Source organism: Deltaproteobacteria bacterium HGW-Deltaproteobacteria-18 (assembly GCA_002841885.1).
Taxonomy (GTDB): Bacteria; Desulfobacterota; Desulfovibrionia; order Desulfovibrionales; family Desulfomicrobiaceae; genus Desulfomicrobium.
On the sequence record PHBE01000002.1, the window covers coordinates 115,344 to 173,014 of the forward strand.

The window sequence follows — 57,671 nt, forward strand, 5'->3', positions numbered from 1 at the left end:
CAGGCCGCCCCACAAAGGCGATCTGCTGCGTCAGCGAAAAAACCCAGACCGCTTATGTATGCGCAATACACCGCGCGCCCTGGGTTTTTCCGCTTCCTTGCATCTCGCCATTTTTGAACGGCCTGCGAATCTTGGATCTTTCAACAACCAGTTAACGCCCAAATCACCTGCCCATGCCTGATTTTTACGAAATCAACGCCCGGGCCTATTTCGAACGCACCAACCGCGTCGATCCGGCTCCCATCCTCGCCCCCCTGCTGCACCACCTGCGCGCGGGCAGCACTATCCTCGACATCGGCTGCGGATCGGGACGGGATCTCAAGTGGCTCAAGGGCAAGGGCTTCAAGCCGTCGGGACTGGAACGCTCCCCGTCCCTGGCAATCATGGCCAGCGAGCATTCGGATTGTCCGGTCTCCATCGCGGACCTGTTCGAATATCAGCCCCCCATCCATTACGACTGCATCCTTCTCATCGGCACGCTGGTCCACATCTCCAAACCCGAGTTCCCGCAGGCGCTGCGCAGCGTCATGCGCATGCTCAAGGCCGGAGGGATCATGTATCTGAGCATGAAGGCCTGGGGCGGAAGCGAAAAGAGCGAGGATGGACGGGTTTTTCAGCTCTGGTCGGATTCGGAACTGCGGCGGGAATTCGGGAAGCAGGACCTGACCATCCTCGAACATTCGCGCAGCCGCTCCCTGCTGGGCAACCGGGACGTCTGGCTCGGGTATATCCTGAAATCCGGCCAGTGAAGTCCGGTCCGGGGCATCCCATGCCCGAAAGCCGTCTTCCGCAAAGAGAATGACCGCTCCTGGTGCAGGACCGAACCGTATTTTTCAGAAAATACTGCCCATCCTCATTGATTTCCTGCACTTTTGCCTTCATCCTCGCCCGCGAACCGCAACCGGGAAATGGCTGCCCCATGCTCCCGACCTGACGGGACGATGGCAGACAAAACTCCGGCCTGCCTCATGAAATTCCGATAACAGATCCGTCGCCCTTGCCAGCCTTGGCCGCAAGCAGTCCGGTTGCACACGTGGCAGGTCAGGTGGCTGCAATGGTTTGTGGCCGTTCCACTTTTATCCGGCAGAAAATTCCCGAGGTCTTCATGCACGAAATACTCCTCTATGCCCCCATCGCGCTGCCCGTTCTCACCATCCTCCTGCTGCTTGCCATCATGCTGCGCACTTCAAGAAACTCCCTGCTCCTCAGCGCGCGCCTGGATGCAGTCGAGAAGTCCCTGGAAAGGACCGAGCGGATCCTGCACGATGAGATCAGCCGGAACCGGGACGAAACCGGACGGCTGCTGCTGGAGCAACGCCGCGAAGTGGTCGCCGCGTTCAAGGAACTGGGCGGAGGACTCATGCAGAGGGTCTTTGACGCCGGCTGCGCGCAATCAAGACAGCTGGACACGTTCGCACAAAATTTCGCGTCCTTCGCCGCGTCCAATCTGACCCAACTCGACAGCCTCGGGAAGCAGTCCTCGGCCAACTCCAAGGCGTTGCGGGAGGAAATACTGGCCACCCTGAACGGCATTTCAGAGACTTCAGCAAGGACTGTCGGCGACCTGGGACAAACGCAGAAGAAGCAGCTCGACGCCATGGTCGCCGCCATCGCCAGCCTGTCCGAAACCAACGCTGCCAAGCTGGAGACGGTCCGCACCACCGTGGAGACAAAGCTGCACATGCTGCAGACAGACAACGCCAGACAGCTCGAAACCATGCGCCAGACAGTGGACGAGAAGCTGCAAGGGACTTTGGAAAAAAGGCTTGGAGAATCCTTCAGGCAGGTCAGCGAACGCCTCGAACAGGTCCACAAGGGGCTCGGGGAAATGCAGTCCCTGGCCACGGGTGTGGGCGATCTCAAAAAAGTCCTGACCAACGTGAAAACGCGCGGGACCTGGGGCGAGGTGCAGCTCGGCGCCTTGCTGGAGCAGGTGCTCAGCGCCGAACAGTATGCCAAAAACGTCGCCACCAAAGGGGGGGCGGAGCGGGTGGAATTCGCGATCAGGCTGCCGGGTCAGGACAATGAAGCGCCCGTGCTGCTGCCCATCGACGCAAAATTTCCCATCGAGGACTACCAGCGCCTGCTCGAAGCCCAGGACCGCGGCGACGTCGAGGCCATGGAACTTGCAGGAAAACAGCTGGAGACGCGGGTCAAATCGTGTGCCAGGGAAATCCGCGACAAATACGTAAGCCCTCCAAGCACGACCGATTTCGGAATCCTCTTCCTGCCCATCGAGGGCCTTTTTGCCGAAGTCATCCGGCGGCCCGGGCTGAGTGAATGCATCCAGCGCGATTTCAGGATCGTCATTGCCGGGCCCACAACCCTGTGGTCTATCCTGAACAGTCTGCAAATGGGCTTTCGCACCCTGGCCATCCAGAAACGCTCCAGTGAAGTCTGGAACCTGCTGGGAGCCGTCAAGACCGAATGGAGCAAGTACGGCGAGATTCTGGATACGGTGCAGAAAAAAATCCATCAGGCCTCGGAGACCATCGAAAAGGCCAAAGTCAGGACGCGGGTCATCGGGCGCAAGCTGCAGAGCGTACAGGAGATGCCCCTTGCGGACTCTTCGGTCCTGCTTTCATTGCCGCTTGAGGAGGAGGAAGAGGGGGAGGAAGCGCTCCGGAGCCGCGGAGTGAACACGGCCCAGAGCGATGAGCAGGAACGGGTCCTGTCCGCCGGATTGCGCTCAAGCGCTTCCAGGCAGTAGAAAACGCCTGACAGCACGGCGCTTGAAAATGAGCGACCTGCAAGGCCAGCCGGGATGAATTTGAACCATGCGGCGCATCAAATCGAAAAAAATGGCCGAGCGCATGATTACGGCAAGCAAAACTGTTGACATTCAGGTAGCTTGCCCCTAAACACCGTCTTCTCGACGCGCCCGTAGCTCAGTTGGATAGAGTGCCTGACTACGAATCAGTAGGTCGCATGTTCGAATCATGCCGGGCGCACCACTTGAGAAACAAAGGAGCAAACACTGTTTGCTCCTTTTTTCTTGCCCTCTTCAAATGCTCCGCCTGGACCCCTACGAAAGCCGCCGTTCAATCCGCCAGGCCCTTCGCGTTCCGTCCGCTCCTACCTCAATTCGTTTATGTCCAGATGCTTCCCGCACGCGGGACAGCGCATCGGCGAACCGAAACGCGCATTGACGCGGTACACGTGCAGAATCCCATTTTTCGTGATCACGTACGCCACCAGAACCGGATGTCCACATTCACAAAATCGCTGTTGCATGGAAGGCCTCCCATTTATTGAGAATTAACTTTTGTTAATCAGCCCGGCAAAAAAATTTCTAGGCGTAAGCCCGGCTGCTCCACAACACACGGCCAATGACTCTCAAGGTGTCGATCTCGTCGCCTTGAAGGGTGACCGGCGAATAGCGCTGATTGGTGCTGAACAAAACCACGAGCCCAGGGCGTACCTGGATGCGCTTGACCTGGATGCTGTCAGCAAGGCCGACGACATAGAGGTTGTTGTCCGCGACCTGGTTCTGGCTCTGGTCGATGAGAATGTTGTCGCCGGGTTCCAGCTCCGGAGACATGCTGTCGCCGATGACTTCCATGGCGACCATGCGTCCGGGATTGCCCTTCTTGCTCAGCCAGGAGCGGTCAAAGGGGATCTCGTCTACGATCCTGTCGCCGAGTTCGAAAGAACCGCCGCCGGCGCACGCCCTAGCGGCAACCTTGGGTACCAGCAGGGTGTTTGTCTGTTCATTCTGGTATATCGGCCCCGTCCCGGTCTTCAGCCAGACCGGATTGACGCCGAAGGCGGCGGCGATGGTCAACCCCCAGGACTTGGGCACCCCCCTGCCCTTGGCCATGGTGATGGCGGCAGGATCGATGCCGAGCAGGGCGGCCAGCTCTTTCTGGGTGGAGATGCCGGTGGTCTTGGCCACCCGCTGGAAGAAGTCATCAAATTTCATGTCTGCACAATTAACAAAAGTTAACTTGATGTCAAACCTTTTTTCCAATTCACCCCAATGCGGACGGCGCAGCAAATACGTATAAAACTACAGGGTGTTATAACAAAAGTATGACATCGCACCAACAACACACCGGCCCAATCTCCTCAACAATTTCCACCCGACATCAAACCCAGCGTCCCGGTTCGTCCCGGTCAGGGCGCGCCGACTGTTTGACTGAGCCAGGCATCGTTTGGTGAACCGTTGCCAGACGTCCAGCCCCGGCCTCACGCGCCGCCACGCAACGGTTCGGCATTACGAGGCCCGCGAAGGAGTTTCGGCGGGGCTTGACCGGGGCGAACCGGGACACGGCCGCCCTGCATCCATCCCCTTTTTCCCAAAAGCACAGCCCAAAAAAAATTATTCAGACAATGGCGTGAAAGCAAAATCCTGCACGTCCACCAGGCCCCTGTCCGTCAAGCGCAGCCTGGGAATGACCGGCAGGGAAAGAAAGGAAAGCTGCATGAAGGGATTGATGTTGTCCGGGCACCCGAGTTCGCGGGCGCTGGCATTGAGTTGATCAAGTCCGGTCGCGACGGTTGCGGGATCCTGATCGCTCATCAGCCCGGCCAGGGGCAAAGGCACAAGGTTGAGCACCCAGCCGTCGCGCACGCAGACAAATCCCCCGCCGCATTCGGCCAGGGCGCGCACGGCCAGGAGCATATCGCTGTCCGAGACGCCTGCCACGATCAGGTTGTGAGAGTCATGGGCTACGGTGCTCGCGATGGCGCCGCTTTTGAGTCCCAGTCCCCGCACCAGCCCGAGCCCCACGCCGCCGCTGCCGTGATGGCGCTCGAAGACGGCCAGCTTGGCCACGTCGGCATCCGGGTCCGCCATGATCATGCCATCGCGGATCCGAGGCTCCACCATGTCCAAGTCGGTCACGATCTGCCCCGGAATCGTGCGGATGATCCGAACTTTCTTTCCGCCTCCTGGAGCGGGCATCCTGAGACAGGAGGGCTTCACATCACCCAGGTGCACGCTTTTGGTCACGACGCGTTCCGTCGAGGCGGGTCGCCAGTACTGGGGCATGATGGCCCTGCCGCCGAGGTAGGTCTGAAAAATGGAAAAGGACTCAAGGTCGTCGAGCAGCACGAAATCGGCCCGATAACCCGGAGCCACGGCCCCTCTGTGGCGAAGGCCGAAATAGCGGGCGGTGTTGATGGAAGCCATCTGGATGGCCCTGATGGGCGCAAGTCCCCGGCTAACGGCCAGCCGGATGGTGTGGTCCAGGTGCCCTTCGCGCAGCAGGTCGTCGCAGTGGCGGTCGTCGGTGACCAGGGAGCAGTTCTGGCTGTTGAAGTCGTTGATGAGCGGCAGCAGATCGAACAGGTTCTTTTCGGAGCTGCCCTCGCGGATCATGACGTGCATGCCCGCGCGGAGTTTCTCGAGCGCCTCTTCCAGGTGGCAGGCTTCGTGGTCGCTCCCGGGTCCGGCCAGGATGTAGGCGTTGAGGTCGAATCCGGAGAGGCCCGGGGCGTGCCCGTCAATGGGACGCCCTTCGGCGGCGAAGAGTTTGCTCATGACCTGGGGGTCCTGATAGAGAACGCCGGGATAGTTCATCATCTCCGCCAGCCCCAGAATGCGGCCCGGATATTCCTTGAACATGGCCGCGATATCCTGGGCGGTGATGACCGCTCCGGCGGTTTCCAGGTGTGTGGCCGGGACGCAGGAAGGCATCATGCAGCGGATGTCGAGGGGCAGGTCGCGGGTGATCTCAAGGAGCCACCTTATACCGCCCAGTCCCAGGACATTGGCCAGCTCGTGCGGGTCGCAGACGACCACGGCCGTGCCGTGGGAAGCCGCCACCTGCGCGAACCGGACGGGATCGAGCAGGGTGGACTCGATGTGGATGTGCCCCTCGACCAGGCCCGGACAGAGGTAGCGGCCGCAGGCATCAACGATATCGAAGGCCTCGTATTCCCCAATCCCGACAATCACCCCGTTCTTCACGCCAACGCTACCGGGATGGATTTCCCCGGAGAGGACGTTGACCACCTGACAGTTACGAACCAGCAGATCCACCGGGGTCTCGCCCCGGGCGGCATGCAAAAGACTGTTCATGGGCATGTGCTCACCTCGACTCGTTTTGAATCCGACATTCGCTCACGGCTGGGTTTTCCAGCGCCGATGCATCCAGAACCACTGTTCCGGGTAGCGCAGTACCATCTCTTCAACGGCCCCGGTGTAAAAACGGCAGATCTGCTCGATTCGCTCCGCCCTGCTACCTTCAAGGGTGGCCGTGTCGAGGCAGGGCAGGGTCACGGCCCGGAATCTGCCCTGCGGCAGGCGGATGAGAAAAAAGGGCCAGACTTCGGCCTTGGCGCGCAGGGCCAGGATGGCCGGCCCCTTGTTCACCGCGGCGGTCTTGCCCAGAAAGGGCAGGAACTGCGCTTCGGCGCTCTTGCAGTTGTGGTCGACCAGAAAAGCGCAGAGCCCGCCGCGGCGCAGCTTGCCCAGGGCTTCGGTCGCGGCCTCGCGATGAGGGAGCACACGGATTTTGCTTTGGGTGCGCATGTGCATCAGGAGATCGGCCAGGGCGGCATCCTTGGGCAACCGGGCCACGACCTGACAATCGGTTTTGACGTTGAAGCGCTTGAGCACTCCGCCCAGAAGCTCCCAGCATCCAAGATGCGCGGTCACGCCCACGACAGGGCGCAATGTGGCGCCCATGCGCACAAAGAGGTCCGGATTTTCGTATTCGATGCGCTCTTCCAGAAAACGGTGATCCATGTAGCGGGCATGGAAAAGCTCCAGAAAGGAGCAGGCGCTGTGCCGGAAACTGGCCTTGGCGAGTTCTCTGGCCTCGCGCTCTCCGAGGCCGAGGCGGTCGCGCATGCAGGCCGTGGTTTCCTTGCGTCTTGAGGGCAGGACGGCCCACATGAGTTTGCCGATCCCGTTTCCAAGGGCATGCAACCGCTCCAGCGACAGGGATGTGCCCAGGGGCAAAAAGGCATTGTAGGCTATATGTCTCACAGGTTTTTTCCAAGAGAGTTCATGATCTGTTCAAGGTGTTCGCACTGCCTCTGCATTTCCGCGGGGTCATCGCCAAGTTCGGGCAAAAAGATGGGATCGCCGTAAATGATGGTGCATCTGGAAAAGGGCCACGGCAATTGAAATTTGTCCCAGGCGCGATGAAAGACCTTTGCCCGGCTCATCACGGCCCGCACCGGCAAAATGGGAGAACCGACATGTCCGGCCAGGAACACGGCTCCGGGCTTGACCTTGTGACGTGGTCCGCGCGGGCCGTCAACGGTGAATATGATGCCCACGCCCTGTTCGTCCATGATCCGCTTGGCGGCGATCAGAGCGCGCATTCCGCCGCGCGAACTGGAGCCGCGCACGGCCATGAAACCAAAACTCTCCAGCACCCGGGTCAGGATTTCCCCGTCCTTGCTCTGACTGACCACACAGGCCATGCGCTCACCGGCATGAGCGGGGATAAGGGGAAAAATCTCGTCGTGCCAAAGCATGATCACGGGACGCTTGGCGCGCAATTCCGGGTCCGTAAAAACCTCGGTGTTGACCCGGTTCACACGCAGAGTCAGGTGCCACAGACGCACAACAAAGGCCAAAACGGCACCTATGAATCTCGGGGAAACGGGAATCCGCACCATGCAACTCCTGATGTAACCAAATGAAATCGAATTTTTCGATGGAAAGATGAAAAACGTATAGACTTAAACGATTTGACCAGAACCCAGGGTCACGACAAGCATCGTTGAAAAAAAGGGAGTCTCACCATGCCCATAGTCCTCAATTGCGAAAACGAACCATGCCCCAACCCCGTATTGCGTTGCAAGCGCCTTCTGGACGAACAAACGCCCCAAGCACTGGAAGTTATCGTCGACAACGAAGCGGCCATGGACAACGTCAGCCGTTATCTGACCAGCAAGGGCATGCGCGTCGACGACGCGAGCAAGGAAGGCAGCCTGTGGACCATCAGGGCCTCGCGGGGTGATTCCTCGGAAGCAGGCCATGCGGTCCAAGCGTCACAGGCGCAAGCAGACCCAAAACAGGTCAGCGCGTCCAGGACTCTGGTCTTTCTGACATCCGACACCATAGGGCAGGGAGACGAGACTCTGGGCTCCCGGCTGATGGGCAATTTCCTGAACACCCTGCCGGAGCTTGGCGATACGCTGTGGCGCATCATCATGGTCAACGGAGCCGTGAAGCTGGCCACGACGACAAACCCGGCCGTGGAAGCGCTCAAAAAACTGGAGGCCGCGGGCGTTTCCATCCTGGTCTGCGGCACCTGTCTGGAATTTTTCAAGCTCATGGATCAAAAAGAGGTCGGGCAAGTCACCAACATGCTCGACGTGGTCACCAGTCAGCAAGTCGCCGACAAGATCATCAGTCTGTAACGGTCCCGTTCTTCCGAACCACACACGCGAACCCGGAGCAATGGCCGGGTTCGCGCTTCACCTCACCAGCGGCAGTCCCGCTTCTTTCCAGGCGAGAATCCCGCCGCGCAGATCGTAAACGCGTTCGAACCCCAACTCGTCCGCCATCCGAAGCGCATGCGAACTGCGGTTGCCGCTGCGACAGTACATGAGGATGGTCGCACTGCGGTCCAGTTCCGCAAAGCGTTCCCGGAAATCCGCAGCGTGATAGTCAAGCAGCACGGCACCTTCAATATAGCCCTGCCTGAATTCCCCTGAAGTACGCACATCAAGGATGACAAAAGCGGCGTTGTTCCGGTTGCTGCGCATCAGCTCAAGGGCAGCGGTGGGTTCGAGCAGGCGCTCATCCTGTGTCCGGCACCCGGCCGAGAACACGAGCAGAATCCAAAAAGCGGCCAAAAACGCAAATTTCACGCCCATGAACCGGGTCGGCTGCCTGCTCACAGGATTCGCTCCGGAGCAGAGAAAATGGAAAAACGGTTCTGGCGGGCAAAGCCGATCAGGGTCAGGTTCATTTCCCGCGCCAGCAGCACGGCCTGGTGGGTCGGCGCACCCAGGGAAACCAGGATGGGGATGCCGGCCCTTCTGCCCTTGTGCACGATCTCCGAGGAGATGCGGCCCGAAGTGATCATGACCGTGCGACCCAGATCCACGCCCAGGGCCAGGGCCCGGCCCACGACCTTGTCGGCGGCATTGTGCCTTCCGACGTCGTCGCGGATCAGCTCCGGATCCTGTCCGTCCAGGCTCAGGGCCACGGTATGCACGCCGCCCGTGGCGTGGTGCAGGTCGGAATAGCGGCGGAACCAGTTGGCAAGCTCCTGCACGCGCCCGGCGGGCAGGGTGAACCCCAAAGGCATGGACTCGCTTCCAGCCAGCTCAAGGGCGCTGGCGAACATGACACCCTTGCCGCAGCCTGAGGTGAAGGTGCGGCTGGAGAGCTGCTCAGGATCCACGTCAGAGGCAAGGCTCACGCGCACCGCCCAGATGACCGGATCAACCTCGCTGCCCAGAAAATCCTCCGGCCGGGCAAGCAGTCCGGAAGTGTGCAGAAAACCGCGCGCCAGATCGTCGAGATGCTCTGGCGTGCACATCAGGGTGGCGATCTGCGTATCCCGAGTCATGATGGTCACGGGCACTTCCGTGGCCACGACATCGGTCTCGTGCGCGAAACCGGCGGCCGTGACTTTGACGATATCCATCTGCACCAGAGGCTCTAGAGGCTGGGGGTCGGCCATGGGGACTCCTGAAAAAAATTGAAGAACTCCGCCGTCATCGCTTGGAACGGCATTCCGGAACGGCGAAAAAAGATCGACAAGCTCGGGCAATGTCCTACTTGCAGCCCGCCTCCTGTCAAGGCGCAGAATCGCTCTTCCGACGGGTCAGGTGAAGACAATGCTCAGCGGCGTCATCCTTTTGAACAATGGCATCCATGTCTTTTCAACTACTCGGAAAGAATGGATTCCCTCCTTGACCGGGATGTCTTTGCAGGGAATCTCCCGACTTTTTGCAATACCCGTTCACTGACAAACCAAGCGTGAGCGTCCGCTTCGTGATAAAGTTCACATTTGAGACCTTGCCCTCCAGCAGGTAAGAATATATGAGAAAAACTTACCCGAGGGACGCCCAGACCCACCTTTATTTCCCCCGCAGGAGGATGAAAAATAGGGTCATGGGGATCAGATCTGGAACATTCAAGGAGGAAATAATGAACCGTCTTCGTACGCTGGCCCTGGTAGGACTGATTATCTTAGGCAGCGCCACGATCGCCCTGAGCGAAACTTTCGAGATTCCCGAGAGCGTGACCATGAGCCCCAAGCAGTTTGAAGGCTACACGCCCAAGAAAGGGGATGTGACCTTCAATCATGCTTCACACATGGATATCGCCTGCCAGCAGTGCCATCATACCGTGGCTGACACCTACACCCTTGAAAGCTGCATGACTGAAGGCTGTCACGACAACATCAAGGAGCGGACGGAAATTTCCTCGGTCTACCGAACTTTCCACACCACCAAGGACACGGAAAAGAGTTGCGTGGGCTGCCACCGCGAACTCAAGCGCCAGGGCTCCAGCGACGCCCCCCTGGCCTGCAACAGCTGCCACGTCCAGTAATTCTTCCACGCCCCCGGCTGTCCGGGGGCGCTTCTTTCATGCCCGAACGTCCCGTCCCTGCCTCCTTTTTTCAATTCAAAGAACGCTTTTCCTCCCGATTCTTCAGCCGTCCCCCGCTCAAGCCCGAGCGGTCCGGTTTGCGCCTTGCAAGGTCCGTCGACTGTCTGACTGAGCCAGGCATCGCTGGCTTCCCCTTCGTCCCCTGCCCACGCCCGAGCGATCCGGTTTGTGGCGGCAAGGTCCGTCGACTGTCTGACTGAGCCAGGCATCGTTGCCTTCCCCGTCGTTCCCCGCCTGTCTCTGATCGTCCGTCCTGCACGCGACGGGGAAGCCTTACGAGGCCCGCGAAGGAGTTTCGGCGGCCCTTGCCGGCGCAAACCGGATCGCGGCGCCCTGCGCATCCCCCCTTATTCCTCTACACAAAATTGACCTCAGCCCCACATTCATGCTTCAGTAACAGCGCATCAAAAAACATGGAGCCCAAGCATGACCACGCCGCCCCCCTCCCCTCTCATCCGCGCCCGGGACCTGACCAAGGTCTATTACCCCGGCGCGACCATGGAAGTGCGGGCCCTGGGCGGGGTCAGCCTGGATCTCTTTCCCGGGGAGCTGGTCGTCCTCCTGGGCGCCTCGGGCAGCGGCAAGTCGACGCTCCTGAACATCCTGGGCGGCCTCGATACCCCCACCAGCGGCACCCTGTCCTACCGCGGCCAGGACCTGACCCATGCCGACGAGAAGACGCTGACCGCCTACCGCCGCGAGAACGTCGGCTTCATCTTCCAGTTCTACAACCTCATCCCAAGCCTCACGGCCCGCGAGAACGTGGCCCTCATCACCGACATCGCCGACGACCCCATGGACCCGGCCGAGGCACTGAACCGGGTCGGCCTGTCCGGACGCATGGACCATTTCCCTTCCCAGCTCTCGGGCGGCGAGCAGCAGCGTGTGGCCATAGCCCGCGCCATCGCCAAGAACCCCGACGTGCTCATGTGCGACGAACCCACGGGCGCCCTGGACGTGCGCACGGGCATCACCGTGCTCTCGGCCATCGAGCGCATCAACGCGGACCTTGGCACCCTGGCCGTAGTCATCACGCACAACGTGGCCATCGCGGACATGGCTGACCGCGTCATCCTGCTCTCGGACGGACGCATCACAAACATCCGCACCAACGCGACCCGCCGCCGGGCCGAAGAGCTGGTCTGGTGAAATGCGCGCCCTGAACGTGAAACTCCTGCGCGACCTGTGGTCCATGAAGGGGCAGATGGCCGCCGTAGCCCTGGTCATGGCCTGCGGACTGATGGTCATGATCATGGCCCGCGGGCTGGTCAAGTCCCTGGAGACGGCCCGGGATGAGTACTACGCTTCCCACCGCCTGGCCCATGTCTTCTGCGACCTCAAGCGCGCCCCGAACGCCGTGGGGATGCGGCTGCGGGAGATAGACGGGGTAGCATCCCTGGAGACGCGGGTCAGGGGAGCATTGACCCTTGACCTGCCGGGCCTTGACGAACCCGCCGATGGCCTGATCCTGTCCCTGCCCGACGGCCGGGAGACCGAAGTCAACCGCCTGCACCTGCGTCAGGGACGCCTGCCGGAGCCGTACAGCCCTGACGAGGTCGTGGTCAGCGAACCCTTTGCCAAGGCTCACGGCTTTGTCCCGGGGCACACTCTTGAGGCGACCATCCACGGCGCGCACACGACGCTGCGCATCGTCGGCGTCGGCATGTCGCCTGAGTACGTTTACGAAACACGGCCCGGCGAGACCGTGCCCGACAACCGCCGCTACGGCACCTTCTGGATGAGCGAAGGGGCTCTGGCCTCCGCCTTCATCCTCAAGGGCGCCTTCAACAGCGTCATCCTGACCCTGGCCCCAGGAGCCGAGACCGGCCCCGTGAAGAAGGATCTGGACCGCATTCTGGCCCCCTACGGCGCGCTGGTGGCCTTTGACCGCTCGGAGCACGTCTCGACCAAGCTCATCGACGACCGCATCGCCATGCTCAAGGGGTTCGCCGTCGCCTTCCCGATCATCTTCCTGTCCATCGCCGCCTTCATGACCAGCGCGGCCCTGACGCGACTGGTGCGCCTGCAGCGCGAGCAGATCGCTCAGCTCAAGGCCTTCGGCTACTCTTCGGCGGACGTGGGGCTGCATTATTTCCAGTTCGCCCTGGCCGCCGTCGTGGCCGCCACCCTGCTGGGCTCCGTGATCGGCCTGTGGATAGGACAGGAGCTCGTGGAGATCTACCGCCGCTTCTTCCAGTTCCCGAACCTCGCCTTCCGCCCTGACTGGCGGGCACTCGGCCTGGCATTGGCCGCCAGCGCGGGGACTTCCTTCATCGGGGTGCTGGGGGCCGTGCGCCAGGCCGTGAAGCTTCCCCCGGCCGAGGCCATGCGCCCCGAACCCCCGGCGCGCTTCGAACCGTCCGTCCTTGAGCGCATGGGCCTGCTGCGCCTGCTCTCGCCCATCCAGCGCATGGCTCTGCGCAACCTGGAGCGCAGGCCCTGGCAGGCCTTCTTCACGGCCTTCGGCCTGGCCATGGCCACGGCCATCCCCATCGTACCCGGAGCCATGGGCGACGGCATCGACTACCTCATGGATTTCCAGTGGCGGCTGGCCCAGCGCCAGGACGCCACAGTATCCCTCATCGAACCCGCTTCCCCGTCCGCCCTGCACGCCCTTGCGGCCATGCCCGGGGTGCTGCATGCCGAACCCTTCCGCGTGGTGCAGGGGCGCATCGTGAACGGCCTGCGCCAGCGCCGTATCGGCCTGACCGGCCGCATGCCAGGCGCACGCCTGAACCTGCTTCTCGACGACAGAGGACACACCGTGGAACTGCCGCTGGCGGGTCTGCTCCTGTCCGAGAAACTGGCCGAGGTGCTGGAGCTTGCGCCCGGAGACAGGGTACGCATCGAGGTTCAGGAAGGGCGCCGCCCGGTGCTCGAGACCTTCGTGGCCGGGACCATCACGGATTTCGCCGGGGTCGGGGCCTACATGGATTTTCATGCCCTGGGCCGGCTCATGGGCGAGGAGCGGGTTGTCAGCGGCGCACACCTGACCCTGGACAAGACATATCGAAACGAATTTTTGGACGCGGCGGCGGACACCCCGGCCATCGCCTCGGCAGTTTTCACATCCTCGGCCCGCGAGAGCTTCCAGCTGGCCATGGGCGACATGATGGGCGTGGTCCAGGGCGTCTATTTCACCTTTGCCATCATCGTATCCTGCGGGGTGGTCTACAACGGGGCGCGCATCGCCCTGTCCGAGCGCACCCGCGACCTTGCCACCCTGCGCGTGCTGGGTTTTTCCGAGATCGAAACAACCATGATCCTTCTCTCGGAACTCATATTCCTGACTTTGGCGGCCCTGCTGCCGGGCCTGTGGATCGGCGGCGAACTGGCCCGCGTCCTGGTCATGACGGCCAACACCGAGTCCGTGCGCATGCCTCTGGTGCTGACGGACCGGGCCTACGCCACGGCCGTGCTCATCGTCCTTTCGTCATCCATGGCGTCCTTCCTGGTGGTCGGACGCCGCATCCGGAACCTGCAACTCCTCTCCGTACTGAAGGCTCCCGAATGAACACCGCACGCAAGCGCCGTCCGTGGCGCACACTCTTCGTCGCCCTCTTCTGCCTGGCCCTGGCAGCCGTCCTTGCAGCAGGGTTCTGGCCCAGGCCCATGCCCGTGCAGACAGCAGCCGTGGCCCGCGGCCCCATGACGGTGACCGTGACCGAGGAGGGCAAGACGCGCATCCGCAGCCGCTACGTGGTCTTCCCGCCCATGGCGGGCTTCCTGCAGCGCGTGGAGTTGCGCGCCGGCGCGCCCATCAAGGCGGGAAAAACGGTGCTTGCAGTGCTGACGCCCGAGCCGTCGACCTTCCTGACGCCTCGCGCCCGGGCCGAAGCCCAGGCCAGGCTTCAGGCGGCCGAGGCGGCCGTGCAGGGCAGGCGGGCCGAGCGGGAGCGGGTACGCACGAGCCTCAGCCTCGCGCGCACTGACCTCTCGCGCCTGGACGCCCTGCTGGCCGACGGCGCCGTGGCCCGTCAGGACTGGGACCGGGCCGAGAACCAGGCCCGTGTGCTCGAGCGGGAACTGCAGGCGGCTTCCTTCGCCCTGCAGGTGGCCGAGCACGAGGCCGAGGCAGCCCGCGCAACATTAAGCCGCGGCGAGGCCCCCGGACGGACCGAGGCCGTGCCCATCCTGGCCCCGGTGGACGGCTTCGTCCTGGCCGTGATGGAGGAGAACGCCCGGGCCGTGGCCCCGTCCACGGCCATCATGGAGGTCGGGGATCCGCGCGACCTGGAGATCGAGATCGAGCTTTTGTCCACAGACGCCGTGGCCGTGCCCCCCGGCGCCGAGGCCCGCATCGAGCACTGGGGCGGCGAAGGCGCCCTGCGCGCCCGGGTCACGACGGTGGAGCCCGGCGGGTTCACCAAGGTCTCGGCCATCGGCGTGGAGGAACAGCGGGTCAAGGTGCGGGCCGAACTGACGGACGCCCTACCCGAGGGGGTCATGCTCGGCGACCGCTACGGCGTGCAGGCGCGTATCGTCACCTGGCATGGCGAGGACGTGCCGCAGCTGCCGACGAGCGCCCTGTTCCGGCGTGGCGGGGAGTGGATGGCTTTTGTGCTGGAAGGCGGCAAGGCATGGGTACGGACGGTGGGTATCGGCCGCGAGAACGGCCTGCATGCCGAAGTGCGGGACGGGCTGAAGGAAGGCGAACGGGTCATCCTGCACCCGCCGGACACGCTTGCGGACGGAATGCGAGTTGAGGAGGCGCCGTGACCCTGACCGAGCGTTTTTGGTCGCTTTCTTCCCCGACTGCTCGGAGATGACGCTTTAAAAGTGCTCTTTCTGTTGTCTTTCAGACATCCCGCCCTACGCTCAGTCCGAGCGTACCTTGCGGTCTCCGGCGGGGGCCGTCGACTGTCTGACCGAGCCAGGCATCGTTTGCTTCCCGGCCGTGTCACGTTCAAAGCACCTTCCAATGACCAAAACTCAAGGCCGGGAAGCATTACGAGGCCGGCGAGGGAGTTTCGACGGCCCCCGCCGGAGACCGCAAGGCACGCGACCGCGCTGGGATATCTTCATCAGGGACACCCCCATCCCGACGTTCCCCGCAACTACTCCGAACTACAGCCCGTGCACGAACACCCGATCCTCCCGCCCCATCTTCTGTGCCATGTCCGCGATCTGCGCCTGGTGGGTGAACATGATGATCTGGTTGCGGTCGGCCAGGCCTGCGAACACTTCGAGGGTCGCCCTGGCGCGCTCTTCGTCGAAATTGATCAGGATGTCGTCGACGATGAACGGCATGGCCTCCATGCTCTTCAGGCGCAGCTCCAGGCTGGCCAGCCGCAGGGCCAGGTAGAGCTGGTCCCTGGTGCCGGAGCTCATGCCTTCGACCTTCACCAGAAAGCCGTTTGAACGCACGCCCATGAGCACCGGCCTGTCGGCCTCGTCGATATCCGCCCGCAGCGCGGCGAAGGAGCCCAGTGTGAGGTCTTTGAACAGGCCGGAGGCGATGGCCAGCAGCGGGTCCTGATGAGCGGCCCGGTAGCGCTCGATTTCCGAACGCAACACCCGGGAGGCGAGCTTGAGCCGGATGTAGCGGTCCGTCAGGCGTGCGATGCGGGCCAGGACCTCCTGCATCTCTTCGGCGATGCGCGCGGCTGCGTCATCGCCGTTCATGCGCGCCAGCTCGCTTTTCTCCTGCCCCACCCGCTCCGCCAGGAGACCGGTCTGCGGCCTGACCTCTTCATCGAGCTCCGCGCGCAGGGTCGCGATCCTTCCGGGCAGGGCGTCGGCGTCCAGCCCGGCGGCCAGCGCCTCAAGATCCTGCAGGGTTCCGCCCTCGGCGATGCCCGCGAGGGTCGACTCGACCTCATGCAGATCGCGGCGCACCTCGGCATATTCGGCAAAACGGCGCTCGGCCACGGCCATGCACTCGTCGTCCTCACAGCGCGACTGCCGGCGCAGGGCGGCCATGCCTTCGTCCAGGAGTCGCATCTCCTCACTCAGGACGCGGATATTCTCGTGCAGGGCCGATTTCTCCTGCGCATGCCGCATGGATACGGCCTGGTCCCGCACGGCCTGAGCCAAAAAACCCTTGAGTTGCCCGACCGTCAGCGCCGCATCGAGCTCCTTTTCGTCCGGGGCGATGAGCGCGGCGAGCTCGCGCACGCTGACTTCAAACGCCCGTCCGTCGCGCTCGATGCCCTTGAGGCGTTTGCGCAGCACATCATCTTCATGGAGCTTGGCCAGGCATTCCTGGACCGTCTCCACATAGTCGGCGGCCTCGTCCGGAGACGCGCTGCCCGGCAGGCCAAGATATCCGAGCGACTCTTCCCAGGCCTGCCGCCACTCGTCCAGATTCTGCCGGGCGGTCTGCAAGTTCGCACCCGCCTTGTCCAGCGCCCCTTCCAGCTCGCCGATGGATCTGGTCAGAGCTTCGCGCCGGGAGTTCGCCTCGCGCAAATTCTCGACTACGGCCTGGGCCTTGCGCACCACCGCCTCAATCCCGGTTCCGGACTGCGGGGGCTGCTCCTGCACGGCAGCAAGCTCCTGCACCAGCAGTGCCCGCAATTCCTCTTGCCTGGCCTGCCTGGCTCGCACATCGGCCCCGATTCTGCCCAACTCCTCGACCTGCTGGCGCAGGGCTTCAAAATTGCCAAGCCAGGCCCGCATCTCGCGGGGGCCAAGGGGCATGATCGAGCTTTCGGCCCACTGCTTGCGCCAGCGCGCCAGAAGATCCTCCCGCTCCTTCCGTGAAATATCAGACTGCAGGCGCAGCTCGGCCAGGCTCTGGCTTGCGGCCTCGATCCCGGCCAGGATCTGCCCGTGCTTCTGCACCCGGTCCGCCTCTCGGTACATGCGGTCGGCGGTCTGGTCGGCCAGTTCCACGCTCTCTTCATAGGCCGTCGGCAGGGGCTGCTCCGGCGCGAACAGAAGACTCTCCTGCGTCACGTCCTCCCCGTCGAGCCAGCACCGGCGCAGCAGCGACCAGCCCTGTTCACGGCGGTCGCGGCAGCCGGCCAGCTCCGTTTCAGACGGGACCACGGCGGCGTGTTCGATGGCTCGCAGGTCCCGGTTCAGGGCAGTCAGTTCCTGGCGTATCCGCCCCTCTTCGACGGATTGACGCCGCAGCTCCTCTTCGGCCGCCTGCAGCGCCTGCTCGAATTCGTTGACGGTTTCAGGCAACGGCAGGCGCAGCTGCGTCACCTCGTCCAGGGTTCCAGTCCACAGCCCCAGGCGTTGCAGGGCGGCCTGGCAGGTGTTTTGGACCCGCAGCAGGTCCGCGCGACGCAGTTCCAGTTCGCCGTCCAGATCACCGGCTTTGAGCACCAGGTTCAATGTCTGGATGAGGGTCGCGGCCTGTGCGGTCCGGCCCGTGGCGGCCAGCTCGGCCTTCCTGGCTTCAAGCTCCCGCTGCGCCTCGCGCAGGCGCAGTTCGGCCTGACGGACCTCCTGCAGCACGGCCTCGCGCCGCTGCCCCAGAGCCTGAACCGTCTTGCGCTTGGCAAGTCCGGGACGCAGGGCTTCGGCCTGCTCGACATCGATATCCGGGCGGATGCGGCGCAGGAGTTGGGCCGCTTCAGTCTTGTAGGCCACGCGCATGCCTTCAAGGCCGGGGTAATCCTTCTGCCCCTTGCGATACTCCCCAAGACGCTGATGCAGATCCTCGATGTCGTCGGCGTGATCAAGAACCGCCTGGTTGAGCCCGGCGGCATCCTGCATGGCCTCAAGCTCGGCCAGCCGCTGCAGCGCGCCTTCCAGACGGACCCTGGCCAGACGCCGCTGCTCGTCAAGTTGCCGCCGAGTGACACCAAAATCATCGGGGAGAGTCACAACCTCACCCATCGCATGAAGTTTATCGAGCAACAGGGTTCGGCGGCTCAGAAACGGCAAGGCCCGCTTCAGGCGTTCGAGCCGGTGGATCTCACGCTCAAGCTCAAGGCCCCGGGCCAGGAGACCGCGCATCTCCTCCTCGGCCTGGACCAGGGCCTGGCGGTGCCGAATCCATTCCTGACTGCCCAGGCTGGCCTGTCGTAAACGCGACTGCAGCTCCTTGTAATGCGCAACGGCCAGGGAGATTTCGCGGCTGGTGGCTCGCGGACGGAACAGTTCATCGGCATCACGCTCAAGACCGTCGATGACTGCTCTGAGGGAAGCGAAACCGGCTCCGGCCGAGAACAGGGCCTGGCCGATCTCGCCTTCCTGGTCGAGGATGCTCTGGCCTCCCTGCACGAGGGTTTCGTGATTGATCCCGTACATGCTGGAAAAGAGGTCCTGCCCCAGTCCCTGCAGATATGGAGCGAGTGCCTCGGCGGGCAGGGGCTGATCATGGGCGTCGAAGAGATCGTTCTTGTTTTTCTTGCGCCGGTAGAAACTGAGCTCCTCGCCGTCGGCGCGTTGCAGGCAGCCGCCGACCAGCAGCTGGTCGTAGGCATGCAGGAAATTGTCGCCGGTGCGGAGCGGGAAGCCGTAAAAAAGGGCCTGCAGCGCGCGCATGGCGCTGGATTTTCCGGCCTCATTGGGACCATGAACGATGTGCAGGCCGGGCAAGGCCGAGTCAAAGTCCAGTTCACGGTCGCTGAACGGCCCGTAAGCCTTGAATTCCAGGCGCCTGATTTTCATGCGCCCTCCTGCAATCTGGCCATGAGCAGTTCCCTGACCTCGTCGCGCACCATGGTCAGTCTCTCCTCGTCCGGGGCAAAAGGATCTGCCTCCCCGAGCAGTTCGGCGGGAAGCTTCGAACGCAGGGTCTCGAACTCGGGAACAAGCTCCGTGAGCGAAGAGGAATCGAGGCGCATCTGCGCGATGGCCTCCAGCAGACCGCTGAGTGGGGAATCGGCATCCGGGGCATCGCTGCCGGAAGCCTGGGATTTCGTGGAGATACTCAGCTTTTCCAGCCAGACATCGCCCAGGTCCGCCGCCATGACCCTGAATTCGTCGCGAAGCACCTCCTCCCGGCGATGCAACCGCTCATGCAGAACGGTCCGGCCATCAAGCACTACCCGCAACGCAAGCGGGCGGCCTTCGGCAGAGCGCCGCTCAAGCTCCATGGCCTCGCGCACGCGGTCGGCGACGGCTTCGAGGCGCTCGCAGGAGGCCATGTCCACCCGGCAGAACGCAAAGCGCAGCACGTCGAGCTCGCGGAAATCCACTTCCGTGATTTGCCCGTCTTCGACGGTGACGAGCTGACATCCCTTGGCCCCTGCTTCGCGGATATGGCGACCCTGGATGTTGCCGGAAAAGACCAACCACGGATTGCTCTGCAGGACCTCTCGCTGATGCACGTGCCCCAGGGCCCAGTAGTCGTACCCTTTGGAAACGAGGCCCTCCAGGGTGCACGGGGCGTAGGGCTCGTGACCGGGGCGCCCGGTCATGCTGGTGTGCAGCAGGCCGATGTTGCACAGGCCGGGCAGGGCCTGCGGATAACTGCGGCTCAAGTCCTCGGTCACGCTGCGCCCGGCGAAGCTCTGGCCGTGGATGGCCACTCCCAGCTCATCGAGCGTCCTTGTTTCGGGCTTCTTGTGGGAGAAAAGGGTCACGTTGTCCGGCAGGCTCAGGGCGCGGGTCAGGGAACTGGCCGCATCATGATTGCCGGAAACCAGGAAGACCCGAATGCCCGCCTCGCGCAGGCGGCCCATGCGATGGGTGAAGTAAAGGCCGGTGTTGTAGTCTTTCCAGTCCCCGTCAAAGAGGTCCCCGGCCAGAAGGACAAAAGCCGCCCCCTCCTCGATGGCCAGGCTGACCAGATTGTCGAAAGCCCGCCGCGCCGCCCCGCGGATCTGCTCCACGGGCGCGTCGGGATAGGACTCCAATCCCCGCAGGGGGCTGTCCAGATGAATGTCTGCGGCGTGAATGAAGCGGAACATGAAATCTCCCGGTTGCGGCGCGGTCACGTTTCAACGGCGCAGCATGAAGTAATGCCGCCCGCGATGCAAGCCCCCGCACTCGAGTCAGGGGACCGTGACCCTCTCACGGACGAGCGGAACGATGCCGCTCAGTGCGGCGGACAGGTCGGCCATGGAGACCGGCTTGGAGAGATAGCCGCTCATGCCCATGGCCAGAAAACGCTCCCGGTCACCGGACAGGGCGTAGGCGGTCAGAGCGATGATAGGGATGTCCGGGTCGATGCCGGACAAAGCCCTGCGGCGGATCATGCGCGTGGCCTCGGTACCGTCCAGGCCGGGCATCTGGATGTCCATGAGGACGCAGTCGTAGGGCGCAATGCTCAGGAGTTCCAGGGCTTCGTGCCCGTCATGGGCGCAGACGGCTGTGTGGCCGAGCTTCTCCAGGAGCTTGACGATCATGAGCTGGTTGACGCTGTTGTCCTCGGCCACCAGAATTCGCAACCCGGATCCAGCCACCGGGCAACAGGTCTGCTCGAGAGCGCAAGGCTGCTCCACCGACGGTGCCTGCGAGCAGATCCCGACCTTCACGCTCACCGTCAACGTGGTCCCCTCCCCGGGCGTGCTGTCGAGGCGGACCCTGCCGCCCATGAACCCGACGATGCGCTTGACGATGGACAGCCCCAGTCCCGTACCCGAACCAGGGGTCTTGGGCGCCGAGGAGGCCTGGACGAAAGGATCGAAGAGCGCTGCCTGCTGATCCGGCGGGATGCCCACTCCGGTGTCGGCCACACGAATCTCCATCCGCCCCCCGTTGCCCGTCTGGAACGGCATCGAAAGGCTGATGCGTATCTCCCCCTCGTGCGTGAACTTCACTGCGTTGCCCACGAGATTGTAGAGGATCTGGCGAATCCGCACCTGATCCGCGTGGATGAACACGGGCATGTCCGTGTCGATCTCGACGATCATTTCCACTCCCCTGCTGCGGGCAGGAAAGCGGAAAGTCTCGCCGACGCTCAGGACCAGGGCGTGCACGTTGAAATCCACGGGCGCGAGTTCAAACTTCCCGGACTCGATTTTCGACAGGTCGAGAATGTCGTTGATGATTGCCAGCAACCCTTCGCCCGAATTCATGGCCACATCGAGGTACTGGCTGCGCTCGGCGTCCAGGTCGCCCATGCGCACGAGCTGCAGCATGCCCAGCAGACCGTTCAGCGGGGTGCGGATCTCGTGGCTCATGTTGGCCAGAAACTCGCTCTTGGCCTGATTGGCCACCTCGGCCTGCTTCTTGGCGGCTTCAAGCCGGAGTTCGGCCTCCTTGCGTTCGCTGATGTCGCGGGCGATGCACAGCACGGCCTGCTCCCCTTCGTGGCTGAAGAGCTTGGCGCTGACCTCCACGGGGAAGAGGCGCCCGTCATGCGAGACGTGGCGGGCATCATACGAGTTCGTAGAGGTGAGTCATGTCCCTGGGGCCCAGACGCAGCAGCTCCTCCAGAGAGTAGCCCAGCGCGGCGCAGCCCTGGACGTTCGCGTCACGGAAGAGGTCGAGCCGACCCTCCGGATCAAGTCCCACCACATACATGGCGTCACTGGCGGTCTCGAACAGCACTCTGTAGCGTTCCTCGCTCTCCTGCCGGGCCTGACGCGCCAGCATCCTGTCCGTGATGTCCGCGCAGGCCCCGAGGACGACCTTGCGCCCCTGGTACTCCACCAGAGCCGGAACATACTCGACCCAGCGCACATTACCGTCCTTGCGGCGGATTCTGAACTCGGACCGCCCGATGGCTTGCCCGTCGGAACCCGGAGCATCCTGGTCGACTGCGCCGCGATGTTCGGGGTCGATGATCTCCCGGATCATCGTGCCCGAGAGTTCGTCGAACCCGTATCCGGTTGCTGCCTCGACGGCCGGGTTGGCGTAGAGGACTCGCCCGTCATCGAGGAGCAGCACGCCCATGGAGGAATGTTCCGTCAGCGTCCGGAAGAGGTATTCACTCTCGTTGAGCTTCTCCATGAGCGCGTCGTTTCGCAGCTGCAGAAGAGTGTACCTGGCGAACTGGCGGTTGGTCCTGAAGGCCATGATGAACATCATGACAGTGAAAATGAAGAACAGCAGGGCCATGCCCCGGAAGAACGGATCTCCGGCCTGGTTCACCAGGATGATCTGCATGGGCAGCGCCTGGGGGATGGCGAAGAGCACAAAGTTGGGCAGCAGGTGGGCGAGATAGACGGCCGCACCCGTCAGTGTCCCCCCCACGAGCAGGATGTGGAAGGCCTGTCCCAGAGGAGGGAGCTTGGCGAAAAACAGGGGGGCCGACAGCCCCCAGATGATCCCGGAGCACAAGGTGCCAAGGGCCAGGATTCGGGACCATTGCACCACGGACAGCCGCGCACGCAGCCGGTAAAAGAAAAACACGGCGAGCAGGCGCGGAACGGAGCAAAGAACGAGGGCGCCATACCACAACAAGAGCTCGAAGGTCGGCAGATGGCCGTAGAGAAAAGCCAGGAAGATGCTCCCGTTGAACACGTTCGCAGCTATGGAAACCCGCGAGTTGGTGACAAGAAATTCCAGCTGCCGCTCCCGAAGTTTTTCGAGCATGCGCGGATTCTCGGGTATGAATGCACCCTCAGAGGCCTCGTTCAAGATCATTGCGTCCACCCGTGCTTGTGTCCGTAAGATATGTAACAACCGGCATCCATGAAGATACTTCGGTTCAGGTCGTCTGTCAGAAGATGGGCATGTCCTGCCCGTTCACGGCCAGCTTGCCGTTGGCGAACATGGCCTGGGTCTTGATGATGCCGCCCTCGCGCACGATCAGGCCGCGTTCCAGTAGCGGCTCGATCTGCTCGGCGTAACGCAGCTGCACCAGGGTTTCGAGATCGCCCTCGACCTGCTCGTTTTCCAGACCGATGCGCAGCAGGCCCTTGAGCAGTTCCTCATGCGCGGCCATCCGTGCATCTGCTTCAAGATGCTGCAGCAGCATGAGCGGATTCAACGCAGCCTCGGCACCCGGCGACAGCAACTTGAGCGAGAAGGCGCCGGTAAAATCGCCCATGGGTGTGGTCACCTGCAGGTGCGGCATGTTCAGTTCCGGCGTTCCGGTCAGCACTTTGGCGAATAAACCGGCATAAAGTTCTCCGACCTTGTCAAAGAACACCTCTGACTCCGTGTCAGCCGTGGTATGGTAGAGTTGCTGCAAGCTGACCTGAAATTCGCTCAAGACTGCCGCGTCGATGTTCTTCCCTGAAAGTTCGCAGGAGGCCGGACCATAGGCCGTGTCACCGACGGTTATGCTCTGAAGGCCCATGGCCTGCGCATAATTGTAAAGGACACCGTCGCAGCTGCTGTCCGAGGAAATGCGCAGATCACGCATGCGGATCGCGTCGCCTTCCACCGGATCGGCGGTTATGGCCGCGACGCTCACCGTGGCCTGGCCCGCATAGACAAAAGGCAGTACCTCGACCATGTCGAAATCCGACGACAGGGCTTCAAGCTCCATGTTCCCATCCGCAGTCTTGACTGTCAGGCCCGGCATGTCCAGTTCGCCGCGCAGAGAGCGGGTAACCGGAACATACTGGCCCTTCAGGACAAGGCCGCCCCAAGTGACCTGCTCGCCATCCATGACCCGGTCGATGGCCGGGACGAGCACATCGCCTGCGACTTCGCCTCCGAAACCAACGCGCACCTCCGAGGTGGTCTGTGCCAATTCGGGAAGGCGGGTGAAAAGTGTCTGGCCAAGGCCATCGGCAGTCAGGGGTTCGACAGTGCTGGAAATCCGCATCAGTCCCGGCTTGCTGAAAAAGCCGCTTCCCTCGCCTGTCAGGGGGCCGTGGTGGAGGACATGATTGACGACAAAGCGCAAGCTCTCATCTTCGCTGGAATCGGTCAGAGTCCCGGGAACACTCAGCTCAACCAGAGTCTGGGCCGTGGAGGTGAAGAAGCCGCGCTCGTAGCGCTGATTGGAAAGAGAGAGGAATCCATACCGCTCATATTCTTTCACCGCTGAAAAATACTGCTCCCGGGCCTGGCCTCCAAACATATACGCGGCGCCCGCATAGACTCCAAGAGCAAGAATTATCAGAAAAAACAGGAACTTCTTCACACAACCTCCAGGCATGTTCCGCCAAATTATGTCAACATTCAACGCCACCGACAATCTGCTGGCACATCGTGCTGAAGAAAACAACACATATCGAACACATCGCAGTGAGACCTGATCAGTTCCCGAGTATTTGTCCGGACAAAAAAGGACCCCCCCTGGAAACAACTTCCAAGGGGGGTACAAGGAGGGGGAGGGACTTTTTTTTCTACTTCAGGACGCTTAAAGTGGCCTTGGCTATGGCCAGTTCCTCGTTAGTGGGGATAACGAGGATGGCGACCTTGCTGCCGTCCGCCTGCACTGCCGTCGCGACTTTCTTGCGTCCGGCGTTGCGGGCGGGATCGATGCTGATACCGAGATGCTCGAGATTTGCGCAGACACGGGCGCGGACGATCTCGTCATTCTCGCCGATGCCGGCGGTGAAGACCAGGGCGTCCAGGGGACCGGTCACGGCGTAGTAGGCGCCGATGTATTTCTTGATGCGGTAGACAAACATGTCTACAGCCAGGGCGGCCTTCTTGTCGCCCTTCTCGGCCGCCGAATGGATGTCGCGCATGTCGTTCATGCCGCAGATGCCCTTGAGGCCGCTCTGCTTGTTCAGGATGGAGTCGACCTCATCCATGGAGAGGCCCTTCTCCTTCATGAGGAAAGGCAGGATGGCGGGATCGATGTCGCCGCTGCGGGTGCCCATCATGACTCCGGCCAGAGGGGTCAGGCCCATGGAGGTGTCGATGCACTTTCCGCCGCGAACGGCCGCCATGCTGCAACCGTTGCCCAGATGCAGGGTGACCAGGTTCACTTCGTCCTCGGCCTTGCCGAGCATGGCCGCAGCCTGCTGCGCGACATAGCGGTGCGAGGTGCCGTGGAAACCGTAACGGCGGATCTTGAGCTCTTCGTAAAGCTCGTAGGGGATCGGATACATGAAGGCTTCTGCCGGCATGGTCTGATGGAATTCCGTATCGAAGACAGCCACCTGCGGCACTCCGGCGAAAAGCTCGCGGGCGACCTCGATGCCGACCAGGTTGGCCGGGTTGTGCAGGGGCGAAAGGTGACAGTTCTCGCGGATCTTCTCGACCACGTCGTCATCGATGAGCGTGCTCTTGAACAGGGTCTCGCCGCCCTGTACGACGCGATGTCCGATGGCGTCGATTTCGGAAGATGAGGCGATGACGCCCGTGTCCGCACCCGTGACCAGATCGACCACGGTGTGCATGGCAGCGCGGTGATCGGGGAAGGCCACTTCGCGGTCAACCTCGGCCTCACGCTCGGTGCCCGGCCACGACTTCTGGCTGACCTTGCCCATGGCGTCGCCGATGCGTTCCACAAGGCCGGTGGCCATGACTGCGCCGTTATCCATGTCCAGAAGCTGGTATTTGAGGGAGGAGCTCCCTGAATTGACTACAAATATCTTCATAATATCCTCTTTATATTAAACCTTTTTCAGCCTGGGCCTGAATGGCCGTGATGGCTACGGTGTTTACGATATCGGCGACGGTGCAGCCGCGGCTCAAGTCGTTGACGGGCTTGTTGAGGCCCTGCAGAACCGGCCCAATGGCCACTGCGTTGGCGGCGCGCTGCACGGCCTTGTAGGTATTGTTGCCGGTGTTCAGGTCCGGGAAGATGAAGACCGTGGCCCGGCCGGCGACCTGGCTGCCAGGCAGCTTCTTGGCGCCGACTTCCGGATCGATGGCCGCGTCATACTGAAGCGGACCTTCAAGGAGCAGGTCCGGAGCCTTTTCGCGAGCGATGCGGGTGGCCTCGATGACCACGTCCACGTCTCCGCCCGCACCTGAGTCGCCGGTGGAATAGGAGAGCATGGCCACGCGCGGCTCAACTCCGAAAATACGGGCCGTCTCGGCGGAGTTCATGGCAATCTCGGCCAGCTGCGGCGCGGTGGGGTTGGGATTCACGGCGCAGTCGCCGAAAACCAGGACGCGGTCTTTCAGGCACATCAGGAACACGCTCGACACGATGGACGCACCGGGCTTGGTCTTGATGATCTGAAATGCGGGACGGATGGTATGGGCAGTGGTGTTGATGGCGCCGGAAACCATGCCGTCGGCCTGGCCCTTGAAGACCATCATGGTGCCGTAATAGGTCGGATCGACCATGCAGTCGCAGGCCACTTCCTTGGACACGCCCTTCTTCTTGCGCAGTTCCATGAAGGTGGAGACGTAATCGCCATATTCAGGGGACGTGGCCGGATCGATGATGTTCACGCCGGTCAGGCTGAGCCCCAGCTGGGAAGTCATGGATGCGATGGCCTTGGGATCGCCGAGAATGGTCAGGTCGACCACGCCGCGTCGCAGCAGGATGTCGGCGGCACGCAGGATACGGTCATCGCCGCCTTCGGGCAGAACAATATGCTGCTTGTGGCGCTTGGCCTTCTCGATGAGTCCGTACTCGAACATTTGCGGAGTGACCTTGGTCGATTTTCTTGTATCGAGACGTTGCCTGAGTTCGTCCGTAGCCACGTTCTCTTCGAACACGCCGAGGGCGGAGGCGATCTTCTTCTGATCGCCCGGTTCGATCTTGCCGTACATGTTGTACAGGCGGCGTGCGGTCTGGAAGGTGGCTTCCTTGCCGAGCAATACGGGCACGGGCACGCCGGTCCATCCGTCGATGAGCCGGGCCACGCTCTTGCCGGGGGCGATGCCGCCGGTCAGCAGGATACCGGAGATGTCGGGATAGGATGACGACTGCCGCGAGGCCAGACTGCTGACGATGATGTCCGAGCGGTCGCCGGGGGTGACCACCAGGCTGCCGCGCTCTATGTAATTGAGGAAATTTTCGATCTGCATGGCGGCCACGACGATGTCGTCGACCTGTGTGCCCAGATTCTCCTTGCCGTAAAGCACTTCCGCACCAACCCACTTCATGACGTCACCCACCGTGGGCTTGCCCAGAATGGCAACCTCGGGGATGATGTAGAGAAGCATGTCGGGCTTGTTCATGGACTTCTTGAGCGCGATGCGCAGGGCTTCGCGGTCCGGGACGTCGGTGCGGTTAATGACCACGCCGAGAATGTCCACGGCCTTGTCGGCAAAGGATTCCACCGCAAGCTTGGTTGTGCTTATGATCTCGTGCTCGGTCTTCTGGCAGGCGTTGGAGATGACCAGAAGCGGGCTGCCCAGGTTGGCGGCGATGTCGGCGTTGATGTCGAACTCGAACGCGGGGCTGGTGCCCTCGAAATCCGTGCCTTCAAGCAGCACGAAATCGCACTTGCTTTCCAGCTCCTTGTATTTGTTGATGATCTTCTCAATCAACAAGGAATGCTGACCCGCATTGACCAACTCCTTGGCCTGCTGCATGGTCAGGGCGTAGGTCTCGCTGTACTGCAGGCCCAGATAGAACTGGGACAGGACAAGATCGATATCGTGGTCCTTGCGGTCAGGCACATCGTTGATGATGGGTCTGAAAAAACCGACACGCCGGATGTCGCGCAGGAGCATTTGCATGACGCCCAGAACGATGGCTGATTTTCCGCTTCGAGATTCCGTTGCCGTTATGTATAGATTTCTGGCCATAGTGCTTCCCTTGAAAGCCGGTTTTTTCTCGGGCGCGCACCGAGAGTGATTCGCGGCGACCCGTCAAATTGGTTGGTTACACAATCCGCATACCTGTGAAAAAAAGAGACCGATTAGTCAATGCCTTTTTTTCAACCGAATTTCAACCAACTGCATTAATAATCGAAAAGGCGCCGACGCCGGGGAAAGCCCCCCGCGCCGACGCCGTGTCTCATTAAAGCGTTTCCGCGTAGATTTCCATAACGTGTTTGACTGCGATCTGATCCTTGTGCTGGGAAAGCATGTCGGAAATCTGCAGCATGCACGCCGGGCAACCGGTTGCCACTACCTGGGCTCCGGAGGCGACAATGTTGTCGCGTTTCTGGGCTCCGATATCCTTGGAGACCTTGTAGTGCTGCAGGTTGAAGCTGCCGCCGCAACCGCAGCAGCGGTCGGCATCAGCCATCTCGACAAATTCCATGTTCGGATTGGTCTTCAAAAGAGCGCGGGGCTGTTCGGAAACCTTCATGGATTTTTTAAGATGGCAGGGATCATGGTACGTGACCTTGGTTCCGTGGCCGCTGACAGGCATGGAGACCTTCAGCACGTCAACCATGAACTGATTCACGTCCATGACCTTGGCCGACATGGCCGCGATGCGATCCTGCATGCTCTGGGTCTTGTCCCCGGACATGAGCGGCCACAGCTCGTGCATGGTCGCCGTACAGGTGGCGCAGGCAGTGAGCAGATAATCGAAGTTCTCTTTTTCGAAAATCTCCAGATTGCGTTTCACAAGCTTGTCGAAAGACCCCTTGTCGCCCGAAGCCAGCGCCGGGATGCCGCAGCACGCCTGCCCTGCCGGCATGTAGATGCCCACTTCGTGATGGGTCAAGGCCTTGAGTACAGCCTGGCCGACCTGCGGGAATATCTTGTCGACGACGCAGCCCGGGAAAAAGGCCACTCGATATCCGCTCTTGCCGGGACGGGTGTTGCGGGACGGCTCCAGCTTGCGCAGCGACTTCTTGGCCAGAGGCATGAAATGCCGGCCGTCGATGACCGCAAGATCAATGCGGGAACAGGACGACCCGATGACTTCGTTCGCGGACTTGGTAAACACGCCCTGGAACTTGGAAGCCAGGTCCATGACTGAATTGAAAACGCCAGGCTTGGTCAGAAGTCCCTGGAAAATGGCCTTCTTGACCGCGGGCAACCCCATGTACGTATTCACGATGACGCGAGCTTTCAGGAATATGTCCAGCACCTTCACGCCGCTGGGACAGTTCGCCGCGCATGAACCGCACAGCAGGCACATGTTGAGCTTGTCCTGAACGCCTTCGGGATCCTTGATCATTTCATGGGACAGGTTTTCCAGGAGCGCGATCTTGCCCCGGGCCACGTCGCCCTCATTCATGGTTTCGGCAAAAACCGGGCAAACAGCCTGGCACATGCCGCACTTCATGCACGCGACCATCTGGTCGTCGAGTTCATGCAGCATTTTGGCCAGTTGATGAACGTCTGCAGTCATGACTAGCCTCCGATGATTTTGCCGGGATTGAGCAGGTAGTTGGGATCCACCGCTTTCTTGAGCCTGCGCGAGTAAATGATGGTCGCCTTGGAAGTTTCCTTCTCCAGCCACTTGGACTTGGCCGTGCCGATGCCGTGTTCGCCGGACAGGGTGCCGCCCAGAGACAGGGCCACGTCGAAGATCTCGTCCACAGCCAGCTCCACGCGATGGAATTCTTCCTTGTCGCGCTTGTCGGTCAGGATGGTCGGGTGCAGATTGCCGTCACCGGCATGTCCGAAGGTGCCGATCTGCAGCTTGTACTTGGCGCCGATGTTATTGATGGCCGTGATCATGGCCGGAATCTGGCTGCGCGGCACGGTGGCGTCTTCAAGGACGGTGGTCGGACGGGCGCGAGCCAAAGCAGGCAAAGCGTTGCGGCGGGCTTCCCAGAGCTTGTTCTTCTCGGCGGCGTCCTTGGCCATCTGCACGCGTTTGGCGCCGTTCTTCTTGCAGATATCGAGAACCTTTTCGGCGTCGTCCTCGACCAGGGCGATGTGGCCTCCGTCGACCTCGATCAGCAGAATGGCGGCAGCGTCACGGGGCAGGCCGGCCTTGGTGAAATCCTCGACGTAATTGATGGTCGCGTTGTCGAGAAGCTCCAGAGTACAGGGAACGATCTTGTTGGCGATGATGGACGCGACCGTTTCGGAAGCTTTGGCGATGTCGTCGAATTCGGCGAGCATGGCCTTGGAGGCGACCGGCGGCGGAACGAGCTTCAGGATGATCTCGTCGAAGACGCCAAGCGTCCCTTCGGAACCGACCATGAGTTGGGCGATATTGAGACCCGTGACGCATTTGACGGTCTTGCCGCCGGATTTGATGTATTCGCCCTCGGCGTTCCAGAAATTGACGCCCATGACGTAGTCTTTGGTCACGCCGTATTTGAGACCACGCAGACCGCCCGCGTTCTCGGCGACGTTGCCGCCAAGGGTGGACACGGCCTGGGAGCCCGGATCGGGCGGATAGAACAGGCCGCGCTTGGCCACTTCGGCCGCGAACTTGGCGGTGACGGCGCCGGGCTGAACCACGGCGTAGAGATCCTGTTCGTTGATTTCCAAAATTTTATTGAGACCGTTGGTCAGGATGACGACGCCATGTTCCTTGGTGGGAATGGTGCCGCCGCTCAGGTTGGTTCCGGCGCCGCGAACGGTCATGGGCAGCTTGTTCTCGTTGCACAAGGCCACGGTTCTACCCAGCTGCTCGCTGTTTGTCGGACGCAGGACCAGCTCCGGGATGACCGCGTCAAGCACTGCGGCATCATATGAATAGGAGTGCCGGTCGGACTCGCTATCGAGGACATTTTCTTTGCCCAACAGGGTCTTGAACTCAGTGAGCAGACTCGTCGAAATCATTATTCTCTCCTTGCGTGAGATTCTTATGGATTCTCATGAAATGCGGTCCCGAAAGCCTTGCGCGAACTTTCGGGACCGCCTGATGACTTAGAACAGATGCGGCAGGAAGACGAAGCTCATGAGGCTGGCGATGATGCCTACGACAACGCCGTAGAGCAGGAAGGGCCAGAAGGTGCGCTTCAGGATCATGCCTTCGCGGCCGATGAGGCCGGTAACGGCGCAGACAGCCACGATGTTGTGGATGCAGACCATGTTGCCCATGGCGCCACCGACGACCTGAGCGGCCACGATGATCTGACGGGGCAGCTCAAGCTGCTGGGCAACGCCCCACTGGAATTCAGCGAACAGAAGGTCGGAGACCGTGTTCGAACCAGTGATGAACGCACCCAGGCCGCCGACATAGGAAGCCAGCATCGGCCAGGCGTTGCCCGCGAAAGCGGCAACGGTCTTGGCCATGGCCAGGGGCATGGAGGGGTAGCTGTTGGGATTCAGGACTACATCTGCCACACCGGAACCGCGGAAGATGGAAACCAGGGCAACGGCTGCGAACAGGGCGATGGTCGGGGCCTTCATCTTGACGAAGGACTCGGTCCAGGCCTGCTTGACCGCAGAACCCTTCATGCCATGGATCATGATGGTCAGCAGTGCGACCAGCATGAAAGGAATGGTGCCAGGCAGATACAGGTAGTCGATGGAGGCCGAAACGCCCGTGTAGCCCAGGATGTCCGTGAAAGGCAGCTTCTGGGCGGCCAGGAGAGCCTTGAGGCCCAGTTCGGGGATGCGGGTCACGACCAGGATGGCGCCGATCAGGATGTAGGGCAGCCATGCCTTGAACTGGCTCATGTGGGGCTTGAACTCGGTATTGGTGGACGTGGCGATGGTGCCTGTCCATTCAGCGTCCCAGGTGGACTGAGGACCGAAATCCCAGCTTTCCTTGGGCACGCAGAAACCGGCCTTGGCTCCGGCCACGATGATTCCGAGGCCAACAAGACCACCGATCAGGGACGGGAATTCAGGGCCGACCAACCAAGCGAAGGTCAGGTAAGGAACAATGAATGCCACAGAGGCGAAAACACAGAACTGCCAGGCGGCGAAGCCTTCGGACCAGGACTTGTTCTTGCCGAAGAAGCGGGTCAAAAAGCCGAGCATGAAGATGGGCAGGATGAAGATCATGGGACCATGCATGACGGTCGCCCACTGGCCGATAACCTTGGCAAAAGTGCCGAAATCGACAAAGTTCAAACCGGGGGTGCCGGCTTCGACGGCCGTCTTGGCGAGCGGTCCGAGGAACTTGAGGCCGACAAGAATGGGAGTTCCGACCGCGCCGAAAGATACGGGGAAGGAGTTGAAGACCAGGCAGATGACCGCAGCGGCCAGGGGCGGGAAGCCCAAGGACAGCAAGAGCGGAGCAGCCAGTGCGGCAGGCGTGCCGAAACCGGCCGCGCCTTCGATGAAGGCTGCGAACATGAAGCCGATGATGATGGCCTGGATGCGCTTGTCACGGCTGATGCCCTGCATCCCGTACTGAATGGTTTCCATTCCGCCTGAATATTTCAGGGTGTACAGGATGATGATCGCGCCAAACACGATGATCAAAACACCGACGGCGACAACAATACCCTGAAGCGACAGAGCCGCGACATAACCGACCGGCAGATTCCACGCGAAAATTGCGCCAAGAGCACATACAAGCCATGCAAGGGGCATGGCTTTCGTAGACGGCCAGCGCATACCGACCATCAGGACAAGAGCCACCAAAATGGGCAACAGAGCCACCATTGCCAAGACAGGAATTGACATATCTCCCTCCAATAAAACTGATGAATGGACCGCCGGTCCGAAAGGGACCCCACCCTTTCGGACCGGCAGCTTGCCTTTACCTATTTGCCGGCGCGGCCGTCATCGCAGGGCTCGGCAGGCTTGTTCGCCCCCGAATGCTCCGCCGTCGCCGTCAATGTACAACCCTCGCCCGCTGCGGGTGCGGTGACGGGAGCGGAGGCCGCCTTGCCCGTCGTGGGCACCTGCTTGGAGAGGTACTCGTACATTTCAAAACGCTGCAGATAATCCTGCTCGATCTGGGTCCGCAGTCTCTTGGAGGCTTCGGGCTCAATCTTTTCGAGCAAGGCGAATCTGTTTTCGCTGGCCAGGAATTCCTGAATGCTTCCGTCCGGGGCCTTGGAGTCCAGGATGAACGGATTCTTGCCTTCATCCGCGAGCAGGGGGTTGTAGCGATACAGCGGCCAGTAGCCGGACTGCACGGCCAGCTTCGATTCGAGCTGGGTCTTGCCCATGCCCTTGCGAAGTCCCTGGTTGATGCACGGAGCGTAGGCGATGATCAGGGACGGTCCGGGATAGGCTTCCGCCTCGCGCAGGGCCTTCAAAAGCTGCTGCTTGTCGTAGCCCATGGAAACCGTGGCTACATAGACATAGCCGTAGCTCATGACCATGCGTCCGAGATCCTTCTTCCCTGTCCGCTTTCCTGCGGCAGCGAATTTGGCGATGGAACCAAGCGGAGTTGCCTTGGAGGACTGTCCGCCAGTGTTGGAGTACACTTCCGTGTCCATCACCAGAACGTTGATGTCTTCACCAGAGGCCAGAACATGGTCCAGCCCGCCATAGCCGATATCGTAGGCCCATCCGTCACCGCCGAAGATCCAGAAGGAGTTCTTGGCGAACAGCTCTTCGCGCTCATAGATGGCGTCAAGCAGTTCGTCGCGGTTCATGAAGGCCAGGATGTCACGAATGTTGTCGCCGTATTCCTTGCATTTCTCGGCATTGGCGCGATTTTCGAGCCAACCCTTGAAGGCTTCGGCCAGATCTTCAGGCAGTTCGCCTTCCAGGGCCTTGGCGACCAGGTCGGCCAGCTTGGCCTGACGCTGGGCATAGGCCATCTGGATGCCGTAGCCGAATTCGGCCGCATCCTCGAACAGGGAGTTGCCCCAGGCAGGACCATGACCGTCGGCGTTGACCGTGTACGGAGTGGTCGGAGCGGAAGCGCCCCAGATGGAGGAACAGCCCGTGGCGTTGGCGATGATCATGCGCTCGCCGAAGAGCTGGGTCATGACCTTGACGTACGGGGTCTCGCCGCAACCGGCGCAGGCGCCGGAGAATTCCATCAGCGGCTTCTGGAACTGGCTGCCCTTGACGGTGTCGCGGCGGGTCAGGTTGTCCTTGAAGGGAACGGTGACCGAGAAGTCGTAGTTGGGCACTTCGCGTCCGGTCTGGGTCTCCAGAGGCTTCATGACCAGGGCGGTGTTCTTGGCCGGACAGATGTCGGCGCAGTTACCGCAACCCATGCAGTCCAGGGTGTTGACCTGCATGCGGAACTTCATGCCCTTGAATTCCTTGCCCATGGCGTCGAGGGTCTCGAAGGTCTCGGGAGCGTCGGCCATCTCTTCTTCGGTCAGCAGCACGGGGATGATGGCCGCATGCGGGCAGACAAAGGAGCACTGGTTGCACTGGATGCAGTTGGCCGCGATCCATTCGGGCACGTTGATGGCCACGCCGCGCTTTTCGAACTGGGAAGTGGCCACGGGGAACAGTCCGTCGGGCTCGAAGGCGGAGACAGGCAGGCTGTCGCCCTTCTGGGCCAGGATGGGACGCATGACGTTCTTGACGAAATCAGGAACATCCTGCTCGGAGGCGCAGTCGCAAGCCGCGTCGGCCCAGGCGGCCGGGACCTTGATCTCGATCAGGTTGGCGGAAGCCTGATCAACGGCCGCGATGTTCATATTGACGATCTTGTCGCCCTTCTTGCCGTAGGCCTTCTTGATGGCCTTCTTCAGGAGCGCGACGGCCTCTTCAAAGGGCATGACGTTGGCCAGCTTGAAGAAGGCGGTCTGCATGACCATGTTGATGCGGTTGCCAAGGCCGGCTTCGGCTGCGATCTTGACCGCGTCGATATTGTAGAACTTGAGGTTCTTCTTGGCGATGGTGCGGCGCATGGAAGCGGGCAGTTCCTTCTCCATGTCCTCGGCGGTCCAATTGGAATTCAGGACGAAGGTGCCGCCGTCCTTGATGCCGTCGAGCACGTCGTAGGTGTGTACGTAGCTGGCCTTGTGGCAGGCGATGTAATCGGCCGCGTTGACCAGATACGTGGACTGGATGGGCTCCTTGCCGAAGCGCAGGTGGGAAACGGTGATTCCGCCGGACTTCTTGGAGTCGTAGGCGAAATAGCCCTGGGCATACATCTCGGTGTTGTCGCCGATGATCTTGATGGCTTCCTTGTTGGCGCCGACGGTTCCGTCGGAGCCCAGGCCCCAGAACTTGCACTGCACGGTGCCGGCCGGGGTGGTGTCGGCGAAGGCCGGCACGTCGAGGGAGGTATGAGTGACGTCGTCTTCGATGCCCACATTGAAGTGATGCTTGGGCTGGGCGACCATCATGTTGTCATACACGGCCTTGACCATGGCCGGGGTGAATTCCTTGGAACCGAGGCCGTAACGACCGGCGACGATCTCAGGCATTTCGCCGCGCTCCATGTAGGCGGTACAGATATCCTTGTAGAGCGGATCGCCCTTGGCGCCGGGCTCCTTGGTACGGTCGAGGACCGTGATGACGGAAGCCGTGGCGGGCAGAACCTGCAGGAAGTACTCAGGCAGGAACGGACGATACAGACGGACCTTGACCAGGCCGACTTTCTCGCCCTTGGCCAAGAGGTGGCGCACCACTTCCTCGATGGTTTCGCAGGAAGAACCCATGGCCACGATAACGCGCTCAGCCTGGGGATGGCCAACGTAGTCGAAAGGCTTGTAGGAACGACCAGTGATGGAAGTAACCTTCTTCATCTGCTCGACCACAATGGAAGAGAGCTGATCATAGTAGACATTGGAAGCTTCACGGCCCTGATAATAAATGTCCGGATTCTGGGCGGTGCCGCGAATGGACGGATTGGCCGGGCTCATGGCGCGCTCACGGAATTCCGCGATGGCCTCGTGATTGACTACCTTTTTGATGTCTTCGTAGTCGATGACCTCGATCTTCTGAATCTCATGGGAAGAGCGGAAGCCGTCAAAGAAGTGCAGGAAAGGGATGCTTGATTCAATGGAGGCCAGATGTGCGACCAGGGCCAGATCCATGCATTCCTGCACGGAACTGGAAGCCAGCATGGCGAAACCGGTCTGCCGACAGGCCATGACATCCTGATGATCGCCAAAAATGGACAGGGCATGCGCGGCAACGGCGCGTGCGCTGACATGGAAGACACCGGGAAGCAGCTCACCGGAAATCTTGTACATGTTCGGGATCATGAGCAAAAGACCCTGGGAACAGGTAAAGGTGGAGGTCAGAGCGCCACCGGCCAGGGAACCGTGCACAGCACCGGCAGCGCCAGCTTCGGACTGCATCTGGCGGACCATGACCTTCTGATCAAAAATATTGAGGCGTCCCTGCGCGGCCCATTCATCAGCGATCTCTCCCATGGTGGAAGACGGGGTGATCGGATAAATTGCCGCCGTATCGCTCATTGCATAGGCGATATGCGTGACGGCAGTGTTTCCATCCATGGTTTTCATATTTTTAGCCATATATCTTCTCCTAAAAGCCAAGTTGTTGTTTCAAGCGATTTTGCAACGTTTTCTCGTGCTTCCGATCGCTTTAAACAAGTTTCGTGCCACGTAACAAAAACCGCCTAATTAACTGAAATAAAAGAAAATTATGAGACACAGATCTTATTTGTCATAGCCCCCCTTCCGGTTTGTCTGAAAAAAAAGACAATATATATTTTTTCCTCGAAATAGCACGTTAGTACGGGAATGCAAACATACAACTTCAATCCGGTTAACGCGCTTAATTGGCTGGTTAATGGTTAAAATCAGGCTTTTTGAATAGCGTCCGTTTTTTCGGACAAAAAATCCGGCAAAAACCCAAATCATCCATCATCCACTTCGATTCGACGTTCAATGACGAACGTCTCCCCCTGCCACCGGGCCTCCACAGGTGTCCCGGATCACGAATTGGGCCTGCGGGACTGTCCGATTTTTCGGACTCAAGATGATCTGACGAGTGTATTACAATTTGATTGACTAAACAACCATTTTTCTTCAGTCTTGCTTCGTGGACAGTCCGGACGCGCCTTGAGCGACCGAATCCCAAGGGCCTGCGGATGTTTCAAATGAGCAAAATCGTATCAACCTGACGCGGACAGTGTTTCAAATTTGCACAACAACTTGCATGAAACATTACACGTCGGCAACGAAATAACAAAACGCTCTCAGGTTGCAACATACCGAGAAAACAAGTTTATTTTGGATTCATACAGGACCGGCACACAAATTTTCAAGATCGTTGGCAGCAATTTTGCACAATAAATTAACCAAGCAGCTTGCCAGGAAGGTAAAAACTGCTTTATATATAGTTATCTGGAGGTTTCAAATGAAAGGAAAAAGCATAACAAAAAATGGCGTGATTCGAGGTTTGTCCCGAAACGAAACGATGCAGCTGTCACAGTTGCTGACCCCGATGCAAGAGCAGCGCATCAACGATGGCGACAGCGTTCTGGTCAAGACGGAATATATTGTAGATTCCTGGAAAGAATACTGGCTCGGCAAGGAGCAGGATGAAGAACAGGATTACTAGGCTTCGATATCGTGCTTCTTGAGCATGGCGTAAAGGTGCGATCTGGAAAGCCCTGAAACCGCCAGCATTTTCTGGATATCCTTGCCGTGGCTGCCCACGAGCCTGAGCAGATATTCCCTCTCCTTGGACGTTTTAAAGTCCTTCAACGTGGGCAGGGCCTCCTCCACTTCATTCAGCGCTTCCTCCGGCCCCGCTTCCCCATCCACTCTGCCCTTGCCTAATATGGTCTTGGCGACCCGAATACGCACCGCCTGAGGCAGGTGCTGGGCGTAGACCGTTTTCTCGGCTCCAGACAGCACAAAGGCCTGTTCTATGGTATTGAAAAGCTCGCGCACATTGCCTGGCCATTCGTAGCGTTTGAGCATTTCGACCAGCTCCGGATCCATCTCCTTGATCGGAATGTTTCGTTGCCGACACAATTTGTCGATATGGTGACGGGCGAGGATGATCACGTCATCCTCGCGTTCGCGCAAGGCGGGCAGGTGCAGCTGAATGGTGTTTATGCGGTAGAAGAGATCCTGTCTGAACTCACCGGCCTTGACCATGGCCGCAAGGTCCCGGTTGGTGGCCGAAATGAGCCTGAAATCACTCTCCAATTCCTGATTCGACCCCACCGGCCTGAAGCGACGCTCCTGCAGGACGCGCAGGAAGGTCTTCTGCGCAGAAAGCGGCAACTCCCCGATTTCATCCAGAAAAAGGGTGCCCTGATCGGCAAGCTTGACCAGCCCGATCCTGTCCCGTGCGGCTCCCGTGAAGGAGCCCTTTGTGTGACCGAAGAGGATGCTCTCAAGCAGGGATTCGGTCAGGGAGGCACAGTCGACGACAACAAAAGCGCGCGCCGAGCGCAGGCTGTTGCGATGAATGGTGCGGGCCAGCAGTTCCTTGCCGGTTCCCGTCTCTCCGGTGACCAGCACGGTGGAGTCCGAACCGCTGGCCTGGGCGATGCGCTCGTAGCACTGGCGCATGACGCTGCTCTCCCCCACCACGTCTTTCAAATCCAGGGCCATGGCCTGCCCCATGGCTTGTTTTTCCTGACGGTAAGCAAGGGCCCGGTTCAAGGTTTCCTTGATCTGCTTGATGGGCGAGGGTTTGACCAGATAGTCCCAAACCCCGCCCTGGATGGCAAGTTCAGCCCCGTCAGGATCTCCCTGTCCCGTCAATACGATCACATCGGGGGGAACCTCGTGGTTGCGAATCTGCCCCAGGGCTTCAAGCCCGTTGCCGTCAGGAAGACGCACATCGAGAAAAACCAGGTCGAATTCCAGGCTTTCCAGCCTAGCCAGCCCGTCTTTCAGGGTATGGGCGGCATGGCATTCGTGGCCGAGACGGAAAATAAGGCTCTCAAGCGTTTCGCAAACCTGCGGGTCATCGTCAATAATGAGTATCCTGGCCATCACACGTCCTTGTCCAGGACATCGCGGATGGCTCGTCCGACCATGTCCTTGTTGTACGGTTTGCTGAGGAAGAATTTTATGTTCCCGGCCTGGCCGAGAAATTCCTCGGCCTGCTTTCTCCCGGAAACCATGATCACCGGCAAATTCGGGCGGCGATCCTGCAGAATCCCTGCAACATCGAAGCCGTTCATGCCGGGCATGTCATAATCGGTAATGACCAGATCAAAGGGCAAGCCCTCATCGCAGAGAGCGAAAATCGCTTCGGCGGGGCTTTGAAAGGCATGCACTTCATAGCCGAGCTGCTCAAGAACGCGGGGAATGAGCGCCAACTGGTCCTCGTCGTCCTCGATGAAGGCCAGTCGCTCATTGCCCATGGCCAATGCGCCCTCGCATTCGCCGGGCAGGAGGCAGAGTTCGTTCATGGTCGGCAGCAGAATGTCGAAACGGGTGAACCCGGGAGTGCTTGTGAGCCTGATTTCCCCGCCGTGATTGCGCACGATGCCATGCACCACGGCCAGCCCGAGGCCAGTCCCTTCCCCCTTGCCCTTGGTGGTGAAAAAGGGATCGTAGATCTTGTCCTGTATGCTCTCCTCGATGCCCGGACCGTCGTCTTCTATGCACAACCTGCTGTAAATGCCCGGGGCAAGGTTGCCGAGCTGCGCGTCATCGCGCTCCAGGTTCATGCGGCTCAAGTGAATGGAAATATTGCCGCCGCCCTCGCCCAGAGCCTGAAATGCGTTGGTCGCGAGATTCATGACGATCTGGTGAACCTGCGTCGGGTCGGCAAGGCAAAGAGGCAGGTCGTCGTCAATTTCGGACAGGACCGTGATGTTGCGCGGCATGGAGACACGGATGAGGGCTACGGCTTCACTGACAACCTCACGCAGGTCCGTGGGCAGAAATCCTTCCTGGGTCGGACGGCTGAACGTGAGGATCTGCTTGATCAGGCCGCTGCCTCGAACCGCGGCCTTGAGGGATCGCTCCAGATCCTTCCAGTTCAGGCTGTCTTCGGAGATGTCCTCCATGGCGAGCTCGGTAGAGTTCATGATGGAAGTCAGTATATTATTGAAATCATGTGCGATTCCACCAGCGAGCGTACCAATGGCCTCCATTTTCTGGGACTGCAGGAGCTGTTTTTCCAGATTCATGGTCTGGGTGATGTCCTCGGCGGTGCTGAGGATACCGACAACCGCCCCGTGCGGTCCGTGCAACGGTACCTTGTTGACCAGCAGCCAAATGTTCTCGCCGGCCCGGTTGCGGGTCTCAAGACGCAGCCGGAATCGCGGCTCATCGGTCTTGATCACTTCCTGGTCGAGCCGAGAAATCTGCTCCGCCTCATAGGCATAGCTCACGACCTCTGCGTATTTCCTGCCATAAATGGCCGAGAGTTCGGTCTGGCCGACATGAGCCAGAAAATTCCGGTTCGCGCCGATGATTCGCAGTTCCCGGTCCTTCCAGTGCACAAGCTGGGGAATGGTATCAAGGACCAGCTGCAACATGGCTTCGGAAGCGGCCAGAGCCAGCTCCGCAGCCTTGCGGTCCGTGATGTCCTCCACGAAACCCTCGAAATGACAGAAATCGTCATTGCAGCCGCGCACGGCACGGGCGTTCAGGTTGGCCGTGATGATCTTGCCCGCGCGGGTGCGGAAAAGAACTTCGAACTCCACACTGCCCCTGTTCTGCTGATAGAGGTCGACGACCCTCTCCCGGTCGCTCTGCTGAAAATACAGGGAGGAAATGTTCGGATTGTCCGCGATCAGGTCCTCCGGACTTGCATACCCGAGCATCCTGGCCAGGGCGGGATTTGCGACCATCCAGGAGCCGTCGGGCGTGGTCTGAAAAATGCCCAGGGCCGAATTCTCGAAGATGGTGCGATACTTTTCCTCGGCCGCGCGAAGATCGTCCTCGGCCTTCTTCCGATCGGAAATGTCGTAGATGACGCCCACTATCCCGGCGTTCTCGCCCTGGGCATCGGCGAAGGTGGCCTTGTGCAGCACCGCCGGGCGCAAGGTGCCGTCGCCGTGCCGGATCTGGGCCTCGTAGGAATCCATGCGCATGTCGAGCAAAGGCGCAAAACGCGTTTCGGCCAGGGCCAGCTCCTGGGATTCAAAACCCTTGTCATGCTCCCAGCTCACGCCGAACCAGTGCTCGAAGGCCCGGTTGATGCCAGCGATGGCCCCGCCGCGGTCCGTGAAGTAGATGGGAATGGGCAGGGTATCCATGAGGGTGCGCAGAAACGAGAGCTGGTTCTTGATCCGCACCTCGATCTGCTTGCGCTCCCAAATGTTGATCACAAGCAGGATCAGCACCAGTGACAGGATGACAAGGCTGATGATGATGGTCCAGAACTGGTGCCTGTTGATGGAATAGAACGGCGAAGGCTCGTTGATGAGGATGCTGCCCTCGGGCAGGAGTTTCTGGTTGATCCCAAGACGCTTGAGCACGCGGTAATCGAACTTGGGCGGATCATCGGGACTAACGGATATCTCTATGCCGGCCGGGGATTCCCCGTCCAGAATGCGCAGCCCCATCTGGGCCACGGCCTGACCGTGGCTGTATCCGCTGATCATCTTTCCGCCCACCATGCCGTGGCCGAGCAGAAACTCCCAGGCGCTGTACAGCGGCACGCCCGTCTCCTGCCAGACTATCTCAAGAAGGTCCTGGGCCGAATACACGGCCTCGCCCACATCCTTGTAAAAGGGAATGAAGAAAAAGATGCTGTCCGCAGAAGCGAAACGCACTTTGGAAATCAGCTCATCGAGAGTGAACTCATCCAGAAATTCGACCTCGATCTCATGGGGCAGTCCGGGAATCTGGGCCCGGACCTGATTGGCAATGGCCACCCCGGTCATGCTCTGATCGCCAATGACCACCAGGCGTTTCTTGCCCGGATGAAATCTTAGCGCCAGTTCGATATTCCACGGGACCTCGAATTCTTCCAGAACTCCGGTCATGCGTGAACGCATGGGCACCTTTCCGGCCTCCACGTCATTGATTCCGCAAAAAACTATGGGCACATCGGGAAACAGATCTTCGCCGTGCTCTGAAATAAACTCGTAAGCATTGTTATCAGAAGTGACGATGAGATCAAAGCGAGTCGATTTGAATTTGAATTTGTAATAATTAAACAGTATTTCATTTATCTTCTCTCCAGAATATCTTTTTGAATCCATATATTCTATCTGAAGATAAATATTCTTTCCGCTACTTCTGAACGTTTCGCGCACGCCGTCAAATATACTGTCAGACCATTCATATCCATTATGATATGAATTTATGTAGAGCACGTTAATCTTTTTTTCATCCTGCCCAAAAGCTTGAGGGATGAATAAAAACATGAGCAGGAAAAAAAATATACTCCGCACGCGATCTCCAGTTTAATTCAATGCAAAAATTGAAACGGTTCGAAAAAGAAAAATGAATCTTTGACGAACCGTTGCAATAATAACTATTTTACTGCGTTCAAATTCTTCAAAGCGATGTAGAGAGCCTGAGTGCCCATGTTTTCCAAACCCTGCGCCATGGCTGCGACATAAAGCTGCTCGACCAGAGCGAGGCCGGGCAAGGCAATGCGCAGTTTCCTGGCTTCGGCCAAGGCGATGCCCATGTCCTTCACGAAATGCTTGATGAAAAAGCCCGGATCATAGTCATCCTTGGCGATCCGGCGCCCAAGATTGTTGATGGACCAGGACCCGGCCGCCCCGCTGCCGATGACGTCGATGACGTCGTCCACGTCCAGGCCGGACTTCACGGCGTACAGAAGGGATTCCACGACCCCGATCATGGTCCCGGCGATGAGAATCTGGTTGCTCATCTTGGTATGCTGACCGGAGCCGGGAGCGCCCATGAACCGGATGTTCTTCCCCATCTTTTCAAAAAGGGGCAGGGTCCGGTCGAAGGCTTCCTGCTCGCCGCCGACCATGATGGCCAGGCTCCCGCCGCGCGCACCGAGATCGCCTCCGGAAACCGGGGCATCCAGCGCGGCCACGCCACGGGCCCGGGCCGCCTCGTGAATCTCCTTTGCCAGGGCAGGTTCGGAGGTGGTCATGTCCACAAGCACGCTTCCCGGCGCGGCCATCTGCACAAGGCCGCCCTCGCCAAGATACACGGCGCGCACATCGGCCGGATACCCGACGATTGTGAACACGAATTCCGAATCCGCTGCGACTTCGCCCGGTGTGTCGCACCATTTCGCACCGGCGGCGATGGTGCTTTCAGCGGAAGCCTTGGTGCGTGTATTAACCCTGACGTCATGTCCTGCCGCAAGAAGATGCCCGCACATGGAACGCCCCATGACTCCGATTCCAACCCAGCCTATTTTGCTCATGATTCCTCCAGAGTTTATTCAAGATAAATGCCAATTGCCAATCCAGAGCTGCCTTCCGGTTAAGACCGAACGCGGCCGGACAAAATGAAAAAACAAAATAAAAATAATAATTTAAGCATGTTATATAATTATTTGCCAAATTTAAAAAACGTACATATAATGAACGATTATTTAGGATTCAAATTAGACCATACGAGGTTGCCATGATCTGCCAGAAATGCGGAAGCGACAGTGTCGCCGAGGAAACCATCTCATATCAGATGGAATGCCGTAACCACTTGTTTTGCTTCGAGGATGTACCAGCGCCCAAATGTTCGGAATGCGGACATTTCACCATAACTCAGGAAGCCATGGGTATAATGCTGACCAAGATCGAACAGCTGTCGCAAAAAGCCACCATATCCTACCACAGATGCAGATGGCCCAAGTCCCAGCTTCTCGACGAACAGGCCCAGCAGGATGTCGAAATTCAGGTCGCTGCGGAACTCGTGGAAACAATAAACAAAAGTTCTCGCAAATAGCATTTCGCGATTCCATCGAAAAAAGCCGCACATCGCGGCTTTTTTTTTTTGGACTTGCCTGCACCTAAAGTCAAATCTCCCGCGCTGATGGCCCAGGCGATACTTTTTCTTGCCGCCCACGCACAGTCAAGGCTTTTTCCACTCCAGCACTCCGATCTGCATGCGTAAGGATACTCTGCGCATTATCTGCTTCATCAGCATATCCCCCTATTCAACTTACGTATCCATCCCGATAGACAAAATAAATTTATTACGGCCGTATTCGGCACGCCGAAAATTTTGAAAATCCACTATCAATCACGAAAAACCCTTAGCGCCTATAAGTGAAAAATACTGTTCAATGTCTATTAAAATGAAGGGTAAAACTATTTATCAACTCTTACAAATAACAATGGCTATGGTCTGATTTCATTAATTCGGCGATTCGAGCGAGAAAAAAGTACGCCACGCCCCGATCAGTTCAAGCCTTGCGATCAAAAAATCCAGCAATGCTCCTGTGCGGTTCGTGCAACGAAGACAGAACAACCGAATCAAGTGCCGTCGGTTCAACCCACGCAAAAACGAAGAGAACACGCTCATGACAAAAAAACGAATTCTGCTGGTCGAGGATGACAGCCTGCTGCGGATGGGCCTCAAATCCATGATCGACATGCACGGCGAGTACATTATCGACGACGATGTCGCCACTGGGAAAGACGCGCTGCGATCATTTCAGTCGCAAAGACAGGATGTGATTCTACTTGATTTGCGCCTCCCGGACATTCCAGGTACGGAGGTTCTGCAGAGAATCAGAGAACTCGAGCCCACCGTGAAGATCGTCGTCCTGACAGCCAGTGACGACAACGACTTCATCTTCGATGCCCTGGAGCACGGCGCCAATGCCTATGTTCTGAAGGGATCGAATCCGGACGAGCTCTTCCTGGCCGTGCAGTATGCCCTGGACGACGCCCTGTTTATCAGCCCACACTTGGCCAAGGTCATCGTCAGGGACTACCTTCTGGTGAACAGGCAACGCAAGGCACTGCCACCAATGCAAAACCTGACCGTCCGTGAAAAGGAAATCGTGAGACTCATCATAGACGGCTGGAAAAGCAAGGAGATCGCCGAGTCCCTCTTCATCAGCATCAAGACGGTGGACAAGCACCGCTCCAACATTCTCGGCAAGCTCGGCATCAACAGCTGCAACGAATTGCGTCACGGCAGTCTCTTTCTGCCAGAAGACGAAAACGATGCGGGAAAGCATTTCAAACGGACCAGATCTTCCACCAAACTTTAAATCGCAAAGTCCCGAAGATCCGATCGCACAGGAAGACGTCGAAGGGCTTGCGAACATCGAGGTGTGCCGGATGCAGGAAAGCAATTTGAACTGTCGGCAAAAAACGGTCCTCGTGGTCGATGATGACGAAATTTGCCGTTTCGTCACTGCGGAAATTCTGCAAAATCTCGGCCTCAAGGTCGACCTTGCCGCGAACGCCGATCAGGCGACTGCCCTCGCCAAAGCAAAAAACTACGACCTGATCCTGCTCGACTTGCACATGCCTTCCATGAATGGAATGGATCTCGCGCGACATCTGCAGGAAAGGGGGCTGGCCAAGGAAGACAAAATCTGTCTGCTGACTGGCGAAGAGCGGGAACCCGGTTTTATAAAAAAGCTTGCGGGAAACTCCCTTCGGATCTTCCACAAGCCCCTGGAACTCTCCCAGGTCATGTCTTTCTTCTCCACCCGAACAGATGAAGTCCCGATCGAAGCCGTCGCTGAAACATTGAAGATCAAAGGTTTCGACATGTCTCACGCGCTGGCAAATTTCCTGGGAAACGAATCCGCATTTTTCAACATATTGCGCGAGTTTCCCGGCTATGGAGCAAGATTCATCTCCGACTATTCAAAGCACCTGGAAAACAAAAACATCAAGGAATGCTCGCGTCTTGCGCACAGCATCAAGGGATCGTCACTCATGATAGGGGCCAGGGAGATAAACACCCTGGCAACGGATCTTGAATCGGCATGCCATGGAACAGCAGACATGCAATCTGTCGGCGAGATCTTCAAAAAACTCGAAGCGCTCATCCTTGAAGCCTCGGAGAGCATCAAAAAACACTTTCAACACGACAACGCATAACGTTTCCCACCATAAAAAAGGGCCGCCCAAACAAACGCCTGGCCAGCCCACCTCGCAGGAAAGCATGCAGTCCCGTGCCCTGCCCTCGTTTTAGCAAGACTCTTAACTGGCTGCCTTAAAAATTCTAATTCCGCAGGCCGCTCAAAAATGATGAAATGCACGGAAGCGGAAAAATCCAGGACGCGCGCCATGCGCATACACAAGCGGTCTGGATTTTTTCGCTGACGCAGCAGATCGCCTTTTTGGGGCGGACAGTTAAGCTGATCTCTCCATTCGGAAAAGGCGCACACCGGCCGGATGATCCTCAAGCCTGAGGCCCATGCCTGCCAATTGTGCGCGCAGCGCGTCAGCCTGCACAAAATCTTTGGCCTTTCGGGCCGCCTCACGGCGTCCGACCAGATCCGCAGCCTCACGCGACCAGGATTTTTGAGCCAACGGCAAACGCGCATGGTCCAGAAAACCAAGCACCCGGTCGCAGGCCAGAAGCTGCTCGGCCACCAGCGCGGCTTCGTCTGTGCTCATCTTTCCGGCACGGGCGTTGACGGTCTTGGCAAAGGCGAAGAGCGCCGGCCAGAAGTGGGCCAGATCGAGATTGTCGTCGAGCGCCGTGGCAAAAGCGGTTTTCAAATCGTAAATCGCCTGCTCGAGTTGCGGGGATACGCCATTTCCCGAGCCACCCAGGGAAGCCGATACATAGGCGTCCTGCAGCCGGTTCTGGTTCTTGACCCACATGGCGAGACTTTCCGGCGAATAGGCGAGGGACTTGAGGTAGGAAGCGGACAGCAGCCACAGCCGCAGGGCAGGACCGGTGCCCGCGACGGCGAGGGCATCCGTGAGCGACGGCACCGTCTCGCCCTGTTCGCGCGGGGTTACGGGCTGAGAAACCATCCAGGCCATGGGCCGCACTCCGGCCCCGGCGCTCCAGATGGCGCAGAAATTGTCCAGATGCGGGAAACGGTGCGACTCGGCGGCAAACATGACCGTGACCGAACCCAATGCGTCCAGGGCCGTGGCGGCCAGCTGCAGAAACCAGCTCGGCCGGACCTTGCCCCATTCGGTCTCAATCACGTCCCCAAGCTTGAGATCCTGCAAGGTGGCTCTTTTGAGGAGCGTGAAGTCGGCTGGATTATCCTTCGCATAATCGGCCAGATCGACGGTGTAACCCAGATTCATGCCAGCGGTGTCCACGCAAGAGATCTGGCCATACGTCTTGTCCCGAGTCACGTCGAAATAGACGGACCTGAGCTTCTCGTAGGCCTGGCCCTTGGCCAACAGCTTGCGCGCAAGGCCCAGGGCACGCTCCTGACTGTCTCCGGCCAAGGGAAAAAGCACGGTATCGGACACGCCCAAGGCCTTGGCATGGGCGAGCATGAATTCCCGCGCCCTCTGTCCGAAGTCCTGCAATCCGGCCTTGGCCTCTCGGGCCGCAGCAAGAGCGCGATCATCCATATCCGCAAGGCCAACAGCCAGGCGCACGTCCTGCCCCCGCTCGACCAGGGCCCGGGCCAGCACGTCCAGCCAGACAATGCGCCGCCAGACATCCAGCTCGCCCAGGTCGTCGAGGCTCGGACCAGGCGTGAACAGCGCATGTCCGCCGCCCGGACTGCCCAGACATTCGAGGCAGCCGCTGGTCACGCTGCGCACCCCGAGGCCATGCCGGGCCAACGGCGAGAAAAGCGTGGTCGAGAGATAGCGTTCTCCCGTATCCGGACAGATGAATACAATGAGCCCCTCTTTTCCGGCCTCATCCAATTCTCTGGCGATGCGCAACGCTCCGGCCAGGGCCGCCCCCGCGCTCATACCGGAAAGAATGCCCTCTTCACGCGCCAGCTGACGCGAACAGGCGAAAGCCTCCTCATCCTCGACGTGGATGATCCGGTCCAGGGCGTGCTTGTCATAAATCCCGGGAGGATATGACTCCTGCATGTTCTTGAGCCCCTGAATCTTGTGCCCGGCATAAGGCTCCACCGCCACGACCTGAATGCCGGGAGCCGATTCCTTCATGCGCTTCGCTATGCCCATGGCCGTGCCAGAAGTGCCGAGGCTTATGACCACGTGGGTGGCCCGCCCTTCGGTCTGTTCGATGATCTCGCGGCCCGTGCCCATGTAGTGTGCGGCAATGCTGGCCGGATTGTTGAACTGGTCCATGAGCACATAGGTCTGCGGCTCTTCGCGCGCCAACCGGTACGCTTCCTCGATGGCCCCGTCAGTGCCGAGACGACCCGGAGTCAGGCGCAACTCCGCCCCGAAGGCGCGCATGATGCGTTTTCGCTCCTCGGAAGCGGAATCGGGCATGAGCAGTGTGAGCTTGTAGCCCTTGACGGCGCAGACCATGGCCAGCCCGACCCCCGTATTGCCGCTGGTGGCCTCGATGACGATCTTGTCCGGGGTCAGCTCGCCCGAGGCCTCGGCCGCTTCGATCATGGCCAGGGCCACGCGGTCCTTGATGGAACCGCCAACGTTCTGGGCTTCGAGCTTGGTCGCCAGACGAATGCGCGAGTGAGGAAAGACGCGGTTCAGATAAACGATCGGAGTGGCCCCGATGAGAGAGAGAATGGTCGGATGAATCATAGAAAAAACCCTGCTGATGGATTGGACGCAAGGTGCGAAATCTATGGCAAAAGACGATGCGGGGCAAGGGGCTGACAAAGGGGGCATCGGCCCCCTTTGGAAGTCCTTCCGTGTCAGTTCCTCGTCCTGCTTCGCACCGGTACCCTGCTGGCGCTCCAACGCGGCGTGCAAGAACACCCATCAATCTTACAGTATTGTAAATATTTGCCTGATTAAAATCGACGTCACCGCCCCGCACGTAAAGCAAGGCCGCGCATCACATATTTTATACATATATTCGTTCATGTTACGAAAAAATATCAACCATGGCTTTATCCTTGCTTTCAATCAGGCCACGTGTCGCCCGTAAGGCCCTGATTTCAAGCACCAAAAAATGACAAGGCAACGACAAAATGAACAATACAGACATGTTATGGATAATCATCTCGGCTTCGCTGGTATTTTTGATGCAACCGGGATTCATGTGTCTTGAATCGGGAATGACCCGATCGAAAAACTCCATTAACGTTGCCATCAAGAATTTTTCCGATTTTGTACTATCGGCGGCAGTATTCTGGTTGCTGGGTTTCGGCTTCATGTTCGGGGATATTTCGTGGGGACATTTTCTAACCACAGGCTTCGCTCCCACGCTGGAGGACGCGACGGGCTTCAAGGCGGCCTTCTTCCTCTTCCAGGTCATGTTCTGCGGTACGGCCACGACGATTTTTTCCGGGGCCGTGGCCGAACGCATGCGTTTTTCCTCCTATCTCATCACTGCCCTCATTTTCTCCCTTTTTGTATATCCGATTTTTGGCCACTGGGCCTGGCACGGATTGGACTCCGGCCGATTGACAGGCTGGCTCGGGGAAATGGGATTCGTGGATTTTGCCGGCTCCATGGTGGTACATGGTGTAGGTGGCTGGCTTTCACTGGCGGCACTCATAGTGATCGGGCCGCGCAAGGGCAGGTTTCCGGCGGATGGCCCACCGCGCGAGATCAATGCCAGCAACCTGCCCCTGACCGTCCTCGGAGCTTTCCTGCTTTGGCTCGGCTGGTTCGGATTCAACGGCGGATCCACTCTCGCACTCAGCTCGGACGTCCCGCACATCATAGTACGCACGGTACTGGCCGGAATCGCGGGCGGGTTCGCCAATCTGCTCCTGGGCTGGCTAACCACCCGGACTCCAAGGATCACGTATCTCATCAACGGCGTCCTCGGCGGTCTGGTGGCTGTAACCGCAAGCTGCCATGCCGTGGACAATACCGACGCCGTTTGTATCGGCCTGGTGGCAGGCGCGGTCTGTCTTGGATGCGAAATGGCGTTGGTGCACCTGCGTATCGACGACGCCGTCGGTGCCGTACCCGTGCATCTGGGGTGCGGAATCTGGGGCATCCTCGCCGTGGCTTTCTTCGGCGATCCTGCGGCGCTGGATACCGGACTGGGCATGTCCGGTCAGCTCTGGGCTCAGTGCGTCGGCATTTTTGCCGCCTTTGCCGTCGCCTTCGTGCTGCCTCTTGTCGTGCTCAGGTTCATAGATTCCATTTTTCCCCTGCGCGTGGCCCCCATCGACGAAGATACGGGACTTAATGTCAGCGAGCACGGGGCCCGCACCGACATCCATGATCTTTTCGATATGCTTGACAGGCAGGCCGTCACCAGGGATTTCAGTCTGCGCGCCCCCGAGGAACCCTTCACGGAGGTCGGGCATATCGCCCAACGTTACAATCACGTGCTGCACGCCCTGCACGACGCCGTCTCCAAGACCGAGGCCATCGTCAAGAGCGCCGCCGATGCCATCATCGTCTTCACCACGGACACGCTACGCATCATCTCCGCCAACCCCGGAGCGAGCCTCATCTTCGGGCATCCCGCCCTGCACCTAGAGGGGATGTCCATTCCCGACCTGCTACCCGCCTGGAGAATTTCCGATACCGACAACAACGAAACCTCCTTGTTTCACGCCATGCGCGCAAGCAACCAGGTAGAGATCACGGGACGCAGGGCCAACGGCTCCCAGGTGACCCTCGAGGCTGTGATCACGCAGTCGAGCGGACACACGGGAGACTTTTTCATCGGCACCTTCCGCGACATTTCCGAACGCAAGCGCTACGAAAACGAACTGCGCAAGGCCGAAGAGAACTTCCGGGGAATCTTTGAAAACGCCGTGGAGGGAATGTTCCGGACCACCCCTCATGGGCGGTACCTGCAGGCCAACCCCGCGCTGGCAAGAATTTACGGATTCGAAAGCCCGGCCGAACTCATGCGCCACTACGACGACATCAGTCGCCAGCTCTATGTCGAAGCCGGGCGCAGAGAGGAGTTCACCAGGCTGCTAGGGAAAAATAATGAGATTTTCGACTTCGAATCGGCCATACGCCGCAAGGACGGCTCCGTCATCTGGATTTCGGAGAATGCGCGGGCAGTGAAGGACGCGGCGGGAAACGTCGTCTGCTACGAAGGCACGGTCATGGACATCACCCAGCGCCGTGCGATGCAGCAGGCGCTGGACCGGCAGATGGCCCTCTTTGGCCAGCTGTTCGAGGATTCCCCACTGGCTATCGCCCTGGTGGACACCGTGGGCCGCATCGTCGAGGTCAACGGTGGCTTCGAGACACTTTTCGGCTACAGGCGCAACGAGATTCTGGGCAAGGACAACAGGCTCTTCATCGTGCCCGAGGAGCAGCTGTCCGAGATCAACAGCACCCGCCAGCGTATCCTCGACGGCGAGACGGTGCAACGGGAGACGCTCCGGCGAACCAGCCGGGGCGACATCGTCCCGGTCAACATTCTGGGACATCCGGTGCGCATCGGCGGCGAAATCACCAACATATTCTGGATCTACCAGGATATCTCCGAGCGCAAGGAATTCGAGCGGCAGATCACCCATCAGGCCTTCCACGACTCCCTGACCGGCCTGCCGAACCGCTCCCTGTTCCAGGAACGCCTCGGACGCGCCGTGGAAAGGACAAAGAGACGGCCCGACTATCACTTCGCCGCCATGCTTATAGACCTGAACAAATTCAAATGGGTCAATGATTCCCTCGGGCATCAGGCCGGCGACGCCCTGCTGGTGGAAATAGCTTCACGCCTCAATTCCTGCGTGCGCAGCGTGGACACCGTGGCCAGGTTGGGCGGAGACGAGTTTGCTGTCCTGCTCGAAGAATTCCGAACCAACAAGGAGGTCATCGCCGTGGCCAGCCGCATCCAGAGCGAGGTGCGACGCGCCTTTCTCTGGAACGGAAAGGAGATTGTCTCCGGGGCCAGCGTGGGTATCGTGCTGCAGACACGCGACTACGGTCGGCCCGAAGACATCCTGCGGGATGCGGATATTGCCATGTACAAGGCCAAGGAGCGTGGACGCGGTCATCTCGTTTTCCACAACCGCATGCGTCAGGAAGTGCTGGAGGTCATCAACATGGAGAACGAACTGCGGCGAGCCATCGAAGAAAATGACCTGGAACTCCACTACCAGCCGATCTTCGATGTCGAGGGAGGAAAACTCGAAGGGTTCGAGGCGCTCGTGCGCTGGCGCCATCCGGAACGCGGCATGATCATGCCCGACCGCTTCATTCCCCTGGCGGAGGAATCCGGGCTGATCGTGCCCCTGGGGCAGTGGGTGCTCAACGGGGCCTGCAGGCAGCTGAAAATCTGGGATGACGAGAGCGGGGCCGCCGACTACGGCCTGACCATGAGCGTCAACCTTTCGTGCAAGCAGTTCGCCCAGCACACCCTGGTCGAAATGATTTCCAGAGCGCTGCGCGAGAATGACATCGTTCCGCCGCGCCTGAAGCTTGAAATCACCGAGAGCGCCATCATCCTCGATCCCGCCGCCGCGACGGAAAAGCTGCGCCGCTTGAAAGAACTCGGAGTGCTCCTGGCAGTGGACGATTTCGGAACCGGCTACTCTTCCCTCAGTTATCTGCGCCAGTTTCCCATGGACATCCTCAAGATTGACCGTTCCTTCATCAGCGGCACGGACACGCCCAAGGAGAACGCCGAGATCGTCCGCTCCATCGTAAACATGGCCCACAGCCTGGGCCTCAGAGTCACCGCCGAAGGCGTGGAGACGCAGGAGCAGCTTGATCGCCTGCAATCCATCAACTGCGACCGCGCCCAAGGCTACATGTTCTCAAAACCCATGGCTCCTGCCGACGCCGGGAACATGATTCGTGCCGCGGTTTTGCAGGGCGGTCCGAGCTGAAATCGGAAAAGAAAGAGGGGTTAAGACCGTTTGACCTTAACCCCTTTGCTGTCTCTTGACCTCGGTCTTCTTGATCATAAATATTTGTATTTATAACTATCGAGCACAAGCCCTTGATGCGACAAAAGCCACCCGTTGCCGGCTGGCTTTGTACAGGAGACAGCGAAATCATTTACGCGTGCGCTCAAGGCACCGCGATCATCGGCATGTCGTACCAGATCAGGGCGTTTGAGAAACAGGCCAGTGCCCGGCCAAGCCGGGCTACTCTTCAAGCTGCTCCACCCCGAGCCGCGCCCATTGCTCCTGCGCCTCGGCCTGTGCTGCTGCGACCCGCTGGGCTTCCCACGGTTCGATGACCAGGGCTTCGGCCACCAGCTGCCAGAGGTATTTCACCTCGTAGGTGCAATCCGGGTAGAACTTGGGGATACGGCGCATGATCTGGTCGCGGCAGTTGGAGCAGCCCACGACCACCACGTCTGCTCCAGAGTCCTTTATCTGCTGATATTTGTAGCGCGCGTGCCAAGCCGACTCCTGTTCGAAGGGCATGGGCCACATGCCGCCGCCCGCGCCGCAGCAGAAATTCTTTTCGCGGGTCGGTGTCAGTTCCACGAAATCATCGACGCATGCCGTCACGATCTCGCGAGGTTCGTCGAAGTAGCCCTTGCCGTAGTGCGCAGCCAATTCGCGCCCATGCTTGCACGAATCGTGAAAGGTGAAGCGCCGGCCCTTGTGCACGCTCCTGTCCAGGCGGATGCGGCCCTCACGGATCAGCTTCAGAAGGTAGTCGTAGAGATAGACGAAATCGACTGCATTGCCCGGGTTTTCCGCCACAAGCGCGGACATGCCCTTGCGGCAGCCATAGGAGCCGCCACCGCAGTCTGGCATGATCATGGTCTTTATGGCGCAGGACTGCATGTATTCGATCTTGCGGCGGGCAAGTTCGCGATTGCCTTCGTAGTTGCCGGTGAAGAGGGCCCAGTCAACGGCCTCCCAGCCGGTGGACGGCACGGTCCAGTTTTCGCGGGCAGCGTAAAAAATCTTCCACCACCAGAACTGGTCCTCGAAATCGCCGTACACTTCCTTGGAATTTGGAAAAAAGAGAATGTCCGCACCCTTCTTGTCAACGGGAACATAAAAGCCGGGACACTCTTCAGCCAGGTCTGCGCCCAGATCGCGCATGCCTTCGAGGTAGTCCTCGCGGCTGATGCCCAGATTGTTGCCCGTGGCCAGGTTGTTGGCCATACCCTTGTGCAGCGATCCGGGAACCGTCTCGCGCGGGCGCAGGCTCTTCATGTGGGCCATGACGGAAGGTATGTCGATACCCGCCGGGCAGACTCCTGCGCAACGGCCGCAACCCGTGCAAAGCCATGGAAAATTGGAAGCCACGACTTCATCCGTCATCCCGTTGGCCAAAAGACGCATGACCTTGCGCGTGTCCCATCCCGCCATGCCCGGCGTACCCGTGATCGGGCATCCATTGGCGCACGAACCGCAGACCAGACATGCGGAAAAATCGAACCGCTCCAGAAAGGAGCGCAAATCCTGACTCATGAAACAAGAAGAAGTGCTCATGGCGACCCCTGCCCTAAAAAATTTTGCACACGATTTTGCAACTGAAAAAGTATCCTGCAGATATTTTCACAAGTCAACATTATATGTTCGTTTTCGAAAATGACAACTGACTCGCTACAGCTTGAAATTCGCCAAAGTTGGCTACTCATCACGCCTGAGAAAAATTTTTCAATATAGTCGAAAAATCAGAAAAGAAAATACATATAAATAAGTATACACCCTCTCCAAACTCTTGAATTTTTAAACATATCAAGCTATACGCGCAAAACGAGAACGTCCACACCACAAATCAAAGGACCGTCAATGCGCATCGGACTAGCTACTGCCCCCGTTCCCGTGTCGCTGGAGCATTCGCTCCGGAATATCCTCGATTTCATGGATCAGGCCGCCTCTTTCGACGTGGACCTGCTCTGTTTTCCCGAAGCGTATCTGCCCGGAATGCGCGGACAGCATTTTTCCATCCCCCTGTGTGAACAGGCCGAACTGCGCGATGCTCTCGAGACGGTCTGCAGAGCCTCGGCCGACCACGAAATAGGAGTCATCCTGCCCATGGAGTGGCCTTCGGAACAGGGACGCTACAACCTGGTGCAGGTCATTTCGCCCGAAGGAAGGATCATGGGACGCCAGTGCAAGACACAGCTCGATCCAGGCGAAGAAGGGATCTATATTCCCGGCAGAGGGCGGCAGATTTTTGAAATGAACGGAGTCAAGTTCGGCGTGGCCATCTGTCACGAGGGATGGCGCTACCCGGAGACCGTTCGCTGGTCTGCGAGCAGAGGGGCGCAGATCGTCTTTCATCCCCAATGCACGGGCAGCAACTCGGCCGGACGCACTTCCCAGAAATGGGGAGATCCTGACGGGCCCTATTACGAGATGGCCATGGTCTGCCGCAGCGTTGAAAACGGCATCTATTTCGCCAGCGTGAACTACGCCCTTGATTACCAGGATTCGGCCACCAGTCTGGTCGCGCCTGACGGGTCCTGTCTTGCTCACCAGCCCTACGGGCAGCCGGGGCTTCTGGTCCAGCAACTGGAATTGGAACTGGCCACCGGCCTGACTGCCAGGCGCTACGCACCCGACCGTTACTAGGACGCTTCTTTCACGAATCAAGTCCGAACTTCTTCATCTTGCTGCGCAGGGTGACCCGCGTCACCCCAAGCACGCGCGCAGCCTCGCTCTTGTTGTGCCCCACCTGTTCCAGGGTGCGTGCAATCGCCTCGCACTCCGCATCCTCCAGTGATTGGCCGCCGGCAGTAACCGTGCTCGACTTTTCGGTACCGCGCAGGCTGGCGGGCAGGTCGTTCTCCGTGACAAATTCCCCGGGCGAGAGGATGACCGCGCGCTCCACCACATTCTCCAGTTCGCGCACGTTGCCCGGCCAGTCGTAATGAAGCATCAGGTCCATGACTCTGGGCGAAAAACCGCGATAGGTCTTGCGGTTGCGTTCGGCAAAGCGGTGCAGAAAATGTCGGGCCAGAAGTGGGATATCCTCGGGCCTCTCCCTGAGCGCGGGGACACGCAGGGCGATGACGTTCAAACGGTAGTACAAATCCTCGCGGAAGCCTCCGTCACGGACCTCCGCCTCGAGATCCCGATTGGTCGCGGCGAGAACTCGAACGTCCACGCGGATGGACCTGTCGCTGCCAAGACGCTGCACCTCCCCCTGCTGCAAGGCGCGCAGAAGCTTGGCCTGCAGCGCGGGAGCCATCTCTCCGATTTCGTCCAGAAAAAGCGTGCCTCCGTCGGCCTGCACAAACCGTCCGTCCCGCTGTCGTTGCGCTCCGGTGTACGCGCCCTTTTCATGCCCGAAGAGTTCGCTCTCGAGCAGATTTTCAGCCAACGCCGCGCAGTTGACCGTGACCAGGGGCCTTTTTTTGCGCGGACTCCCCTCGTGCAGCGCTGTGGCCACCAGCTCCTTGCCCGTGCCGGATTCGCCCAGAATCAGCACGGAAGCTTCGGACGGCGCTACGGCCCGGATCATGGCCGCAAGCTCGCGCATGGGAGGCGAGTCGCCGATCATCTCCGAAACCTGAGCCGCAGCACCGCCGCTGTCCTGCTCCGAACGATGCATCCCGCCATGCTCCAGCGCCCGTTCAAGACCGCCGCGCAGCTCCTTGAAATCAAGCGGTTTGTGCAGATAATCCAGCGCTCCGGCTTTCAGGGCCTGGACCGCGACGTCCACGGAAGAATAGGCGGTCATGATCAGCACGGGCAGATAGGGGTTGTAGCTCTTTATCCGCCGCAGGGCCTCGATGCCATCCACCTCGGCCATGCGCACGTCGGTCAGGACCACGTCATAGGCGCGCTCGCGCACCCTGGCCACGGCCATGGCTCCGTCATCCGCCGTGTCGACCTCGTACCCCCAGCTGCCAAGCATGGCCACGAGCATGGTCATGTGGGCCCGGTCATCATCAACAACCAGAATTCGCGCCGCCATCAGCTTTCTCCCTTGAAAGGCATATCAAGAACCACCTGCGTGCCCTGCCCCGGTTCGGACGCAATCCGCACCTGTCCGCCATGGGCCTCGACCATGGTTCGCACAGTTGCCAGCCCAAGGCCGGTGCCCTGATTCTTGGTGGTGAAATACGGTTCGAAGATCCTGTCCAGATCGCGTGCGGGGATTCCATGTCCCGTGTCGGCTACCCGCAATTCAAGCCGATCCTTCACGCGCTGCGCGGAAACGGTCAGGACTCCGCCGCCCGGCATGGCCTGGATGGCGTTCAGGAACAGGTTCAGGAGGACTTGCAACATGCGGTCGGGGTCAAGGAGCACTGCTTCAAGCTCAGGGATCCTTGTCTGCACGGTGATGCCCTTGCCGAGACAGTCTCCTTCCACGAGTTTCAAGGCATGCCGGACCAGGGTGTCCACCGAACTGGGGACAAGGTTTGGCTGTACAGGGTGAGTCAACTCAAGAAGTTCGGTCACTACACGATTCAGACGATCAACCTCGCCGATCATGACTTGGGCCAAATCCCGATCCTGCGTCCCTGCCTCGAACTTGTTCCCGAAATAGGTGGCAAACCCCTTGATGGAACTCAAGGGGTTTCGGATCTCATGAGCCACTCCGGCGGCCAGGGTGCCGAGCGCGGCCAGACGTTCCTGCCGGGCCACCTCTCTTTCAAGCCCGGCCACCTTGCGGCGCCAGAAAAGCGTGACCGCCCCGGCAAAGGTCAGGGCCAGGCCAAGACCTCCGGCCATGGCCAGAGTCAGAACATCCTTGCGCACGGCACGCAGGTAGAGCGAGGCGTCAAGGCCCACGGCAATGAGCGTGCGCTCCTCCATTGAATTCGGCAGGGCGTCGTGCGCCATGCCCCCATGCATGGCCCGCCGGGGTGGACGGGAATAACGATAGACCACAAAAAGTGGATCTTCGCCCGGGTGGATGATCGTCCACGCGGGTTCGGTGGATGCGGGCAAGGCGGACAGCGTCTCGGCCGTGATCCCGCTTCCGGGCTCGGCCTCGCTCAAGGCCTCGAATCGCCCTGCGGCATCGACCAGACCCAAAAAGCGCAGGTCCCCCTGCCGGATCATCTCGTCCATGAGAAAGCGCAGACGAAACTGGCGC

General features: G+C 59.7%; 37 protein-coding genes, 1 tRNA gene and 1 pseudogene (1 of these 39 only partly in view). 15 read left to right on the forward strand and 24 right to left on the reverse strand.

What is annotated here, in order from left to right:
• Positions 1-173 precede the first annotated feature (173 nt).
• The 3 genes and pseudogenes from CVU60_01980 (at position 174) to CVU60_01990 (ending at position 2,954) form a co-directional block, all read left to right on the forward strand.
• Complete coding sequence (locus tag CVU60_01980; GenBank protein PKN43148.1) at positions 174-749, forward strand: class I SAM-dependent methyltransferase; 576 nt, start codon at positions 174-176, stop codon at positions 747-749.
• A 488-nt stretch (positions 750-1,237) separates the two neighbouring features.
• Positions 1,238-2,581, forward strand: a pseudogene (locus tag CVU60_01985) (DNA recombination protein RmuC).
• Between the two features lie 296 nt (positions 2,582-2,877).
• Positions 2,878-2,954: transfer RNA gene (locus CVU60_01990), tRNA-Arg, on the forward strand.
• Positions 2,955-3,292: 338 nt separating this feature from the next.
• Here CVU60_01990 and CVU60_01995 read toward each other — a convergent pair.
• The 4 genes from CVU60_01995 to CVU60_02010 all read right to left on the reverse strand — a co-directional run bounded on the left by CVU60_01995 (position 3,293) and on the right by CVU60_02010 (position 7,578).
• Entirely contained in the window at positions 3,293-3,922 is a 630-nt protein-coding gene (locus tag CVU60_01995) for a phage repressor protein (protein ID PKN43149.1), read from the reverse strand.
• Positions 3,923-4,321: 399 nt separating this feature from the next.
• On the reverse strand, positions 4,322-6,031 hold the full coding sequence (ade, locus tag CVU60_02000; GenBank protein ID PKN43150.1) for an adenine deaminase: 1,710 nt from the start codon (positions 6,029-6,031) through the stop codon (positions 4,322-4,324).
• 36 nt (positions 6,032-6,067) lie between these two features.
• Positions 6,068-6,937 (reverse strand): acyltransferase, encoded by an 870-nt coding sequence (locus CVU60_02005; GenBank protein ID PKN43151.1) that lies wholly within the window; start codon positions 6,935-6,937, stop codon positions 6,068-6,070.
• Positions 6,934-7,578 carry a hypothetical protein gene (locus tag CVU60_02010; protein PKN43152.1) on the reverse strand — a complete coding sequence of 215 codons (645 nt, stop codon included), beginning with the start codon at positions 7,576-7,578 and terminating at the stop codon, positions 6,934-6,936. Before CVU60_02010 ends, CVU60_02005 begins: the two co-directional genes overlap by 4 nt.
• A 126-nt stretch (positions 7,579-7,704) precedes the next feature.
• On the opposite strand from CVU60_02010, the gene yedF reads away from it, so the two are divergent.
• The gene (gene yedF / locus CVU60_02015) at positions 7,705-8,325 is read left to right on the forward strand and encodes a sulfurtransferase-like selenium metabolism protein YedF (GenBank protein PKN43153.1); all 621 of its coding nucleotides are present in this window, start codon (positions 7,705-7,707) and stop codon (positions 8,323-8,325) included.
• Positions 8,326-8,382: 57 nt separating this feature from the next.
• On the opposite strand, the gene CVU60_02020 is transcribed toward yedF, so the two are convergent.
• The gene (locus CVU60_02020; GenBank protein PKN43154.1) at positions 8,383-8,808 is read right to left on the reverse strand and encodes a rhodanese-like domain-containing protein; all 426 of its coding nucleotides are present in this window, start codon (positions 8,806-8,808) and stop codon (positions 8,383-8,385) included.
• Positions 8,805-9,599, reverse strand: a complete 795-nt coding sequence (locus tag CVU60_02025; protein PKN43155.1) for a formate dehydrogenase family accessory protein FdhD — start codon at positions 9,597-9,599, stop codon at positions 8,805-8,807. The genes CVU60_02020 and CVU60_02025 overlap by 4 nt, the downstream gene beginning before the upstream one ends.
• Positions 9,600-9,961: 362 nt before the next feature.
• Here CVU60_02025 and CVU60_02030 point away from each other — a divergent pair, with 362 nt between their 5' ends.
• From CVU60_02030 to CVU60_02045, 4 genes are all read left to right on the forward strand, one after another.
• On the forward strand, positions 9,962-10,474 hold the full coding sequence (locus tag CVU60_02030) for a hypothetical protein (GenBank protein ID PKN43156.1): 513 nt from the start codon (positions 9,962-9,964) through the stop codon (positions 10,472-10,474).
• A gap of 486 nt (positions 10,475-10,960) precedes the next feature.
• Entirely contained in the window at positions 10,961-11,683 is a 723-nt protein-coding gene (locus CVU60_02035; GenBank protein ID PKN43157.1) for an ABC transporter, read from the forward strand.
• A gap of 1 nt (position 11,684) precedes the next feature.
• Positions 11,685-14,048, forward strand: a complete 2,364-nt coding sequence (locus tag CVU60_02040) for an ABC transporter permease (GenBank protein ID PKN43158.1) — start codon at positions 11,685-11,687, stop codon at positions 14,046-14,048.
• Positions 14,045-15,253 carry an RND transporter gene (locus CVU60_02045; protein ID PKN43159.1) on the forward strand — a complete coding sequence of 403 codons (1,209 nt, stop codon included), beginning with the start codon at positions 14,045-14,047 and terminating at the stop codon, positions 15,251-15,253. The genes CVU60_02040 and CVU60_02045 overlap by 4 nt, the downstream gene beginning before the upstream one ends.
• A 348-nt stretch (positions 15,254-15,601) precedes the next feature.
• Here the strand turns inward: CVU60_02045 and CVU60_02050 are convergent, their stop codons facing one another.
• From CVU60_02050 to nifJ, 11 genes are all read right to left on the reverse strand, one after another.
• The gene (locus CVU60_02050) at positions 15,602-19,105 is read right to left on the reverse strand and encodes a hypothetical protein (protein ID PKN43160.1); all 3,504 of its coding nucleotides are present in this window, start codon (positions 19,103-19,105) and stop codon (positions 15,602-15,604) included.
• A complete protein-coding gene (locus CVU60_02055) occupies positions 19,102-20,349 on the reverse strand; it encodes a DNA repair exonuclease (protein PKN43161.1) in 1,248 nt (415 codons plus the stop codon). Before CVU60_02055 ends, CVU60_02050 begins: the two co-directional genes overlap by 4 nt.
• A gap of 84 nt (positions 20,350-20,433) precedes the next feature.
• Entirely contained in the window at positions 20,434-21,723 is a 1,290-nt protein-coding gene (locus CVU60_02060) for a hybrid sensor histidine kinase/response regulator (protein ID PKN43162.1), read from the reverse strand.
• Between the two features lie 37 nt (positions 21,724-21,760).
• Positions 21,761-22,972, reverse strand: a complete 1,212-nt coding sequence (locus tag CVU60_02065; protein ID PKN43163.1) for a hypothetical protein — start codon at positions 22,970-22,972, stop codon at positions 21,761-21,763.
• A 76-nt stretch (positions 22,973-23,048) separates the two neighbouring features.
• Complete coding sequence (locus tag CVU60_02070) at positions 23,049-24,440, reverse strand: hypothetical protein (protein ID PKN43164.1); 1,392 nt, start codon at positions 24,438-24,440, stop codon at positions 23,049-23,051.
• 190 nt (positions 24,441-24,630) lie between these two features.
• Positions 24,631-25,836: an acetate kinase gene (locus CVU60_02075; GenBank protein PKN43165.1), complete on the reverse strand. Its 1,206-nt coding sequence runs from the start codon at positions 25,834-25,836 to the stop codon at positions 24,631-24,633.
• A gap of 10 nt (positions 25,837-25,846) precedes the next feature.
• A complete protein-coding gene (locus tag CVU60_02080; protein PKN43166.1) occupies positions 25,847-27,949 on the reverse strand; it encodes a phosphate acetyltransferase in 2,103 nt (700 codons plus the stop codon).
• Positions 27,950-28,163: 214 nt separating this feature from the next.
• Positions 28,164-29,453 (reverse strand): (Fe-S)-binding protein, encoded by a 1,290-nt coding sequence (locus CVU60_02085; GenBank protein PKN43167.1) that lies wholly within the window; start codon positions 29,451-29,453, stop codon positions 28,164-28,166.
• Positions 29,454-29,455: 2 nt separating this feature from the next.
• Complete coding sequence (locus tag CVU60_02090; protein PKN43168.1) at positions 29,456-30,844, reverse strand: glycolate oxidase subunit GlcD; 1,389 nt, start codon at positions 30,842-30,844, stop codon at positions 29,456-29,458.
• Between the two features lie 87 nt (positions 30,845-30,931).
• Complete coding sequence (locus tag CVU60_02095; protein ID PKN43169.1) at positions 30,932-32,644, reverse strand: L-lactate permease; 1,713 nt, start codon at positions 32,642-32,644, stop codon at positions 30,932-30,934.
• 80 nt (positions 32,645-32,724) lie between these two features.
• Positions 32,725-36,369 carry a pyruvate:ferredoxin (flavodoxin) oxidoreductase gene (nifJ, locus tag CVU60_02100; GenBank protein ID PKN43170.1) on the reverse strand — a complete coding sequence of 1,215 codons (3,645 nt, stop codon included), beginning with the start codon at positions 36,367-36,369 and terminating at the stop codon, positions 32,725-32,727.
• A gap of 847 nt (positions 36,370-37,216) precedes the next feature.
• Between nifJ and CVU60_02105 the strand changes: the two genes are divergently transcribed.
• Positions 37,217-37,420 (forward strand): hypothetical protein, encoded by a 204-nt coding sequence (locus tag CVU60_02105; protein PKN43171.1) that lies wholly within the window; start codon positions 37,217-37,219, stop codon positions 37,418-37,420.
• Here the strand turns inward: CVU60_02105 and CVU60_02110 are convergent.
• The 3 genes from CVU60_02110 to CVU60_02120 form a co-directional block, all read right to left on the reverse strand.
• On the reverse strand, positions 37,417-38,814 hold the full coding sequence (locus CVU60_02110; protein PKN43172.1) for a Fis family transcriptional regulator: 1,398 nt from the start codon (positions 38,812-38,814) through the stop codon (positions 37,417-37,419). The genes CVU60_02105 and CVU60_02110 overlap by 4 nt on opposite strands.
• The gene (locus CVU60_02115) at positions 38,814-42,179 is read right to left on the reverse strand and encodes a hypothetical protein (protein PKN43173.1); all 3,366 of its coding nucleotides are present in this window, start codon (positions 42,177-42,179) and stop codon (positions 38,814-38,816) included. Before CVU60_02115 ends, CVU60_02110 begins: the two co-directional genes overlap by 1 nt.
• An 83-nt stretch (positions 42,180-42,262) precedes the next feature.
• Entirely contained in the window at positions 42,263-43,141 is an 879-nt protein-coding gene (locus CVU60_02120) for an oxidoreductase (protein PKN43174.1), read from the reverse strand.
• A gap of 203 nt (positions 43,142-43,344) precedes the next feature.
• On the opposite strand from CVU60_02120, the gene CVU60_02125 reads away from it, so the two are divergent.
• The 3 genes from CVU60_02125 to CVU60_02135 all read left to right on the forward strand — a co-directional run bounded on the left by CVU60_02125 (position 43,345) and on the right by CVU60_02135 (position 45,782).
• Complete coding sequence (locus CVU60_02125) at positions 43,345-43,662, forward strand: hypothetical protein (GenBank protein ID PKN43175.1); 318 nt, start codon at positions 43,345-43,347, stop codon at positions 43,660-43,662.
• Between the two features lie 577 nt (positions 43,663-44,239).
• A complete protein-coding gene (locus CVU60_02130) occupies positions 44,240-44,938 on the forward strand; it encodes a DNA-binding response regulator (GenBank protein ID PKN43176.1) in 699 nt (232 codons plus the stop codon).
• Complete coding sequence (locus CVU60_02135; protein ID PKN43177.1) at positions 44,892-45,782, forward strand: hypothetical protein; 891 nt, start codon at positions 44,892-44,894, stop codon at positions 45,780-45,782. Before CVU60_02130 ends, CVU60_02135 begins: the two co-directional genes overlap by 47 nt.
• 255 nt (positions 45,783-46,037) lie before the next feature.
• Here CVU60_02135 and CVU60_02140 read toward each other — a convergent pair whose 3' ends face one another.
• Entirely contained in the window at positions 46,038-48,353 is a 2,316-nt protein-coding gene (locus CVU60_02140) for a cysteine synthase (GenBank protein PKN43178.1), read from the reverse strand.
• Positions 48,354-48,745: 392 nt separating this feature from the next.
• Between CVU60_02140 and CVU60_02145 the strand changes: the two genes are divergently transcribed.
• Together CVU60_02145 and CVU60_02150 are read left to right on the forward strand one after the other, a co-directional pair.
• Positions 48,746-52,534: a diguanylate cyclase gene (locus CVU60_02145; protein PKN43179.1), complete on the forward strand. Its 3,789-nt coding sequence runs from the start codon at positions 48,746-48,748 to the stop codon at positions 52,532-52,534.
• Between the two features lie 116 nt (positions 52,535-52,650).
• The gene (locus CVU60_02150) at positions 52,651-52,890 is read left to right on the forward strand and encodes a hypothetical protein (protein ID PKN43180.1); all 240 of its coding nucleotides are present in this window, start codon (positions 52,651-52,653) and stop codon (positions 52,888-52,890) included.
• Here CVU60_02150 and CVU60_02155 read toward each other — a convergent pair.
• Entirely contained in the window at positions 52,796-54,106 is a 1,311-nt protein-coding gene (locus tag CVU60_02155; protein ID PKN43181.1) for a (Fe-S)-binding protein, read from the reverse strand. The two genes, CVU60_02150 and CVU60_02155, sit on opposite strands and share 95 nt — an antisense overlap.
• Before the next feature lie 303 nt (positions 54,107-54,409).
• On the opposite strand from CVU60_02155, the gene CVU60_02160 reads away from it, so the two are divergent.
• The gene (locus tag CVU60_02160; GenBank protein PKN43182.1) at positions 54,410-55,195 is read left to right on the forward strand and encodes a carbon-nitrogen hydrolase family protein; all 786 of its coding nucleotides are present in this window, start codon (positions 54,410-54,412) and stop codon (positions 55,193-55,195) included.
• A 10-nt stretch (positions 55,196-55,205) separates the two neighbouring features.
• Here the strand turns inward: CVU60_02160 and CVU60_02165 are convergent, their stop codons facing one another.
• Positions 55,206-56,543: a two-component system response regulator gene (locus CVU60_02165; GenBank protein ID PKN43183.1), complete on the reverse strand. Its 1,338-nt coding sequence runs from the start codon at positions 56,541-56,543 to the stop codon at positions 55,206-55,208.
• A protein-coding gene (locus CVU60_02170; protein PKN43184.1) for a two-component system sensor histidine kinase ZraS crosses the window boundary here: on the reverse strand, positions 56,543-57,671 show its 3' portion. Its footprint extends 365 nt past the window's final position; 1,129 of the gene's 1,494 nt are visible here — the last part of the coding sequence; its start codon lies off the right edge, out of view; it ends in the stop codon at positions 56,543-56,545. The genes CVU60_02165 and CVU60_02170 overlap by 1 nt, the downstream gene beginning before the upstream one ends.

What these genes read in the sequence shown, in the direction of transcription:
- CVU60_01980 (PKN43148.1), top strand. Translation starts at nt 174, where the DNA reads ATGCCTGATTTTTACGAAATCAACGCCCGGGCCTATTTCGAACGCACC.
- CVU60_01995 (PKN43149.1), bottom strand. Translation starts at nt 3,922, where the DNA reads ATGAAATTTGATGACTTCTTCCAGCGGGTGGCCAAGACCACCGGCATC.
- ade (PKN43150.1), bottom strand. Translation starts at nt 6,031, where the DNA reads ATGCCCATGAACAGTCTTTTGCATGCCGCCCGGGGCGAGACCCCGGTG.
- CVU60_02010 (PKN43152.1), bottom strand. Translation starts at nt 7,578, where the DNA reads ATGGTGCGGATTCCCGTTTCCCCGAGATTCATAGGTGCCGTTTTGGCC.
- yedF (PKN43153.1), top strand. Translation starts at nt 7,705, where the DNA reads ATGCCCATAGTCCTCAATTGCGAAAACGAACCATGCCCCAACCCCGTA.
- CVU60_02025 (PKN43155.1), bottom strand. Translation starts at nt 9,599, where the DNA reads ATGGCCGACCCCCAGCCTCTAGAGCCTCTGGTGCAGATGGATATCGTC.
- CVU60_02030 (PKN43156.1), top strand. Translation starts at nt 9,962, where the DNA reads ATGAGAAAAACTTACCCGAGGGACGCCCAGACCCACCTTTATTTCCCC.
- CVU60_02035 (PKN43157.1), top strand. Translation starts at nt 10,961, where the DNA reads ATGACCACGCCGCCCCCCTCCCCTCTCATCCGCGCCCGGGACCTGACC.
- CVU60_02040 (PKN43158.1), top strand. Translation starts at nt 11,685, where the DNA reads ATGCGCGCCCTGAACGTGAAACTCCTGCGCGACCTGTGGTCCATGAAG.
- CVU60_02045 (PKN43159.1), top strand. Translation starts at nt 14,045, where the DNA reads ATGAACACCGCACGCAAGCGCCGTCCGTGGCGCACACTCTTCGTCGCC.
- CVU60_02050 (PKN43160.1), bottom strand. Translation starts at nt 19,105, where the DNA reads ATGAAAATCAGGCGCCTGGAATTCAAGGCTTACGGGCCGTTCAGCGAC.
- CVU60_02055 (PKN43161.1), bottom strand. Translation starts at nt 20,349, where the DNA reads ATGTTCCGCTTCATTCACGCCGCAGACATTCATCTGGACAGCCCCCTG.
- CVU60_02065 (PKN43163.1), bottom strand. Translation starts at nt 22,972, where the DNA reads ATGATCTTGAACGAGGCCTCTGAGGGTGCATTCATACCCGAGAATCCG.
- CVU60_02070 (PKN43164.1), bottom strand. Translation starts at nt 24,440, where the DNA reads ATGCCTGGAGGTTGTGTGAAGAAGTTCCTGTTTTTTCTGATAATTCTT.
- CVU60_02075 (PKN43165.1), bottom strand. Translation starts at nt 25,836, where the DNA reads ATGAAGATATTTGTAGTCAATTCAGGGAGCTCCTCCCTCAAATACCAG.
- CVU60_02080 (PKN43166.1), bottom strand. Translation starts at nt 27,949, where the DNA reads ATGGCCAGAAATCTATACATAACGGCAACGGAATCTCGAAGCGGAAAA.
- CVU60_02085 (PKN43167.1), bottom strand. Translation starts at nt 29,453, where the DNA reads ATGACTGCAGACGTTCATCAACTGGCCAAAATGCTGCATGAACTCGAC.
- CVU60_02090 (PKN43168.1), bottom strand. Translation starts at nt 30,844, where the DNA reads ATGATTTCGACGAGTCTGCTCACTGAGTTCAAGACCCTGTTGGGCAAA.
- CVU60_02095 (PKN43169.1), bottom strand. Translation starts at nt 32,644, where the DNA reads ATGTCAATTCCTGTCTTGGCAATGGTGGCTCTGTTGCCCATTTTGGTG.
- nifJ (PKN43170.1), bottom strand. Translation starts at nt 36,369, where the DNA reads ATGGCTAAAAATATGAAAACCATGGATGGAAACACTGCCGTCACGCAT.
- CVU60_02105 (PKN43171.1), top strand. Translation starts at nt 37,217, where the DNA reads ATGAAAGGAAAAAGCATAACAAAAAATGGCGTGATTCGAGGTTTGTCC.
- CVU60_02110 (PKN43172.1), bottom strand. Translation starts at nt 38,814, where the DNA reads ATGGCCAGGATACTCATTATTGACGATGACCCGCAGGTTTGCGAAACG.
- CVU60_02120 (PKN43174.1), bottom strand. Translation starts at nt 43,141, where the DNA reads ATGAGCAAAATAGGCTGGGTTGGAATCGGAGTCATGGGGCGTTCCATG.
- CVU60_02125 (PKN43175.1), top strand. Translation starts at nt 43,345, where the DNA reads ATGATCTGCCAGAAATGCGGAAGCGACAGTGTCGCCGAGGAAACCATC.
- CVU60_02130 (PKN43176.1), top strand. Translation starts at nt 44,240, where the DNA reads ATGACAAAAAAACGAATTCTGCTGGTCGAGGATGACAGCCTGCTGCGG.
- CVU60_02135 (PKN43177.1), top strand. Translation starts at nt 44,892, where the DNA reads ATGCGGGAAAGCATTTCAAACGGACCAGATCTTCCACCAAACTTTAAA.
- CVU60_02140 (PKN43178.1), bottom strand. Translation starts at nt 48,353, where the DNA reads ATGATTCATCCGACCATTCTCTCTCTCATCGGGGCCACTCCGATCGTT.
- CVU60_02145 (PKN43179.1), top strand. Translation starts at nt 48,746, where the DNA reads ATGAACAATACAGACATGTTATGGATAATCATCTCGGCTTCGCTGGTA.
- CVU60_02150 (PKN43180.1), top strand. Translation starts at nt 52,651, where the DNA reads ATGCGACAAAAGCCACCCGTTGCCGGCTGGCTTTGTACAGGAGACAGC.
- CVU60_02155 (PKN43181.1), bottom strand. Translation starts at nt 54,106, where the DNA reads ATGAGCACTTCTTCTTGTTTCATGAGTCAGGATTTGCGCTCCTTTCTG.
- CVU60_02160 (PKN43182.1), top strand. Translation starts at nt 54,410, where the DNA reads ATGCGCATCGGACTAGCTACTGCCCCCGTTCCCGTGTCGCTGGAGCAT.
- CVU60_02165 (PKN43183.1), bottom strand. Translation starts at nt 56,543, where the DNA reads ATGGCGGCGCGAATTCTGGTTGTTGATGATGACCGGGCCCACATGACC.